This is a genomic window from Streptomyces argenteolus, from assembly GCF_042902585.1.
Taxonomy (GTDB): domain Bacteria; phylum Actinomycetota; class Actinomycetes; order Streptomycetales; family Streptomycetaceae; genus Streptomyces; species Streptomyces argenteolus.
In genome coordinates this window covers 57,672-115,342 of sequence record NZ_JBIBEG010000004.1, presented here as the reverse complement: position 1 = coordinate 115,342, position 57,671 = coordinate 57,672, and the positions used below count along the sequence as shown (strand labels likewise).

Below are 57,671 nucleotides of genomic sequence, written 5' to 3'. Positions count from 1 at the left end.
GCCCGCCCCCGGTGAAGCGCCTCGGCGCCCGGCGGGTACGAGGAGCCGGGACGGGCGCGCCGCGGGCACGCCGACGGGCCGGGCCCGTACGGCGCCCGCCGTCCCGCCCCGCGCCGGCGTGTGCCCGGCGCGGGCCGTCAGACCAGTGCGGCTCCCAGCGTGCTGATGCGGGTGTCGGAGGCCGCCGCCACCGGTGTCGCGTCACGGCTGACGAGGAACTCCGGCCGGGTCGGCGCCTCGGGTACGTTGCCGACCGCGTTGTACGTGATGAGCAGCAGGGCCCGCCGGTCGGAGGAGCTGTTGTTGGTGGAGGAGTGCACGATGCTCGGGTGGAAGGCGTGCACCTCGCCCGCCTCTCCCGTGATGAGCGCCGTACCGTGCTCGCGCGCGAGCTTCTCGACGGTCTCCTCCCGTACCGTGTAGGCCAGGTCCGCCGAGACGTGCCGGCGCCAGTCGTCGCTCGTGTCGGCCGGGTCCGGAAGATCCAGAAGGCCCCCGCGGTGCGAACCGGGGACGACGGTCAAGGGGCCGTTGCCCTCGTGTATCGGATCCAGGGCGATCGCCAGGTTGACGGCGTCGGGCCGCCGCATGCCGTCCTGCTGGTTCCAGAACGAGAAATCCTGGTGCCAGGGCCAGGCGGCACCCTCGTGGGCCTGCTTGAGATTGACCTTGAACTGGTAGACGTAGACGGGTCCGCCGATCAGAGCCTGTGCGGCACCCACGAGCGCGGGGTGCCGCACCAGAGCGGCGCAGAGGTCGTCGAAGGCGTGGCAGCCGTGGATCGCGCGCACCGTGTCGCCGTCTTTCTCGTGGACCACCTCCGGGCGACGCGTCGCGCTGATGGCGTCGACCCGGTCGCGGACCCGCACCACGGTCGGTGCGTCGAGCCGGAAGGGCAGGCGGCACCAGCCGTCCGCCGCGTAAGCGGCCTTGAGCGCGAGGGGGTCGGTCCAACCGGTCGGGAACGTGCTGTCCATGGGGCTGACTCCTGGTTCACGTGGTCGTGGTCGAAGGTCGGGGGAGGACGGGTGCCGGCACCGGGACGAGGGGGGACGCACCCGGCGGCAGACGCGCCCGGTGCCTGAGCGCCCTCACCGGGACCTACCGGGTGACTCCGGTACCCGTCCCTCGGCGAGCAGCGTCTCGTGCACGGTCCGCAGGACGGCGCCGGCCGTCTCGTGCGGCACCCCCCGGGCCCGTAGCCGCAACGCCCAGGCGCCTTCGCCGTCGTCCATGACGCGCAGATAGAAGCGGGGACCCAGCGTCAGGAAGGCGGGTTCGTAGGCCACCCGGCCGTCCTCCTCCTCGGTCACCTCGAACGGTTCGAAGGAGCCGGGATCGCCGGAGACGCCCTGGACGATGAGGTTGAAGGACCAGACCTCGTCGTGCGAGGCGACGGCCGCCGGATGGCGCGCGCACAGCCGGGTGACCGCATCGAGGTCGAAGACGCCGTTGCGGAACGCCTGAAGACTCTTCAGGCCCAGTCGGCGCGCCAGCTCCGCCACGGTGTCCCCGGCGGGCACGTCGACGTGGAGCGGTACCCACTGGTTCATCGACGTGACGTGTCCGGTCCACGGGTTGCCGTGCCGGTTGGAGGAGACCATCCGCATCGGGATCGAGCGCACGCCCTGCACCTCGGCGACGGCCGTGGCGTAGGCGGCGAGCAGCACAGCGAAGACCGACACCCCACCCTGCCCTGCCACGCGTTCCGCGGCGGCGCGGGACCGGCGCGAGAGCAGCCGGGCCACGAAGACCTCGTCCGGCGGCGCGTCCCCGGACGGACGGGGCGGAAGTCCACCCGCCACCGACGCGGCGAGGGTCTTCTCCCAGTGCCGCTCGGCCGACCGCAGCCGGGCCCGGAAACCCTCCGAGCGCTGTTCCCGCGCCATGGCGGTCAGCAGGTCCGGCGGCTGCTCGGCGGCAGGACCGGGCCGGTGCAGCGCCGCCAGCAGGTCCTGCCACAGGATCTGCTTGGCGGACCCGTCGGCGACGATGTGGTGGTTGACCAGCGCGATCCGCTCGGCCAGACCGTCGCGGGTCAGGACCACCGCGCGCCACGCGCACTCGGACCACAGACAGAACGGCCGCGCCGCCGAGGCGGCCAGTCTCGTCCGGAGCTCCGCTTCGTCCGAGCCGTCGGCCGCCACCACCTCGATCGAGGGCTCCGCGTCGTCACGCACCGACTGGCGCGGCACCGCCGGGTCGCCGAGGTCGTACACCGTACGGAGCGAGACGTGGCGGGCGCGCAGCGTGTGGAGGGCGGCCACCGCACGGGCGGGCGGCACACGCTCAGGAAGCGTCCACAGGGTGCGCAGGTTCGACTCGTGCCACTGCGCGACGGGAAGGTCCTGCACCGCCCGCATCACGGACAACTGACCGAAGGTGAGCGGCCCCGACGTCTGCACCGACCATCGCCTCCCGTACGCCGACACGCGACCCTCGCGCCGGTGGCCCGTGTCCACCGCAGCGCCCGGCCGCCGAACGCCCGTCAAGCTATCGGCGCGCGTGCGGCGGAGGCGGCAGCCCCGGCGGCAGTTGCGCACGGCGGGGCGCGGGCGGCAGCGGCACGTGGGCGCGTCATCTGCCTCCGAAGGTGCCGCTCGACGCGGATCCCCGCCGCTAGCGTCGTCGCCCATGGTGACGATCACCCCACAGGATCACAGGAGCGGCGGTCCGCCGCGGCTCGGTGTCGTCGGAGCAGCGGGACGGCTCGGCGCCAGGGTGGTCCAGGAGTGCGACCGGCACGGCCTGGCCGTCGTGTGGACGGCCACGCGTACGTCCTGGCCCACGCGGCAGGACGGGGACGCCGTACCCACCGTGGTCGTCGACGCGAGCCGCGGTGACGTCCTGCCGCGCACCGCCGACTACTGCCGGTCCGTCGGCGCGGCCCTGCTGGTGTGCGCGTCCGACATCGGTCCCGCGCAACGGCGCGCGGCGGCGGACCTGTCCACCGAGGTCCCCGTCGTCCTCGCGGCCAACCTGTCGATCGTCAACTGGCTCCAGCACCAGCTGGTCCGCACGGCGGCGGCCCTCTCCGCCCGCCTGCCCGAAGTTCCGGAGACCAGCGTCCTGGAACGGCACACGACCGCCAAACGCGACCGCCCCAGTGCCACGGCGCGTTCCCTCGCCGGTGTCTGGGAGACGGCCGGTGCGGGCCGCACCCACGAGATCGCCTCGTACCGGGCGGGCCTTCCCGTCAGCGAGCACCGGTTCGCCCTCGGCTTCGCCCACGAGACGCTGACGATCATCCACGACGTGCGCGACCTCGGACCGGCCGCGCTCGGCGCCCTCACCGCCGCCACCTGGATCCACCGCGGCGCCCCGCGACTCTGGACGGGAACGGAACTCTTCGACGAGATCCTCCTCCCGGACAGCTCGGCGACACCACGCGGGAGCGCCTCCGTGACATGAGGGCCGTGTCCGGCCCCCACCGCGTCCCGCGCGAACACAACGGCCACCGGGCCGACGGAGGAGAACGTGACCATCCACAGGCACTTCGACTCGGCGGAGCAGGCCGAGCTCTTCGACGTGGTGACAAGGATCAGCGAGAAGGAGCTGGCCCCGGTCGCCGCCGACCACGAGGCCCGCGCCGACTACCCCCGCCACCTGGTGACCCGGCTCGGCGAACTCGGCGTCATCGGCCTGGCGTTCCCGCAGCGCTGGGGCGGTGGCGGCCAGTCCGTCGCCTTCTTCCTCCAGGTCGTGGAAGAACTGGCACGCGGATGGCTGGCCGTGGCCGAGTCCGTGCACCTCCAGGCCCTCACCTGCCGGGGACTGGCCCGGCACGGCAAGGACGAGCTGCGCGAGGCGTACCTGCCGGCCATGCTGGAGGGCAGGCTGCTGGGTGCGAACTGCATGTCGGAGGCGGAGGCCGGCTCCGACCTCGGCGCCATGACCACGGCCGCGAGCCCCGTGGACGGCGGGTACCGGATCTCCGGACTCAAGACCTGGGTCAGCCATGCCGGGGCCGCAGACGTCTACCTGGTCTACTGCCGCACGGGCGGGGCCGGACCCGGCGGCATCTCCTGCTTCCTCGTCGAAGCGGGCCAGGAGGGCGTACAGGTCCACCCCCCGTTCGCCAAGATGGGCGTCTGCGCCCTGCCCACCGCCCCGGTCGCCTTCGACGGCGTGCGCGTCCCGGCAGTGCGGATGGTCGGCGGACGCAACCGCGGCATGCTCGTGGCCGCCTCGGTCTTCGACCACGGCCGCCTGGGCATCGCGGCCTGTGCCGTCGGCCTCGCGCAGGCCGCGCTCGACCACGCGAGCGACTACGCCAAGCAGCGCCGTCAGTTCGGCAGCCCCATCGCCTCCTTCCAGGGCGTCGCCTTCCTGCTCGCCGACATGGCCACCCAGATCGCCGCGGCCCGCGCCTTGCTCCTCACCACCGCACGGCTGATGGACGAGGGCCGGCCGGTCTCCGCCGAGGCCGCCAAGTGCAAGCTCTTCGCCACCGACACCGCCATGCGCGTCACCACGGACGCCGTGCAGATCCTCGGCGGCTCCGGGTACGTGCGCGACCACCCCACGGAGCGCTGGATGCGCGAGGCGAAGCTCCTCCAGATCATCGAGGGCACCAACCAGATCCAGCGCGCGACCATCGCCCAGAGCCTCTGATGCCCGCGCCCCACCCCACCCCCGCCACGGAGGAACGGCCGCATGAACGAGCTGCTCCCGTACGAAGCGTGCTACTCGGGCCAGGCGTCCGACGCTCCCGCCACCTGGGGCCAACAGGCCTTCCGGGACGGGCTGTCGCGCTACGCCGGCACAGGCTGGAACCGTAACGTCGCCGTGGTGGCCCCCCTGCCGGAGGGCACCACCCTCCCCGGCGCCCTGGAGCTGCTGGCCCACGTCACCTCCCGTCACGAAGGCCTGCGCACCGAGGTGTACGAAAGCCCCGAAGGCCTCCGCCAGCGGGTGCGCGGAGCGGGAACCCTGGCGGTCGGCCGGATCGAGGGCGCGGCACCCGCCGACACCGCCCGTGAGGCAGCCAGGCTACGGGCCCTGCCTCTGGGCACCGGCGGCCTCCCGCCGTTCGCCGCGTCCGTCGCCGGGCCGGCCGGCCGCCCCCGCGCCCTCGTCCTGGCCTTCTCCCACCTGGTCGTCGACGCGTCCAGCGTCCGGACGGTCCTGGACGGACTCGCCCGGCCCTCCTCGGAACCGGCGCCCCAGCCCCGCGAACAGGCGGCCCGTGAGGCGGGCGAGCTGGTGCGCACCGGACAGCGCGCCGCCGCCACCTGGGCCAGGGAAGCGGGGGACACCGCCTTCCCGTTCGCCGTTGCGCGTGCTGGAGCGGACCGGAGCCAGGTCGTGCAGACGGCACTCACCTCGGCCCCGGCGGCCGTCAGGCTGAAGGAGATGTCCGCCGGACTCGGCGCCGACGCCTCCGCCGTCCTGCTGGCCGCCACCGCTGTCGCGCTCGCCGCACCGCTCGCGCTGGACCGGCTGCCGTTGCAGGTGGTGACCTCCAACCGGCACCGGGCCCACGCCCGCGACTACGTGGGCGTTCTCGCACAGTTCGGCCCACTCACCGCACGGCTCGATCCCGACGCCGGCTTCGAGGACACCGTGCGGCAGGTCGCGCGCCGTGCCATGAGCGCCTACAACAGCGCCCTGTGGGCGCCCGCCGGCCTGGCGCAGGCACTGACGGCCACCGGGCGGTCGCTGGACGAGGTGCTCGGCACCACCTACACCTTCAACGACATCCGGGCGGCCGACTTCCCCCCGGTCCTGGACCATCCGGCCGAGCCGGACCCGGGCCGGGACCACTGCCTGCACGACCTGCCCCACTGGCCCTACCAGGGCGGACGCTGCGCGATCGCCGTGGTGGGCGGAGCGCGAGTGCTCCAGTTCGCGCTGCGCGCCGACACCCGGTACGTGGCACCGGAGCTCACGGCCAGGCTGCTGCCGGCCATCGACGCCGTGCTGCGCCGGGTGCACGAGAAGGGCGCATCGATCCGGATCGGTGCGTTGGGGGAGGGGCTGTGACGGACACGGGACCGACGCCCCCGGCCAGGAGCGCACCGGTGTTCCGGCGGGCGATCCGTATCTGCCCCCGCATCTGCCTCCGCCCCGTACGAGAGGTCACTACGGTGGCAGCCGTGAACCGCACGCGGCGGCGAGGGGACACGTGGTGACCACACGCGAACGGGTGCCCCGAGGCACCGGCCCGCGCCCTTCCGGCCGGGCGGACGACACGTTCGGCGCCGACTGGCTGCGGATGATCACCCTCGATCCGGCGCCGCAGGAACGCCTGGCCCCCCTGCGGGACGCCCGCGCCGCACGCGTCCTCGGACTCGTGCGGGACGCCCTGTGCGGCCCCGGCGACGACGGAGGACGCAGCGTCCCCTCGGCGGGGGCCCTCTACCCCTACGACGTGGTGGTCGTGGGCGGGTCCGGCCCGTACCCCCGCCTGCTCAAGGCCGATCTCGGCCGTGACGGCTGCACGGAGCTGCCCCTGTCCGTGGCCGCGGCCCGCGCCGTGGGGGCCGCGCTCGACGAGGGGTGCGGCATCGAGGGCGCCGACCACATCGTGGTGCTCGCCCGGCCCTGGCTGTCCATGCGCAAGTACGGCCCCCGCGGGCACCTCTACACCCAGCTCGACGCCGGGCACGCCGCCACCAGCCTGCTGGGCACGGCGCTGGGGCAGGGTCCCGCCGTGCTGCGCCTGCGCGTCCCGCGACGCCGGATCAGCGCCCGGCTCGATCCCCTGCTGCCCTACCGGGAGGTGCACTCCGTCGTGTCCGTCGGGCCCGCCCGCCGGAACCACGCGCCGCGGGACACCTCCGTGAACCTCGCACCACCGCCGAGGCGCGACGCGTCCGCATCGATGGAGCGGTTCTGCTGGTCGCAGATACCGGGGGCCCTGCGAAACGGAGGTGACCCGCCCCTGCCCGTCACCTGCGCCCCCGTGGTGGCGGTCGGCGACGGGCCCGCCGGCCTCGGCCGGGTCGGGCGCCACGAATGGCGGCTGCTGACCCGGCTGCGCCACTCGTGCAAGCGGTTCGAGCGGCAGGAGCAGCCTGCCGGCGCGATCGCCGCAGCCGTCGAGGCCCTGCTCACCGACCTCCCCACCGACCTGCCCGACGCGGCCGGCGGGCGACGGGGAGGTGTCGGGGTCAGTGTTTTGACCGGGCCCGGGCCCGTCGCGGACGCCTGCGCCCGGCGCCTGCCGGGCGGCGACGTACGGATCACCGTCGGCGAAGCGATCAACGACCCGGCCGTCATCACCCGGCTGTGCCGCGGCCAGCGGCACATCGCGGGGGCGCAGGCCCTCGTCGCCTTCCACCTGCGCACCGGGCGGCTGCTGGGTGCCGGCCGGCCGCAGGAGGTCCGTGACGCCCTCTTCCGCGCCTCGGCCGCCGCCCACCTGATCTATCTGGGCGCGGCCCGCAACGACGTCGCGGTGACGGCGGTGGGAGGGTTCGACGCCGGCGCGCTGCGGACCGTGGCAGGCCTCGGGGACGACGAGGAAGTGGTCTACCTGATGGCGCTGGGTGTCGCGGCGGGGACCGGGAGCAAGATCGACCGATTGGCGGTCGCACATGCGCACGGAGAATGAGCCCGTTCGGCGCGGCACCCAGGGGAGGCGGACCACCTGATGCGGTTGCTGAACGACGTCCTCACCGAACTCACGGCCCAGCACGCCGACGCCCCCGCGGTCGGCGACGCGGGCGGAGTCCTGACCTACCGCGAACTCGGCGACTCCGCGGCCGACTTCGGTACGGCCGCTGACGAGTGGTGGCGCTCGGGCGTGCCCCGCGGAGCGGGAGCCCCGGCCGAAGGCAGGGTCCGGGCCGGTATCCACGCGTCCAACTCCGCCGCCTACGTGGTGGCGTACGCCGGACTGCTGCGCGCGGGCATGGTGCCCCTGCTCCTCGACCCGGCCCTCGGCGCGGCCGAACTGGCCGTCATCGCCACCGACTGCGGCATCGACCTGTTCGTCAGCGACCGTCCATTGCCGGCCGGACTGCCGGTCACCGCCACCACGCGGATCGGCGACATGCGGCTGACCGCGCTGCCCGCTGCCCCCGACCGGCCCGCGCTGCTCGACACCACGGAGGTCTGCCGCTTCACCTCCGGCTCCACCGGCTCGCCCCGCTGCATCGAATTCTCCGGTACCGCCGTGCTGGCGGCAGCCCGCGCGTGGCGGGAGGCGACCGAGATGAGTGCGGGGGAACGGGTGCTGTGCTTCGCCGGACTCTTCAACGGCCTGGCCTTCAACACCTCGCTGCTGGCCTCCTTCCTCGCCGGCGCGGCGCTGTGGGTGCCTTCGGGGCTCCCCAGCTCCGGACACGTCGCCCGCTTCCTGCGGCAGGTAGAACCCACCCGCCTGACGGGCTTCCCCGCCCTGTACGAATCGTTGCTACGTCGCGAACAGCCCGTCCCCGAACTGGCCGGGCTGCGCTCCGCGCTCTCCTCCGCGGCGCCGCTCTCCGCCGGGACCGCTGCGGAACTGCGTCGCCGCCACGGCCTGGCCGTCAACGACTACTACGGGGTGGCCGAGGCGGGACCCCTCACCTACGACCCCGATCCCGCTCCGGGACGCGGCCTGGGATACCCGCTGCCAGGGGTCGAGTTCGCCTTCGGCACACAGGCCCACGGCGCCACGGCGGTCCGGGTCCGCAGCGGATCGATGGGGTCGCGCTACCTCAACGCCCCCGGCCTGCTGGAGAGCCGTCTGGACGCGGACGGCTTCTACCTGACCGGGGACGAGGGCCTGATCGACGAAGGCCGACTGGTGCTGCGCGGCCGGGCGGGCAAGGGCGTCAACATCGGCGGCCGGAAGATCGACCCGGCCGAGGTCCAGCAGGCGCTCGGCCGGTGCGGCGCGTCCGATGCCCTGGTGCTCACGACGGTCAAGAAGAACGGCGACCCGATGCTGGCCGCCCTGGTCACCGGCACCGCCGGCGTCACCGAGGAGGAGCTGCGGGCACGCTGCCTCGGCCTGCTCGCGCCGTACAAGGTTCCCGAACGGATCTTCGCCGTGCCCCGGCTGCCGCGCGGCGGCGCGGGCAAACCCCGACTGGGCGCCGCCGAGGCACTTCTCACCGACCTGCTGCGCGCCCCCCGTGACGAGCAGGCGTCCGGAAGGACTTCCGCCCCCGCCGAGCCATCCTGAGCGCCGGCCCCTCCGCAGCACCCCGACGACCGCCCCGATCACCTGTAGGAGAACCGATGCCCCCCTCCCCGCACCTTCTCCAGCGCATCGCCGAACTCGTCGCCGAGGCCAGCGAAGGCGCGGTGAGCCAGGAAGCCGCCGTCGCGGACGGCCGCACCCTCACCGAGCTGGGCCTGACCTCCCTGTCCTACCTGCGGCTCATCGACGCCCTGGAGAACGAGTTCGGCGTCTACATCGACCTGGAGGAGGACACCGCGTTCCTCGGATCGGTCGACGGCCTGGTCACGTACCTCGACGAGCAGGGCGTGACCGCCAAGGGCAGCCGATGACCGCACGGCTCGACGAAGCCCGGCTGCCACCCGTCGCCCTCGGACTGCGTGTCCAGGTCGCACTGGCCTCCCGCTCGCTCTCGCTCGGCGGACACGACGACTTCAACCAGGGGCAGGTATCGGCGCGCGTCCCCGGCGCCGACTACATGCTCATCAAGGGGGCCCTCAAGGGCTTCGACGAATGCACCCCCGAGGACGTGGTCGTCGCACCCCTGGACCCCGACGTCCCCGCCCCGCCGCTCGCACCGCCCGAACTCCCCCTGCACCAGGCGGTCTACGCGGCACGCCCCGACGTGAACGGCGTGGTCCACAGCCACGCCCCGCACACCCTGGTCTTCGGAGCCACCGACCTGCCGCTGCGCCCGGTCTCGCACGAGGGCGCCTATTTCGAGCAGCGGATCGGCCGGTTCACGATGACCAGCAACACCATCCTCGACATGGTGACCGCGCGGGGTGTCGCCGACGCGCTCGGCGCCGACCCGGCCGTCCTGCTGCGCAACCACGGCGGTGTCGTGGTCGGCAGATCCGTCCGGCACGCCACCGTGCACGCCCACACCCTGGAGCGTGCCTGCCGGCTCCAGCTGATGGCGGAACAGGTGCCGGGCGGCTACCACACGTCGACCCCGGCCGATGTGCTGGCGAAACGCGAATTCATCTACGGAGACCTCGCGGTGCGTTCCTACTGGGACCATTGCGTCGGCCGGGTGCGGCGCACCTGGCCGGACACGGCGGAGTGGGGCCGTCGCCGACCGTCCGCCACGCCATAGCCCTGACCGCACACCGACGGGAGAACCAGGTCCGGTGGACCGCGAAACCATGCCGCAGGACCCTTCGGCAGGCGCCGTGAAGGATCTGTCCGCGCGGGCAGCCGCCGCCGGACGCCGCAATCTCACCTTGCTGACGATCTGTCAATTCCTCTACTACATGGGGATGGGGATCGACCTCACCCTCACCGCGGTGGTGGGTCTGCGGCTGGCACCGACCCCGGTGCTCGCCACTCTGCCGATCACCCTCATGGGCGCGGCTGCCATGATCGCCAACTTCTCCGCCGGGCTGCTCAGCGACCGGTTCGGCCACCGCAAAGTGGCGGCCGGAGGCGCGGCCACCGCGGTGGCCGGCGGACTGGTGTCCATGGCGGGGATCCGGTCCGGTGATTTCTCCGTGCTCTGCACGGGCACCGCACTGGTGGGTCTGTACAAGGCCACCGGAGGATATTTCCGCTACCTCGCCGCCGACTCCGTCCCCCGGGAGAGCCGGGAGCGGGCGGTCTCCGTCCTGCTGTGCGGCGGGGTGCTGGCGGCCTTCGTCGGGCCATGGGCGGCGACGGCGTGTGCCGGACTGATGGACACCGAGTACGCGGGCTCCTACCTGCTGGTCTCCGTGCTCGCCGCGGCCGTGATTCCGCCCGTGCTCGCGGTCCGCTCCGGCCCGGCGGGAGAGGAACAGGAGCCCTCGCCGCCGCCCGTACGCATCCGGGCCGCGGCGCGCACCCTCCAGTTCCGCACCGCTTTCGCCACCCTGACCGTGGGAGGCTGCGTGATGACCCTGCTCATGTCCGCGGGCCCGCTGGGGAGCCGGCACGCCGGCCACTCGGACGGCGTGGGGGCCTTCGTCATCCAGGCGCACATGGTGGGCATGTTCGCGCCCTCCCTCTTCAGCGGCTGGCTCAACACCGCCCTGGGCCCGCGCCGCAACGCCGTGCTCGGCGCGGCCCTGCTGGCGGCCGGGGCGCTGGTCGGCGCGGCCGACACGGGCGTCGCCGCGTTCGTCGTCGCGCTGAGCCTGGTCGGCGTGGGATGGAACTTCCTCTACGTTGCGGGCAGCACCTTCGTCGTGCGCTGCTATCCGCCCCACGCGGGCGGCCGTGTCCAGGCCGCCGTGGAGGGCGGCACCGGAATCTTCCTCACCGCCTCCTCCTTCGTCTCCGGGTACCTGTTCACCACCCTGGGCTGGCAGGTCCTCAGCACCCTGGCCGCCCTGCCCCCGCTGCTGCTGTGCCTCTGGCTGTCGACCGCACGACGCGTCGCCGGACCCGAGGAGAAGACCGGCTGAGCGCAGACGAACGGTCCCGCGCGCCCCCGCCCCGCACGATCATGTCGCCGACGCGGACCGGGGCGCAGCCGCGAGGACGAGCTCCAGCTGTGCGAACCGGCCGGCACGGTGCGTTGTCAGAGGCTTCAGGCACACTGCGCCGTATGAACCTGGTGACCGCGCACGACTACGCCTGGATCCGCACCTCGCCGCTCTTCCGCCACGCGATGGAGAGCGGATACACCCTGACGCTGATACAGGGGCGGAGCCCGCACGAGGTGCTGCGCGCGATGGAGGCGGAACCGAACGGCACCGGCGACGGAACGGCCGGGCTGATCGAGGCGGACGAGGCCCACCGGGCCGAGGCGGACGATGACCCCTGGGACGAGTCCTACGTCGCGGGCGCCTTCAGCGCCCCGGGCGAGAGGGGCGACTGGACCCTCGTCCTCGGCTTCGACGGTGGCCTGGGCATCGAGGGCGCGTGCGTGGAGACGCTGTCGAGGGGCGGCCGGGCAGTGGCGCACTCGAGCAACGGCGGCAAGCCCATCCACCTCTTCCACTGGTTCGAGGACGGAGAGCTCCGTACGACGTTCGAGGTCCCCTCGGTGCGCGACGGCAACAGCCCCGATGAGCTGGTTCCCTTGTTGCGGGACGTCGGCTTCCCACTGACACCTCAGGGCGAGCACGACGAGAGCGCCCCGGCCGTCGACCGCAAGGCGGCCGTCCTCGCTCTGGCCGAGAGACTCACCGGCATACGCGTCACCGAATCCCTCCTCCAGGACGCGACGTACGAACTGGGCCTCGTCCCCGAACAGCCTGCCGAGGAATGGACCGGCCTGGTCATCGACATCACCGACGCCCACGGGAGCCGTCTGTACAAGGAATGGACCTACGAGGACATCGCGGCGGCTTCGGACCGCGCACGGGCGGAGGCGAACGCACCGGTCGTGATCACCCACGACGAGCCTCGGGGAGGCACGGATCGTTCGGAGCGCGGGACGGGGGAGTGGCGAACGGGCCCCTGACCCGCGGGGCTCTCGCCCCCGGGACGGCCGGCCCGCGCCACCCCGGCAGGGCCGCACGCCGAGCCCGAGCAGACCTGGCGCAACGCGGAACGCTGCCGCTCACGGCGCGGTCCGGGCTTCGCCGCTGAGAGGAGGACTGCGCTACTCCGCAGAGGAGGCGAGGGTGGCCGCTGCCGCCCGGAGCGCCTTGTGGTGGCACATCTCGTAGAACGCCCGTGCTTCGGCGGTCAGTTGCGTGCTGCCGGGGAAGGCCGCCTCGAACGGCAGGCCGCCCGCGCGCACGGCGTCAGCGTGCCGTCCGGTGAGGCCCGACAGGTGACGGAGGTTGCGGTCGAGCAGGGCCGGGTCCGTCGTGCCGCCGTGACTGGGGAGCACATGGTCCGGTTCGAGGGAGCGCAGGAGCTCCAGCGAGGCGGTGAGCTGCTCCAGCGATGCGGCGTCGCCCTCCCAGAGCTCGGGAAGCGGGTCCTCCGCGGTGTCCCCGGCCAGGCACACGCGCAGTTCCGGAATCCAGACGGCGATGTGGTCCGGGGTGTGGCCGGGAGTGTGCAGCAGCTCCAGCGTCAGGTCCCCGCCGTCCAGGGACAGCGAGGTGTCGAAGGTGACGGTCGGGGCGATGAGGCGCACCCGTGCGAACCGGTCGTCGGACGCGCGCTTGGCGTGCAGCGTGTCCAGCGCCCTGGCCGAACGGACGCGGGTCGCGGCCGACCGGTGACCGATGACCGGTGTCCGCCCCTCGACAGCTGCGTTGCCCCAGACATGGTCCCAGTCGGCGTGCGTGTTGATGACGAGGAGCGGACGCCTTGCGGTCTCGTCCGCGATCAGATCCAGCGCCTGCTCGCACAGCTCCGGTGTGCTGAGCGTGTCGACCAGGGCGACGAACCGTTCCGTGCGTACGACGAAACCGTCGACCTCGTCCGGTACGCGCAGCGCGAAGATCCGTCGATCGAGGCCGGGAAGGAGGTGTTTGTGGACCCGCGGGCGGGCTGGTGAGGTCATCCCGGGGCGCCGATGCGGTGGGCGCGCACCGTGTCCAGGTGGCCCTTGAGGTAGCGCATGAACGGCGTGCCGCCGGTGCCGACCTCGTTGGAGTTGGCCGAGGACCGCTGCGCCTGCCGCTGCACGTACGTCGCCGCGTACCGCAGATGCAGTTCGCGGAAGTCCGCCATGGCTGTGACGCACGCGTCGTAGGCGGCGACCGCCCCGGCCGGACGGTGGTGCAGCAGGAAGCCCCGCAGGTCGACCCGGGGGCCCACCTTCTCGATGAACGCCCGGTGCCCCGGCGGGATGTACGCGCGCAGCGCGTGCATGTACGCGGCGAGCGGGTCGTCCTCGCCGGACATACCGAGGACCTCGTCCAGGAAGGGGATGATGGCGCTCTGCGCGCCGGTCTCTCCGCCGAACCGCTGCGGTCTGCCGCCGTAGGCGGCCACCCCCTCGTAGACGACTCCTTCCGGCAGCGCCGGATTGTTCTTCCAGCCGAAGAGATAACTCCGTACACGGTGGTAGTAGATGTGCGGGTCGCACCGCTCGGGCATCCGCGCGAGCGTGCCGCTCATCACCGAGAGCCCCGCAGCCATCTCGCCCAGCGCGTGGACGAGCCCGCCGTCGTCACCGTCGAGCACGGCGTCCTGCGCGGCGATCGCGGCGCACAGCACCGGTGCGGCCGCGGCCTCGATCGCCACATGGACGAGGACGAACCAGTCGTCGTCCATCCCCCCGAGGAAGCCCTGGAGCCGGTGGATGTTGCCGAGTTCGATCGCGGGGTCGTCGGAGAGACGGCCCCAGTTGTGCAACTGCTGGGTGGCGTAGGACAGAACCGGCGGCCGGCCGAGCAGACCGGCCGCCTTGTGCCAGGGCACCGCGATGTTCGCCGGACAGACATTGGCCGGTACATCGCCGCCGAAGATGTATGCGTGTCCGAAATAGGACAGCAGGAGCATCGCCCTTTCGCGTTCTGCCTGTTCGGTCAGCGCACCGGGATCGAGCGGAGCGACGCTGCTCAGCAGTTCCCGGGCACGGCCCGCGGCGAGGTGCTTGGGCAGCACCGCACCGATCTCGTCCCATTCGGCGAAGCGGCCGGGCAACTGTGTCAACGGTGCGACGTCAGGCAGAAAGCCGTTGCTCTCGCTGACCCCGTACTCCGCCGGCGACACACTGCTGGTCATCCCGTGACCCCACCTTCCAGGACCGGCGCCTCCACGGCTCGGTACGCCGTCGCTTCGAAGCGCCGAGCGTTGAAGCTACCCTCGGCGCGGACCTCGTCCAATGGCCAATAGGAGGAGAACCGAAGATGCCACCTGTGGAAGAGCCGGAGCAGAGGGCCCGGGCCAAACCCCATCTGGCCCTGCCCGTCGCGCTCGATCGTGAGGACGGCCGGGCCCTGGTGGTGCAGCTCGTCGAGACACTGCGTGAAGCCGTGCTTTCGGGGCTGTTGCCACCCGGTGAACGGCTCCCTTCGACCCGTACGCTCGCGCAGGACCTCAGCGTCTCCCGCACGGTGACCGCCGAGGCGTACGTCCGTCTGGAGGCCGAGGGCTTCCTGGAGAGCCGCTCCGGCTCCGGCACCTACGTCGCGCCGCTCAACGAGGCGGCCAGGCAGATGGTCGCGGCCCCCGCCCTCCCCGCCGTGTCCGACCGTACGGCGTCGGCGGCGCGCCCCGCGCTCAGTCTGCGCACCGGCGGGACCGGACCGGTGCAGGAGGGCACCGACGGATGGGCCCAGGCCTGGCGGGCGACGGCCCGAACGACGGCCCCGACCCGCTACCAGGAGTCGGCGGGGCTGCCCGGACTGCGCGCCGAGATCGCGGCTTACCTGGCCCGGGCCCGCGGACTGGTCTGCGCCCCGGACGACATCGTGGTGACCACCGGCACCACGCAGTCCATGGACCTGGTGCTCCGTACCCTTCTGCGTCCGGGGGACACCGTCGCCTGCGAGAACCCGGGCCATCCGGTGGTCCGTTCCCTGATCCGGACGCATGGTTCGGATTCGGTGCCGGTGCCGGTCGACGACGACGGCGCCCGGGTCGACGTGCTGGCGGGCATCGACCCGGCGCCCCGGCTGATGCACGTGACACCCTCCCACCAGTTCCCGCTCGGCTCGCGGATGAGCGTCGGCAGGCGGCTCGACCTCGTCATGTGGGCGCGGGAGCACCACTCCTGGATCCTGGAGGACGACTACGACAGCGAGTACCGCTACAACGGCCCGCCGCTTCCGGCGCTGGCCGGCCTCGACCGGGACCGGGTCATCTACCTCGGCACCCTCTCGAAGGTCCTCACCCCGGCGCTGCGCTGCGGATACCTGGTCGCCCCGGGAGAACTTCCCGGCCGGATAGCGGCGTTGAAGGACATCGTGGACGGTCCGGTCAGCTGGCCCGTGCAGCACACCGTGCTGCGGATGCTCTCCTCCGGCGCGCTGGAGCGGCGCATCCGCCGGACCCGGCTGCACTACGCACGGGCCAGGAGCGTGCTGCGGGAGGCGCTGGAGCCCGTCTCCGACGTGGTGACGCTGACCGGCCTGGAGGCCGGACTGCACGCCGTGCTGCTGCTGGAAGGCGGCGTCAGCGGGGTGGGTGTGGCCCGTCGGGCCGCCGAACTCGGGGTGGAAGTCGCTCCGCTGTCCGCGTTCCAGCAGGGCCCGTGCCTCACCGAAGGGCTCGTCGTCGGGTATGCCGGCCTCTCCCCGGCCGACCTCGCCGAAGCGGCCTCGCGCCTGACCCGGGCGATCGCCGAGCACCGCCCGTAGCCCGGTGGTGTCCGTGTGCGGACTTGTCCGCACACGGACACGGAGAGTGTTGGACTGGACCGATCGGGGTCCTCCAGACTTCCGGACAGGGGGTCCTCTCGTATACGAGACGGGGTCCCGTGCCGGGCACCGTCCGCACGGGAGCGGGAGGCGCCCCTGCCCATCGCGGACCGACAGGGGCGTGCCGCCGTCGCTCTTCGCCCTCTGTTGCCGGGCCCTCACGGCCTTACGGAGCAGTCCGCGCCCAGCACTTCAGACCTCTTCACGACAAGGATCGTCACCGTGCCGAAATTGACCGTGCCCACGGCTCCCCAGCTGACCCCGCGCGCCGCCGACGACGTGCCGTGCCTGGAGCTCACGGACACCGAGCGGACGCACGTACAGGACATCGCGGACCACGTGCTGGACACCGAGACCGACCTGCCGCTGGAACAGCGGCTCGGCCAGCTCTCCCTCCTCTCGCACGAGCTTCCGGCGCGGCTGCGGGCCACCATCAGCCAGTTCCGCCTCACCGGCCGCCCGTTCGGCGGATTCGTGATCTCGAACCTGCCGATCGACGAGGCCGAGGCGGGCCCCACCCCGCTCAGCTACACGGACGTGCCGGACAGCCGGGAGGCCAGGCGGGCCGCCGCGTCACTGCTGCTCATCGGCTCCCTGCTGGGGGACCCGGTCTCCTACCTCACCCAGCAGCGTGGCCGCATGGTCCTCGACCTCTTCCCGATCGCCGGGCACGAGAACGAGCAGCTCGGCTCCAGCTCCACGGTCAACCTGGAGTGGCACAACGAGGACGCGTTCCACCCGCTGCGCGCGGACTGGATCATGCTGGTCGGGCTGCGTAACCACGACAAGGTCCCGACGACGTTCGCGCCGATCCAGGACGTCGAACTGGACGACGCCTCCCGCGAGGTGCTCTTCCAGGAGCGGTTCGTGATCCTGCCGGACGAGTCGCACACCGCCGGCTTCAACGCCGACACCACCGGTGTCGAGGAGGGCGACTGGGTCACGGAGGCATTCCGCAAGATCGCCGAGATGAACGAGGAGCCCCGCCGCACCTCGGTGCTCTCCGGCAACCCGGACTCACCCTTCATCTGCATCGACCCCGCGTTCATGCCGCGTGACCTCGACCCGGAGGCCGCCGCCGCCCTGGAGGCGGTCATCAAGGGCATCGACGCGAAGCTGCGCGACGTGGCGCTCGCACCGGGCGAGATGCTGATCGTCGACAACAAGCGGGCCGTCCACGGCCGCCGCCCGTTCGCCGCCCGCTACGACGGGACGGACCGCTGGCTGCGCCGCATCAACGTGATGGCGGATCTGCGCAAGGCGGAGGGGCGCCGCTACTCGGACCACGGCCGCGCCCTGGTCTGACCGTGCTCCCCGGCCGGCCGGAAGCCTCCGGCCGGCCGGGCACCCGCTCCGCCCCCACCCGACCACGGCACCACACGAGAAGGAACGTCACATGCCAGACTCCCTCCGCAGCACCGCAGAACGGCGCACCAGGGTCCTCATCGTCGAGCCGGTCTCCTCGGGTACCAGAACGGTCGAGGACGCCTACCTGCTCGGGTTCGAAGTGGTCGTCGCCAGCGCGGGGGTGGACGACCGCAGTCTGCCGCCCGGCGTAGCGGGGTTCGTGGGCACCCTGCTCACGGTCGACACCAACGACGAACAGGCGCTGGCGGACGCGGTCGTGGCGTACCACGCGGAGCACCCGGTGGACGCGATCGTGCCGGGCGCGGAGTTCTACATACCGGCGGTGACCCGCCTGGTGCACCGCCTGGGGCTGCCCGGTCTGCCGCTCGAAGCCATCGATCCGGTCCGCAACAAGGCGTTGATGCGGGAGCGGACCGCCGCAGCGGGACTGAGGGTGCCGCGGCACGTCCGGGCAGGTACGCCTGAGGAGATCAATCGTGCCGCCGAGACCATCGGCTTTCCGTGCGTGATCAAGCCGGTCGAGTCCTCGGGCAGCATCCATGTCCGCCGGGCCGACACGGCCGGCGAACTGCGCGCCGCCTTCGAGGAACTGGCCGCCGACCGCCGGCTGGATCTGGGCTTCGCCATGGACACCCAGGTGGTCGTCGAGGAGTACGTGACCGGGCCGGAGTTCAGTGCCGACGGCTATGTCCACGACGGTGAGGTCGTGGTGCTCTCGGTGACCCGCAAACTCCTCGGCCCCGAGCCGTACTTCGTGGAGCTGGGGCACATCGTCCCCTCCGACGTCCCCGCGGACGTCCTGGAGCGCGTGACGGAGTACGTGCGGGGCGTCACCGAGGCCGTGTCCCTCACGTCCGGCCCGTTCCACTGCGAGCTGAGGCTGCCCGAGGACGAGCCCGTACTGATCGAGATAGCGGCCCGGCTGCCGGGCGACCGGATCACGGAGCTGGTCCAGCGCGCCACCGGGACCTCGATGTCCCGGGTGATGCTCGCCGCCTACCTGGGCAGGACGCCGCAGGAGCTCCGGGCGGACGGTGAGCGGGAGGCGAAGTGCGCCGGGATCCGCTACTTCACAGCCGAGGGACTGACGAGCTACTCCGAGCTGAAGGGCTGGGACGAGGTAGCCGCACGCCCGGAGGTGACGGAGACCGGGCTGGTGATCGCCGCGGGGGAGGAGATCCCGCCCCTGCACGACTTCCGCGGCCGCATCGGGTACGCGCTGTTCTCGGCCGACTCACCCGAGCAGGCCCGGGAGATCTGGCAGAGCCTCGGAGAGACGGTGGTCCCCGTCCCGTAGGCAGCCGACCGCCGGGCGGACACCACGCTCCGCGGCCCTGCCCCTCACGATGCCCCCACCGGACCGGTGCGGGCATCGTGCCCGTCCGCAGGGACACCCGTCCGTCCCTCTCTCCGAGATCCACACCCGCACGGAGTCCTGATGACCACACTCTCCTCACGCCTCTTCACCCCCGTCCACCGCTACTACGCCCTGCGCGCGGTCGGCTGGACGACCGACCAGCTCATCCAGTTCCTGCTCCCGGTCCTCGCCTACCAGGCCACCGGAGAACTGTCCTGGTCCGGGATCGTCCTCGCCGCCCAGTGGGTGCCCAGACTGCTGTCGCTGCCGGCCGCGGGGCTGCTCGCCGACCGTTTTCCCGATCAGCGCATCTACTGGGTCAACGACCTCGTCAGGGTGGCGCTCGGAGCCGTCGCGACCGTGCTCGCCGTGGTCCTGGAGAGCCAGGCCTTCGCCGTCGTCATCGTCTTCGCCCTGCTGGCCGGGGTCTGCTGCGAGCAGGTGCTCGTGGCGGGCGAGAAGCTGGCGGGCACGCTGGTGGCGCCCAAGGACATGCACCGCGCGCAGAGCGTGCTGAGCGGGATCGAGCAGGGGACGCTGCTGCTCGCTCCCGTCATCGGCGGGGCCCTGCTGCTGACCGGCCCGCTGCCCATCGTGGCGGTGGTCGCGGGCCTGTTCGGCGTGAGCCTGCTGCTGAGCCTCAGCCTGCCGCGCGGCTCTCACACCGGCGGCCGGCCTGCCCCGGCCGAGGGTTCCGCGGGACGCCGGCTGCTGCGTGACTCCGTGACCGGGGTCCGCAACGTGGTGCGTATCCCGGTGCTCCGGACCATCGTCCTGGCCACCATGTGCATCAACATCATGCTGGGCCTGATCCAGGGTGCGGCTCCCGCCCTCGCGGACCGCTACGGCCGCAGCGAAGGCGCGCTGGGCCTGGTGTACTCGGTCGCGGGCCTGGTGGCGATGGTGACGCTGACCGCGGCGCCCCGGCTGATCCGCCGCTACGGCTTCCTGGGGGTGGCCGCCGCGAGCGCGGTGGTGCAGGGTGTCGTGTTCATCGCGCTGGGCCCCACCACCGGGTTCTTCTTCTTCGCCGCGCTGGTCGCGGTGTTCATGGCGGGCGACAGCGTGTTCAGCGTGGTCATCCGCACGCTGCGGCTGCGGGTCGTGGCCAGCGAGGAGTTCGGGCGTACGGTCGCGGCGGTCTCCCTGCTGAACTTCCTGTCGCTGCCCCTGGCCGGCGGGCTGCTGGCGGTGGCGGGCCACGCCGTGCCGCTCGTGGTGCTCATCCCCGTGGCGGGGGCGGCGGCGCTGGCCGGGCTCGTCGTGCTGATGACGCGGCTCAAGCGGTACATGGCCGCCGAGCCGGCGCTGTTCGCGACGGAGCAGCCTGCCGTGGAGGCGGACACTCCGGCCCCTGCCGTGCCGTCCACGATGTGAGCCGAGGCCGTTTTTTGTTGCGGAATTATGTACGGATCGCTGAATATGAATCCGGCGTGACGACCAGCGTTGCGAGTTGACTACTCTCCGTCACGTCGGTTTCGGCGTGCAAACGCCGGACTCGGGTGTCCATCACGAAGTGGGGGAATGAGATCAAATGGGTACTTCGCAGAACGACATGTGTACGAGGTGTGCCAGGGCTGTGCGGGTTCCGTCAGTGACGGGCTGGCCGGAGGGCCCTGTCGTCCTGGGCGATCTGATCTGGGGCTGAGCCGATCGCTCTGACGGCCCGCATACCTATGCGGGCCGTCAGGCATGGCGCGGACGGGTCAGAGCTCGCCGAACTCCCGGGCGTGGCCGGCCGCGGCGAGCTCCCGTACATGGCGGGTCAGACCGCCGAGCGTGGGGTTCTCGACCACCGCGAGCACGGAGAGGGGAACACCCAGCTCCTCCGAGAGGGTCGTGACCATCCGCATGGCCAGAAGCGACGAGGCACCCAGGGCGAAGAAGTTGTCCTCCTCCCCGATCCGCAGGCCGGGCTCCGCGAAGAGATCACGCCACACCGTCGAGATCCGTTCGCGGACCTCCTCGTGAGGCGTTCCGGCCGAGAGGGGCGGAAGAGGATGTGCTGCGGTCATCGAAGAGCCTTTCTGTTCATGTCTGTCGTGCTGGGCCACATCACGTCGGCAGTCGGCCCGCCTCGGGGGAGGGCGGGCCGCCCTGGGTGAGCCGGTCCGCAGGGCTCACCCGAGCCGTTCGGCGTTGTGCGCGTACAACTGGTCCGCGACCCGTGCCGAGGAGTCGGAGGGGCGGTCGCGGAAGGACGCGATCTGCGCGGCGACGTCCTCCTCCTTCTTGTTCTGGCCGAACTTGAAGATGCCGTCCATCCGGTCGATGGGCAGTTCGAAGGCGACGATCCGCGTGCGGAACTGCTCGACCAGTTCCCGCGGCACCCGGTCAAGGGTCCAGGGCTTCTTGGGCAGCCGACGGGCCTCCTCCGCCGCGATCAGGTCGTCGAGCTGCCGCAGCTCCTCCTCCTCGTCCATCAGGCGGGGCCGTCCGTAGACGTGCACCGCCGCGTAGTTCCACGTGGGGAAGTGCGTCTCGGTCGCGTAGTCGTCCGGGCAGATGTACGCGTGCGGGCCCAGGAAGGCGGCCATCACCTCGGCACCCTCCGCGAGGACTGCCACCACCGGATTGGCCGCGGCCAGGTGGGCACGGAGCCGGCCGTGGGGGCCGTGCTCGGGGCCCTTGTCGAGGACGAAGGGGATGTGGGTGCCGTGCGGCCGGCCATCCACCGTCGCGGTGAGCATGCCGAAGGAGTGGGCCTCGATCAGCGCGTGCTGCTGGGCGAGTTCCTCGGAACGGTAGAGCGGGGGTGCGTACATGAGTGATCCTCGGACGATGGGACCGGCTCAGCGGGGGCAGAGCCAGCGGGCCAGGGTGCCGGAGCCGTACCCGGTGGCACCCGCGTTGTAGTAGCCGTCGATCCTGGGCGACCACGCCGGTTCCGTGATCTCCAGATGGGCCCAGCCGCCCGCCGGGGCGAACCGGCGCAGGAAGGCGGCGGCCGTGGCGGCGTCGCCGCTCTCCGGCCCGGCGGACCTCATGTTGGCGAAGGGCGCCCACAGTTCGTCGTCGTACTCGTCGACGAGCGGGAGCCGCCAGAGCAGTTCCCCGGCGGCGCGACCGGCCGCGACGAGGTCCGCCGCGAGCGCCTCGTGCGTGCTCCACAGGCCGGCCGCCTTCGGGCCGAGCGCCGCGGCGACGGGCAGGCCGAGCGCGGAGACGCTGACGGTACGGCCCGCCCCCAGCCGCGCCGCCAGGTGCAGGGAGTCCGCCAGCATGAGACGGCCGTGCGCGTCCTCGTGGTTGACCTCGACCGTGGCGCCGGAGGCCGTCGTCACCAGGTCTCCCACCCGCATCGCGCCCGGCCCCGCGGCCTTCGCCACGGCCGGGATCAGCAGATGGACCTCCGTCGGTCCGCCGAGCGCGGACAGCGCCGCCGCGGCGCCGAGCACCGCTCCCGCCCCCGCCATGTACTTCTTCGCGCCCTGGACCGCACCGCCGGACCGGAGCACCCCCCGGTCGTCATGGGTGAGCCCGAGGCCGATCAGGGCGACGGGCGGACCCACGGGGTCAGCGGGCCGGTAGCTGAGCCGGATGAGACGTGCCGGGTCCGCGCCACCCGCCGCCGCGGCGGCGAAACCGGTCAGCCCCTGCTCCGCACACTGCTTCTCGTCCCACACCTCGAGGTCGAAGCGGCCGTCGGCGTCGGCGAGCGCCGCCGCCTCACGGGCGAGCCGCTCCGGGGTGATCAGATTGGCCGGCGCGGCCACCAGTTCCCGGGCCAGGACGACGGCGTCCGTGAACACCGCCGCGCGGCGCAGGAGCCGCTCCGGCGCCGCGCAGCCGAGCAGTTCGACACTCTCGGGCTCCCTCGGCAGGTCGGAGCCGTAGTCCGCCCGGAAGCGGTCGGTCAACACGTTCCACCGGCCGCAGTGGACGGCCAAACTCAGGCCTTCCACCACGTGCTCGACGATCTCGTCTCCTCCGGCGTGCCAGGACGGGAGCGCCACGGCCACGCGCCGGTTGGGGCCCGTGGTCAGGGTCCGGGCCAGGGCGGCGCCCGCACGCCGTGCGGTGTGGGGCGTCACCTCGTCCGGGCGGCCGAGACCGACCAGCACCAGCCGCTCGCACCGGCCCGGCACACCGGGCCCCGTGACCAGTTCGTCGAGGGACGCGCCGAAGGAGTCGTGCGCGAGCAGACGGGTGACAGCGCCACCGAGCGCGGCGTCGACACCGCTCAGCCACGGCTGGGCCGACGGCGCCCCGCCTTCGTCGTACACGCCCAGGGCGAGCACCTCGCCGGCCCATTCCGCCGGAGCGGTATCGCAGATCGTCAGTTTCATCGTCTCTCCCGAAGTCGGCGTTCAGGCGCGGGTGATGCGGAGTCCGGCCAGGTACAGCACGTCGAGCTCGGTCTTCAGGAAGAGGTCCAACGCCTCCTCGGGCCGCTCCACGATCGGCTCACCGGGCCCGTTGAGGGAGGTGTTCATCACCACGGGCACGCCTGTCCGGCGGTGGAAGGCGGCAATCGCCGCGTGGTAGCCGCCGGCCGAGGCGTCCACGGTCTGGATCCGCGCGGTGCCGTCCACATGGGTCACGGCGGGAATCCCGGTCTGCCGGACCGTTGCGTTGAACAACATGTACGGCGAGGGCAGCGGCACGTCGCCGAACCAGTCCGCCGCGTACTCGGCGAGCACGGCGGGTGCGAACGGCCGCCAGCCCTCACGGCTCTTGACCCGGTTCACCCGCGGCCAGTTCTCCGCGTCACGGGGATCGGCCAGGATCGACCGGTGGCCCAGGGCCCGCGGGCCTGCCTCGCTGCCGCCCTCGAACCAGGCCACGACGCGGTTGGCGACCAGGTCGTCTGCCACACGCTCCGCCAGCTCCTCGCCGCTGCCGAGCCTCTCGACCGTGATGCGGTCGCCCACGGAGGCGACCGCCGCGGCGATGTCGTCCGCCGAGGGGGCCGTGCCGAGGTACGGCGTGGGAAAGCGCCCCTCACCGTCCGCCTCGGGGACCGGGTGGTCGAGGATCGAGTGGTAGACGGCGAGCGCCGCACCGATCGCGATGCCGCCGTCGTCACACGCCGGCTCGACGAAGACGCGCCGGAAAGGCCCGTCCTTCGCGATCTGGCTGTTCGAGGGGCAGTTGAGCGCCGTGCCGCCGGACATGCAGAGCGCGGGCACCGTCAGCCCAGCCGCGCCCAGCGAGGCGTGCAGCGTACGCACCGCCTCCATCCGCACCTCCTCGAAGAGCTTCTGGGTACTGGCCGCGATGTCGGCGTTCACCTCCGCGGTGGCCTGCTCCGGGTCGCCGTACGGGGCGAGGTCGTACCCCATGCGCTCCGCCTCTCGGCGGCAGTGCCGCAGCCAGGCCGTGGTGACGTCCATCGGGAATCGCTCCCGCAGGTCGGCGTGGTTGCCCAGGAAGCGGGACGAGTAGAAGCGGGGACGGCCGTAGGCGGCCAGACCCATCAGCTTCCCGGCCGGTCCCACCAGCCCCAGCCCCAGTGCCGCGCCGACCCTGTCGTACAGGCCGCCCAGGCCCAGGTGGTGCGGGGCGAGCGGATACAGCGCCTGCTCCCGGCCGAGATAGAACATGCCGCTGTGGTAGCTCTCGCCCTCGGCGTAGCCGTCGTGGGTGAACACCGCGGCCTCCGTGAAGCCGGAGGCGTAGTACACGCTTCCCGCGTGGGCGAGGTGGTGGTGGACCGCGTACCCGGGGACCGTGATCCCGTCGATGGACACCCGCACCGGCAGGTGGAAGCCGTACCGGTGACGTTCCTCGGGCGCCACGGGCGTGGCCGCGATCTCGGTGAGACCACGGGTACCCGACCACTCCGGAACGGTCACGTAGTCGTCGACCCAGGGCGTGACCGGCACGTCCGCCCGGTCGTGTGCCGCGTGCTCGGGGTACAGGCGCGCGTAGGAGCGGCCCAGCCACGTCGCCGACAGACCGGGGTCGTAGAGGAAGTCGAGCAGGGTTCCTCCGCCCCGCCGTGCCGCCGCATCGGGCTCCTCCTCCAACAGTGTGCACGGCCGGCCGAACGGGTCGCTCGGCTCGTAGGTGACGGACAGCGCCGTGGGGTCGTCGACGATCAGCTCCACCCCCTGGGTGGAGCAGACCGCGACCGCGTCCAGGTCATCGGCCCGGACCCCGGCGTCGTGGAGCGCGCGGCGCACCGTGGCCACGTCGAGGGTGGCCGCGTGCTTGACCCGCGTGTGCCGCTCGCGCAGCACGTAGGAGACGACGGCCCCGTCACGAAGGACGGAGACGGCCGCGTCGTGGCCGAAGTGAAGACCTAGGACGATCATCGAATCTCCAAGTGCTGCGCCCCGACGGGCGCGTCGATCGGTCTGCGAGGTGGGGTTGCCCGGGGACGCGGTCACATCAGGTTCAGTCCGCCGCCGCCGAGCCAGGTGTCCAGGGGCTCCCGCGCCGAGATCTCGGACGGCGGGTGGAAGGCGAGGCCCCGGCTCGCGGCCAGGGTGTCGACACCCTCCGTACTCGTCACGAACGGCATACCGCCCGCGAGTTCCAGGGCCCGGTCGGTCGCCTCCGCGATGACCCGCTGGGCGGTGTAGCGCACGAGCAGGGCCCGGCCGAGCAGATCGTCGTCGCACCGCTGCTCGTCCACCTCCCGGGCCACCGCCTCCAGGGCGGCGCACACCGTCTCCAGCGGGGCCAGAGCGGCCACCCGGTCGCCGGGGGTGCCGCGCTTCGCGGTGTACAGCCGCTCCACCTGGCCGGTGGCGACGCCCAGATAGGCCGCGGTGACGAGCAGCTGGAACCAGAGGAGGTTGGAGGTGAAGCGGCCGGGTGAGAGCGCCGGGTCACCGACCGGGATGATCATCGAGTCCGGTACGTACACCTCGTCGAGGACCACCGCGTCGGTCTGGGTGGCGCGCAGCACACGGTTGTGCCAGAACGGCTCACGCGTGATCCCGGGCCCGTCCGCCGGGATCACCAGCACCAGCAGCCGGCCCTCCTGGCCGGTACCGGCCGGTGCGGTCGCCGTCATGGAGAGCAGACCCATGGAGCGGGTGAGGGAGCACGGGCGTTTGGTGCCCGACACCGTCAGCCCTCCGTCGGCGGCGGTGACTCGGATACCGGGCGTGAACAGGCTCCGGCCCACCTGTCCCTCCGCGCCGCAGGACGCGACGAGATGGCGCTCGCGCGCGATCTCGCGGAGCACCCCGTCGGCGTCGGCGCCGAGCGACCGGGCGAGCCAGGCGACCTTGTAGTGGTGCATGGTCGTCGCGACGGCCAGCGCCGGCGCCCGGGCGCCGATCGCCCGCTGGAGCCGTACACCGTCGCGACAGCCGAGCCCGGCGCCCCCCAGTTCCCGGGGGACGAGCAGGTTGCCGCCGCCGACCCGGCGGAACTCCTCGATCACGTCGCTGTCCGGGTCCTCGGCACCGGGGACCCCCAGCGCGGCGAGCCACGCGTCGAAGCCGGGCAGGTGGGCGTCGAGCAGGGTGCGCTCCACGGAAAGTGGCCTCATCGCCGGGCTCCTCTCGGGCGCTCGGCGGCAGGGGCTCCGGAGCACAGCGCGCCCATCCGACGGGCCAGCCGGACAGCGGACGTTCCGCGTACCACCGAGAAGTGGTCCTCGTCGACGGTGTGTACGGGGCCGGGATCGGCCACGACCTCGTCGAGCGGCAGCAGCCCCGGGAAGGTGTGGCGAGCGGTCCGCCCGGCACGGATCGACAGCCACGGCTCCGCCGGCGCCCCGGCACGGGTGCCGGGGTTCCAGGGGACAGGCGTATGGCGCTCCAGCATCTCCGAGTTGTTGCGGTACACGGCGAACAGCCGTGACAGCTCGACCGGTTCGAGGGCACGCTCAAGCAGCCCGAGGGCGAACAGGGCGTCGTGGGCGGCGAGCAACCGCTCCTCGTCGGACATCTCCGCACCCGTCCGAGGCAGGTGTGCGGCGAGGTCGCTCCGGCCGAGCAGATCGCCGAAGAACCCCGCCAGACGCACCTCGACCGGGGGCGCGCAGCCGTCCGGGCGTCCGACGAAGGAGTCGATCGTGGTCAGGGAGGCCACCGGCCGCCCCTCCTGCTCGAGGATCACCGCCGTGTGCAGGGCCACGGTGCCTCCCAGGGACCAGCCCACCAGATGCAGCGGACCGTCGGGAAGCCGCTCGACGAGTGTCTGCGCGTAGTGCTTCGCCATGGCGTCCAGGCTGGCGGCAGGCTCCTCGGTGCCGTGGAGCCCGGCGGCCCGCAGCCCGTGCAGCGAGATCCGCGCGGCGAGGTCCGGGTCGGCCGTCATGGCGGAGACGGCCTCCTCGTAGCACAGGACGTCTCCACCGACCGGGTGGACGAACACCACGTGCTGCTCACCGCTGCCGCCGAAGCCGACCAGCGGCCCCGTGTCGTCGGCCCGCGTCCCGCCGTCCCAGGCGGTGAGGAGCGCAGCCTGCGCGCGCACCGTCCGGTTCTGGAAGAGCGACGCCAGCGGAAGCCGTCGGCCGAAGGCGGCCTCGATCCCGCGGAACAGCCGTACGGCGGTCAGCGAGCTGCCGCCCAACGCGAAGAAGTCGTCGGTGACCCCGCCCGCGGCCGGGCCCAGAAGCTCCTGCCACAGGCCGAGCAGGCGGGCTTCGACCTGCGACTTGGGGCTCTGTGCCCGCCCGCCCACCGCGTCCGGCGTCCCGGGTTCCCCAGGACCGCGCAGCGTGTCGAGCAGACCGAGGAGCGCCTTGCGGTCCACCTTGCCGTTGCCGCTCAGCGGAAGTTCGGGCACCTCGATGACCGCGGCCGGCACCATGTACGGGGGCAGGGTGCCGCCGAGTTCCCGCCGCAGCGCCGGCCCGTCAGGAGCGTTCCGGGCCGCGTCCACCGGGGCGTCCCGTACGTCCCGGGTGATGAACGCCGCGAGAGACGGCTGGCCGTGCGCGGTGTCGACCAGGGCGACCGCGGACCGGACCCCGGCGCAGTCGGTCAGCTTGGCCTCGATCTCGCCCAGCTCGACCCGGTAGCCGTTGATCTTGACCTGGTGGTCGGCCCGTCCGAGGAACTCCAGGATCCCGCCCGGCCGGTATCGGGCGCGGTCGCCGGTCCGGTACAGCCGCTCACCGGTCGTGGGGTGCCGGAGGAACGACGCGGCCGTACGCCCGGGCTCGTCGAGGTAACCGGTGGCCAGGCCGGCGCCGCCGATGTAGAGGTCACCGGGCACCCAGGTGGGGACGTCGGCCATGTTCCGGTCCAGGACGTGCATGGTCTGGTTGGCCAGCGGAGTCCCGTACGGCACGCTCTGCCAGCCGGCGGGGACAGCGGTCACGGGGTACCAGTTCGACCAGATCGAGGCTTCGGTGGCGCCCCCCATCGCGACGACCTCGGCACCGGGGCAGTACTCGGCGAGCCGGTCCACCAGCGGCAGCGGCACCCAGTCGCCGCTGAGCATGATCAGACGCAGCGGGGCGAGGAGTTCGCGGGCCTGCTCCCCGAGGTACTCCAGGGTCAGCGCGAGCAGCGCGGGGACCGAGTTCCACACGGTCACCCCGTGGCGCCGCACGCACTCGCCCCAGGCCTGGGGGTCCGGCACCGCGCTCTCCGGGGGGCACACCACGGTGCCGCCGCAGCCGAGAACGGCGAACTGGTCGAAGACCGAGAGGTCGAAGGCGAGCGAGGAGACCGCGAGCACCTTGTCGGAGGAGGTCAGGGCGAACCGCTCCGTGAGGTCGAGCAGGGTGTTGACGGCCGCCCGGTGGGATATGACCACACCCTTGGGGGTGCCTGTCGACCCGGAGGTGTAGATGACGTAGGCACTCCGGTCGAGACCGCCGTCGGCCGGCGGCGCCCCCGTGTCCGGGGTGCCGGACGCCGACCCGCCGGGGGAGGGGGTTCCGGACACGGGCCCGCCGGGGGAGGGAGCGAGGTCGACCGTGCCGGGGTGAGGGTCGAGGACGACCGCGCGCACGGTGTCGGGGAGCTCGCCGGGCGTCCCGAGCTCCGCCCCGGTCACCAGCGCACGGGCGCCGCTGTGCCGCAGCACCGTACGGACCCGTGCCTCGGGCCAGCTCGGATCGATGGGTACGTACGCTCCGCCGGCGCGCAGCACCGCGAGGACGGCCACCGACTGCGACCGGCCCCGGGGCACCCGCACACCGACCAGCTCGGGCCGGTCCGGGGTCAGGCCGATGCCCAGTTCCCGCAGGCGGCCGGCGAGCGCGGCGGAGGCCGCGTCGAGCTCGTCCCGGCTCAACGTGCCCTCGGCGTCGTGCACAGCGGCCGAGTCCGGCGCGGTGCGGCACGATCGCAGGGCGAATGAGTGGAGCTCGCCGGTGGGCAGGGGGGTCGCGGTGGCGTTGGCCCGGTGTCGGTCTGCCAGCTGGGCATCCGGCAGCGGGGCGGGGGCGCTGCGGCCCCACTCCTCGACGGCGCCGGCCAGCGATCGCAGCCGTTCGCCGTGGTAGGCCGCCAACTCCTCGATCAGACCGGGCGGATAGGCGCTCTCGGCATAGTCCAGGTTGCAGACCAGCTCTCCGCCCTCCTCGTACACCTGGTGGTCGAGAAGGATCTGCGGCGTGCTGATGGAGCTGTGCACCAGCTCGGCCCCGGGCAGCGGCAGCAGGAAGCCGCCGGGGGCCCCGTCGACCAGATCGAGTCCACTGGTGAAGACCACGGGAGCCGGGCTGCCTGTTCCCGGCCGGCGGCTCTGCAGGGAGCGGCTGACCTCCACGCCGGACACCTCCAGCGCGGCGAGGTCGGCGTAGAGGCCGCTCTGCAGCCGGCGGCACCGCTCGGCGAAGGAGAGCCCCGGCTCGTCGGGGCCGTAGCCGATGAGCACGGTGGTGCTGGCGTTGCCCCAGACACGCGGGAGCTCCGGGTGGCTGCCGGGGCGGTGCGATGCCAGGACGGTGACGGCCCCGGCGGCCCCGTCGGACCACCGGTGCAAGGCCTCGACGAACAGGGCGAACAGGGCGCTTCCCGCCGGGAGTCCGGAGGCCGCGGCGTGCGCCCGGAAGCGGGCCCAGGCCAAGGCGTCGAGGCGGGTCGACAGGCGGCGCAGCGGGGCGCCCGGGCGGGGCTCCGCGGTGGCGTCGGCAGCGGGTGCGGCCGGCCGGGACGGAAGGGCGGGGGGTGCCGGGAGCAGGCCCGCCCTGCGCTCCCAGTAGCGCAGGGCGGAGTGGTGCGCACCGGTCGCGCGACGCTCCTCCAGGCCCCGCACGTAGTCACGGAAGGAGAGGCTCAGCGTGTCCGGGAGGTAGGTGGGTTCGACGCAACATCGGGCCAGCTCGGTGAAGAACAACTGGGTGGTGACGCCGTCGAACGCGATCAGCCGCAGGGCTATCTGGAGGCGGGCGGTGCCGTCGGGCAACAGGATGTGGCGGAGGAGGAAAGGAAGTCCCTCGGCATACGGCGGCAGGTCGTCCGTGAGGCGTTCGCGCAGTGCCAGCAGTTCGGCCCGTGCCTCCTCGTCGGGCAGGGCGGCCAGGTCGTGCCGGTCGACCAGGGAAGGCTCCTCCCCGCTCGCCGGGACCGGCAGGATCCGCTGGGTGCCGTCGCTGAACACCGCGAGCCGCAACGCGCCGTGGGCCCGGCGCAGCAGGGTCAGTGCCGTCTGCATGACGTCCGCGTCGGGGCGCGATCCGGCGGGGAAGGCGTACTCGTGCACGAACACGGCAGGCGCGGGGTGGTCGTAGAAGTCCTGCTCGCCTACGAGATAGGCCTGTTGCAGGTCGGTCAGGGAGAATGCCGCGCCGGCGGAGGCGGGGTCGGACGTGAAGTGCCAGGCGTCCTCGGCGGGGGAGCCGGAGGCGTCCCGGCCGTCCGGACCGGTCTCCGTCTCGCGCAGCAGCTCGATCAGCTCGTCGCGGCAGGCGCGCACCGATCTGCGCAGTTCCTCGGTGAGCGCGCCGGGGGGAGCGGAGTAGCGGAGCGCTCCGTCCTCCAGGTGCAGGACGAGTCCGGCGGCGTACAGCTTGTCGCGGACAGCCGCTGCTGCGGAGAGAGGTGAGCCCGGCATATTTCGTCTCCATAAACCGTCGAGGGAACGATTGAATACTGGTGCGCCGAAGGGGTCCTGTACAGGTTCAGAGGGTGTCCGTATGCGGCCACGTCCTCTGCCGGAATGTCTGTCCTTTTCGGTCCGGTCACCCGGTTCGACGGCCGTGCTAGCATCCCGCCATGTCGAACATCGAATTCAACGGAATGTGGGTCCGGCATCCGGAACCCGACGACCAGGCCCGTGTTTTGCGGGTGCTCGACCGGTGGTGGGGGGAGTTCGAAGGAAGTACGGGAAGTGTTCAGCGGGCGCTTCTCCTGCCCCGTCTTTACTTTCAGCATTTCACCACGGGGAGTTTCCTCGTGGAGCGGGACGGGGAATTGGTCGGATTCCTCATCGGCTTCCTGTCTCAGACGCGAATGGACGAGAGCTACATTCATTTCGTCGGGGTCGCTCCCGAGGAGCAGCGCAGCGGGCTCGGCGCATTCCTCTACCAGCGGTTCTTCGCCTACAGCAGGGACCACGGACGCAGCGTGGTGCGCGCGATCACCTCCGCCGCCAACGTGGGATCGTTCGCCTTCCACACGCGCATGGGATTCACCGCGGAGGCGGGCCCCGCTGAACTCGACGGACGGCCCGTCCAGCCTGACTACGACGGGCCCGGTCTCGACCGGGTCTCCTTCGTCCGTTCCCTCTGAGGTCAGTCGCGCGGATCGGTGTGGACCATGCCGAGGATCGCGGTGTCGTGGCGGACGCCTTTCACGTCCTCGTAGGCGCGCAGCACTCCCTCCGGGACGAAGCCGGCCGCTTCCATGGCGCGGCGACCCCTGGTGTTGCCGCTGAGACAGAGGGCCGCGATCCGCAGCAGGCCCATCTCGCGGAAGCCCCACCCGGTCAGCAGCACCATGGCGCGGCGGCCGACGCCCCGGCCGCGCGCGTCGGCCGCCAGCCAGATGCCGAGTTCCGCCCGCCGCTGCGGCAGGTCGAGGTCGTGCAGCCCGACCCAGCCGAGCACCCGCGTGCCGTTCGCCCGGTCGGTGACGATCAGGTTCACAGTGCCGGCGGCGTCCTGGGCCGCCATCCAGCGGCGGGCGTGCTCGGTTGTGAAGGGAGAAGGGAACGGCGTCCAGCGCGCCACCTCCGGGTCGTCACCTGCCTGGGCGACGGCCGGCGCGTCCGCGGCCCGCAAGGGCCGCAACCACACCACACCGTCGGTCAGTTCGGAGGGCGGGGAGGGGACGCGGGCCGATGCCGCGGCACGGTGGGGAGCCATCTGGAGTTCCTGCCTTCGACGGGGCGAGCCACTGCCTGAGAGAGCGCAGCGCCCATCCAACGGAGCGGCCCGGCCGGTGTCCATGCCCGGCCGGTGGCCGGGACAGGCCAGTGCCGCGATCGGACAACCCGCCCCGGGGACCGACTGCCGTGGCCGGACCACCCGCCGAGGACCCGGTGCCGTGATCAACGCCCCGCCGAGGACCCGGTGCCGCCCCGCCTCACCGGTCCGCGGAGCCGCCCGGGGACGTCTCGACGAGAGCCAGCGTGGCGGCCCTGACCCCTGCCTCGAACCGGCTCCGGGCGCCGATCTTCTCCAGGATCACGGTGGTCATCCGGCGCAGGGTACGGGTGGAGATCCCCAGGGCGCGGGCCACCGAGGCGTCGGTGTAACCGGCGGCCAGCATGCGCAGCACCGCCCTCTCCCGATCCGACAGATCCACCTCCTGGACGGCGCTCTCCCCCTTCGGGATGGCCCTCCCGTGCAGCCAGCAGTGTTCGAAGACCTGGCGCAGCAGCCAGCAGATCTCCTCCCCCCGTATCTCGAGCGCCGACACCTGCGAGCCGGCCGAGGGGGCGGAGACGTAGGCGAGCACCCCGTCGACGAGGATCAGCCGGAACGGCAGCGCCGGGGTCAGCCGGACCTGGCACCCGGAATCCTCCAAGGCCTCCAGGTGGGCCCGGGCGCGCGGCACCTTGTTCATCGCTTCCAGGTGCAGGGAGCGCATGGTGACGCCCCGTTCGAGCGCCGCCCGGTTGCGGTCCATGCTGCCCTCCAGCACGGTCCGCGGGAGCGGCGTGCCCGGATGCATGCTCAGGATCTCCTGCTGAGCGGTCACCGAGACCCCGTTCAGTGCGGTGGCTATGCGCTCCTGGCCCGTCAGTAGCCCGACCCGGGTGTCGGTGTCGGCCTGGGCCTGGAGCCGCATCATCTTCGAGCCGAGCGCGGCCAGCGTGGAGCGCCTCTCGTGCACGGAGGCCATCCATTCCCTGGCGCCGTCCTCTTCCATCGCGAGCAGTCGGGCGACGGCGATCGCCGGCTCGACCGCCGTGGGGCGCGCCGACTTGCCTCGCGTCATGTGCAGCAGTCCTGCCTCCAGCAGCGAGTGCTGAGCCAGTTCGAGATCGATCTGGGAGAACCCGAGACTGCGCCGGGCGCCCTCCGGTGTCCAGTCGGGATCGTCGAGCATGAAGCGGAACAGCTCCTGCGCCTTCCCCTGTGCGTCCATGTGCTTGTGTCCCCCAACAATCCGTTTCGCGCTGCCCCTTGCATGGTAATGAGCAGCACGTCCGTGCAGGTACCGGTCCAATATCCGGGCTCGGCGCGCCCTCCTGGGGGGTTCTGCCGGGACGTTCCATGACACCCCGCGGGGCCCCCGGGCGGGCTGTCCGGTTGGGGCCAAGTCACGGGGTGGCCAGCGCGAGCCCCTGTGACCCGGTCTCCCGCCGTGACAGTTTGAGCCGGGCCGGTGCGGTGGGGCGGGCAGCACGGGCCCTGCCACACGGCCCACGGCATTCCGCCGGGTACCAGGTACACCGCCCGGCTCCACCGTCCTCACACGTCGGACCCCGGCCGCCCCCGGATCCGCCGCACGGTTCGCAGCGCTGCGGGCCCACCCCCCTTTCAGAGCCCGCAGCGGTGCTGGGTTCCCCCGGCCACCCCGCCGGTGATCCGGGCGTCAGAAGAGGAGTAACCAGTGCCTGAAGTCCAGAGCTTCGCCATGCCGATGACAGAGTCGGCGGACCTCGTGGTGGACGGCGGCAGGACCACGCGATCCGGTGCGGCACACGAGGTCGTCGTGCCGGGCGACAAGTCGGTGAGTCACCGGGCGCTGCTCGCGGCCCTGCTCCCCGGCGCCCCCGCCACCCTCACGGTGCGGGGAGCCAACGCCGGTGGTGCGGTGCGCGCCCTGCTCCCCGCGATGCGCGCCCTCGGCCTCGGTGTCCGTGCCGAGGGCGACGCGCTCGTGGTCCGACAGCCCGTGACGCCCCAGCCGCAGCACGTACGGCCGCATCCGGACATCGACGCCTGGCCCGAGGACGTTCCGTACCTGCACACGGAGGGGTCGAGTGCCGCCGCGCGCCTGCTGATCGGCGTGCTCGCGGGAACGGGCACGCACGCCGTCGTCGACGGTGACGAGGTACTGCGGCACCGGCCCATGGACTGGCTGGTGGACCCGCTGACCGAACTCGGCGCGGACATCACCTATCTCGGCGAGCCCGGCCGACTGCCGGTTCGGACAGCCGGCCCCGTCGACCGCCCGGGCACGGTCGACCTGCGCGTCGGGAGCGCGCAGGCACGTTCCGCCGTGGTGCTCGCCGCGGTGGCGGCCGGGCTGCCGGTCACGGTGCGGCACCCGGTCAGGTCCCGGGACCACACCGAGCGGATGCTCGCCGCGTTCGGCAAGCTGTTGACCGGGACGGAGCGCGAAGTCGTCTGCGGCGACGGCGGATACACCGTGCCCGAGGCCATCGACATCCCCGCCGACCCGTCGCTCGCGGCCTACCCCGTCGCCGCCCATCTGCTCTGGAGCGACGGCGGCGTGCTCCGGATCCCGCGGGTCTGCCTCAATCCGACCCGGCTGGGCTTCTTCGACGTGCTGCGCGCCGCCGGGGCGGACATCACCTACGAGGACCGGCGCACGACCGCAGGCGGAGAGCCGGTCGGAACCGTCGTCGCACGCGGTGGTCTGGACGGAGTCACCTCCGTGCGGGTCGACAGCCCTGCCCTCCTGCACGCGCTGATCGACGAGGTCCCCCTGCTCGCTGTCGTCGCCGCCACCCTTCCCGGTGACTCGTGGATCGGCTGCGCCGAGGAACTGCGCTTCAAGGAGACCGACCGGCTGGCCACCACGGCCCGGATGACCGAGGCCTTCGGAGCCACCGTCGACGTGGCTGACGACGGCCTCCTGGTGCGGGGCGGCTCGGCACTCGGCGCCGGCCTCGTGCCCGGTTTCGAGGACCACCGGATCGCCATGGCGGCCGCGACCCTCGCGATGGCCCTGCCCGGCCGCACCACCGTCGCCGGCGGCGCCTGCCACCGCACGTCGTTTCCCGACTTCGCCGATGTGCAGCGTGCCGTCGGCGCCAGGATCTGCGAGGACAGCAACCGATGACGGAAGTGAAGGCCCCGGTTTCCGAAGCCCGGTCCACCGGCACCGTGCTCGGACCCGAGTTCGCCACGGGCAGCGGCCCCTGGCTCTACACAGAGGACGGCACCGCCTGGTTCGACGGCACGTCGGGCAGTGGTGCGGCGACCCTCGGCCATCAGCACCCCACGGTCACCGCCGCCGCCGCCCGGCAGCTCGGACGGCTCACCCACACCGGCTGCAAACTGGGCTCCGACGCGCGCACCCGGATGGTCTCCGCCATCGGCCGGATCAGCCCGTACGAGGACCCCGCCGTCCTGCCCACCACGACGGGCGCGGAAGCCGTCGAGTCCGCGCTCAAGATCGCCCGGGCCTTCACCGGGCACCGCGCGGTGGTCGCCTTCCGGTACGGCTACCACGGCAAGACCGCGGGGGCACTCGCCCTGACCTGGCGGGACGAGTTCAAGGCCTACAGCGGCCGGACGGCCGGCCCCGTGGTGCGCGCCGAGCTGCCCGACCCGCGACGGCCGCACCCGGACGACGCCCGGGACTTCGCGGCGGCCCTGTCCGCCTCGCTCGACGAGGCCGACCTGCTGGGCGGAACGGCCGCGGTCGTCCTGGAGCCGGTCCAGGTCACCGAAGGCGTCCTGACAGTGGCGTCGGCCCTGCTCGACGAGATCGCCCGGCAGGCGCACAGCCGGGGCGCGCTGCTCGTCCTGGACGAGATCTACACGGGCCTGGGCCGCGCAGGGCGGATGTTCGCCGCCGAGGCGATGACCGAACGGCCCGACCTGACACTGCTCGGCAAGACGCTGGGCAACGGCTTCCCGGTGGCGGCGGTCGTCGGCGAGCGACACGTCGTCGACGCCCTGCCCGCCGGGGTGCAGACCTCCACCTTCTCGGGCCATCCCGTCTCCTGCGCCGCCGCGGTTGCCGTGCTCGACACCGTGGTCGAGGCCGACCTGCCGGCCCGGGCACGCGCTCTCGGCGACCGGCTCCTCGCCGACCTGGGCGCCTTGGCCGAACGGCACCCGTGGATCGGCGCGGTCCGCACCGCGGGCGCGCTCGCCGCCTTCGACTGCGTACGGGACGGACTGCCGGACCCCGCGCGTGCCCGCGCGGTGCTGCGGGGGGCCCTGGACCGGCGGCTGCTGCTGTTCGGGGGCGGACCGGAAGGGGCCAGCGTCAAGATCGTCCCGCCTGTGCTGCTCGACGACGAAGCGTACCGATATCTGATGAACGGTCTGTCGGCCGCGATTGCCGAGGCCGAATCCTGTAGTGAGGAATCCCTGTGACGTTCCAGCAACTGCAGAAGGACGTACTCGACCTCGACCTCTGTACCGTGTGCGGGGCCTGCCAGCTCGCCTGTCCGGAAGCGGTCATCGGCTTCGACGGGCTCGCCCCGGTGCTCACCGCCGCGTCCTGGACGGACACGGACTGCGGTGACTGCGGCGACTGCCTCGACGTCTGCCCCGGCGCCGACCCCGCCACCCCCGTCTCCGAGGAGAGGCTGTTCGGCCGGAGGCGCACCCCCGAGGAGCGCTGGACCGGTGTCTTCACCGAGGTGGTCGCGGGGCACTCGCTCGACCCCGCCGTCTTCGAGGCGTCCGCCAGCGGCGGCACCCTCACCGCGCTCCTGCAGACCGCGATGGCCGCGCTCGACGTGGACGTCGTGCTCTCCATGGGCCGGGATCCGGACGAGCCGTGGCGGGCGGCCCCCGCGCTGGTGCGGGATGCGGGTCAGCTGACCGAGACCGCCCAGTCCACCTACCAACTGGCCCCTTACCTCGGCGCGTTGCGTCAGGTGATGGAGCAGGAGCCGGACGCCCGGGTCGCGATGACCGGGGTGGCCTGCCACATCCAGGCGCTGCGCAAGCTCCAGGCGATGGACACCGCGGCGGGCCGCTGGGCCCGCGACCACGTGGTGCTGGCGATCGAGCCGGCCTGTTCCTCCAGCACCCGGCCCGAGGGCACCGCTGCCGTGATCCGTGACCGGGCCGAAGTGCCCCTGGAGTCCGTGGTCCGGCTGCGATACCGGGAAGGCGACTACCCGGGCGACATCAGGATCCGTACGGACGACGGGGCGGAGCACCAGGTCGCTTTCTGGCAGGCGGTCAGGGACTTCGCCGGGAACAAGACCTACCGCTGTCTCTCCTGCGGTGACTGGATGTCCGGCCTGGCCGACGTGAGCGTCAGCGACGGCGACCCCAACATCTTCGCCGCGAGCGTGGGCGGCGGGGACCAGGCCAAACACGGAAGGGTGTTCATCCGCACGGCGGCCGGAGCGGAAGCGGTCGCCGAGGGAAGGGCCCGTGGACTGCTCACGCACAGCCCCGTGGACCTCACGGGCCTGAACCTCGGGCTGGAGCGCAAGCGTAACCGGCGTGCCTCGTACGAGAGATCGGGCAAGCCCACCCCCATGGGCCCCATCCCCGGCTTCCGGGAGGACCTGGAGATCGTCCCTGACGAGCGCTGGATCGCCGCCCCCACGCCCACGGAGGAACAGCGATGACGGCCCCGCCCGCCGCCCGTGCCCTGCGCACCCGCCGCCTGGTCGCCAAGGGCGCCCCGCTCCCCGTGCTGGAGGAGACCGACTGCCCCGCACCCGGCTGCGGCGAGCTGCGCGTCCGCGCCGCCTACAGCCTGGTCAGCCCAGGCACCGAACTGCATTACCTGGACCGCTCCGCACGCACCGGCGAACGCTTTCCGCTCGGTTACTGCTCCGCCGGCGTCGTCGAAGCCGTCGGCCCTGACGCGCCGGGCTTCGCCCCCGGTGACCGGGTCATTGCGATGGGATGGGGCGAAGCCGTGCACGCCGGCGTGATCACCGCCGGCTACCGGCTCTGCCGCAAGGTCCCGGACGGGCTCGGGCTCGCCGACGCCGTGGTGGCCAATCTGGCCGCCACCGCCGTCCACGCCGTCGACCGTGCCGGGCTCGCTCCCGGCGACGAGGTCGCCGTGGTCGGGGCGGGCATCGTCGGCCAGCTCGTCGCGCAGACCGCCGCCGCCCGCGGCAACCGGGTCACCCTTCTCGACGTACGCCAGGACCGGCTGAAGGAGGCCGCCGCGCTCGGCCTCGACGTCGCCGAGGCGGCCCCGTTCCTGGCCGCCACCCGCACCTGGGCCGAGGGCGGCCGGTGTGTGCTGCTCTGCGGCACCGGTGACGCCGACGAGACCGTCGCCGCGGCGGCCCGCTGGGCGGGCCGCGCCTTCGGACGGCCCCGGCTGGTCGGGGTCGGGCGGTTCTCCGCCCGGGTCGAGTTCAGCGTCGAGCTGGGCAACCTGGACATCCGGTACGCGGCCCGCTGCGGCGCCGGATACCGCGACGCCGCGTACGCGCGCGGCCACGCCGAGGTCACAGCGCCGGACGGCGAGGGCACCGTCACCGAGAACCTCCAGCGGGCCCTCGACCTGATCGTCTCGGGTGGTATCCGGCCGGCCGCGATGCGCCTGCCGCGCTTCCCGCTGGACCGGGCCGGCGAGGCCTACGCCGAACTGCGAGCGAGGCCCGCCCATCCGGCGGTGCTCTTCTCGCACCGCACCGGCGACCGACCCGAGGAGCACCGCGCACCGTGACCACCGACATTCCGTCCGGCGCCCCGGACACCGGCCACCGACCGTTCCCCGCCGCCGAGCGGGCCGGGACCCTGGCCCACCGCTTCCTGGAGACTGCCGCCGCGTACCCCGACCGGGACGCGGTCGTGACCCCCGCGACCCGGTGGACGTACCAGGAGACCGACCGGCTGTCCGCCCGGGTGGCCGCCGGGCTCGCCGCGGCGGGCCTGCGCCCGGGCGAGCGGGTCGCCCTGCTGTTCTCGCACGGTGCCGAGATGATCGCCACGCTCCTCGGAGTGCTGCGGGCCGGCCTGTCGTACGTACCGCTGGACGCCGCCTACCCGGAACCGCGGCTCGCCTACATGGCCGAGGACTCCGGGGCCCGCGCCCTGGTCACCGTACGGGAGAGCCTGGCGTCGGCCACCGCGCTCGCCCAGGGCCGGCCCGTGCTCGCCTACGAGGACCTGGTGCTCCACGACGAGGGTCACCCGGTGGTGCGCGCGACGCCGGACGGCGAGGCGTACGTGCTCTACACCTCGGGCTCCACCGGCCGCCCCAAGCCCGTGGCCCAGGTACACCGCAACGTGCTGCACCACACCCGGGTGTGGACCGACGGCTTGCGGATCGGGCCCGGGGACCGGTTGACCCTGCAGTCCGCCTACAGCTGGGACTCCGCCGTTCAGGACACCTTCGCCGCTCTGCTCAACGGTGCCGCCCTGTATCCCGTCGACCTCAAGTCGCTGGGCGTGAGCGGTCTGCTGGAGTGGATGGCGCGGGAGAGCCTCACCGTCTATCACTCGACCCTGCCCGTCTTCCGGGCGCTCGTGCGGGCCATGGAATCGCGCGCCACGGCTCTCCCGGCGATGCGCGTGCTCGCCCTCGGCGGTGACACCCTGCACCTCAGCGACCTCGACGCCTACCGGCGTTCCTTCGGGCCGCACTGCCGGATCGCGGGAGCCTACGGCTCCACCGAGTGCTCGTGCGCGCTGCTGCGCGTCGAGGACCCCGGCTACCGCCCGCCGACCGGTGTCTTCCCTCTCGGCCTCCCCGTGGTGGGGACCACCGTCCGTCTCCAGGACGGCGAGGGGAGGACGGTCGAAGGGCCCGGCGAGGGCGAGATCGTCGTCCTGAGCCCCTATCTGGCACCCGGGACCGTCGCTGCGGACCTGTCGTACCGCACCGGCGACCTGGCGCGGAGGCTCGCCGACGGCACCCTGCTGCTCATCGGGCGGGCCGACTTCCAGGTCAAGATCTCCGGCATCCGGGTCGAGACCGGCGAGGTGGAGAGCGCGCTCAAGGAACTGCCGCAGGTCCGCGAGGCCGTCGTCATGCCGTTCACCGACCGGCTCGGCGAACGCCAGCTGGCCGCCCACCTGGTGGCCGAACCCGGTACCCGGCCCACAGCCGCCGGGTTGCGGGCAGCGCTGCGGGGCGTCCTCCCGGACCACGCCGTACCCACCGCGTACGTCCTGCTCGACGAACTGCCGCTGACCGCGAACCACAAGATCGACCGGAAGGCACTGCCCGATCCGCTGACGGCGGCGCGGAGCGCCGACGACACCGGCCCGCGTCCCGCCGGCTCCCTCGAACGCGCCGTGGCGGCGGCCTGGCACGAGGTGCTCGGTACCACGGGCGCCGGTCCCGACGACAACTTCTTCGACCTCGGGGGCACGTCGCTGCGCATGGCGGCCGTGCACGAACGGCTGACCCGGACCGTCGCCCCCGGACTGCGGATGACCGACCTCTACCGGGCGCCGACGATCCGGAGCCTGGCCCGGCTGATTTGGCGGGCCGCAGGGCCCACCGGGCCGAGCAGCGAGGACGCCGCCGGCGGCACGGCGCGCGGCGCCCGCCGCCGCACGGCCCGCCGCCCACGCCGCCCCTCGACCGGCGCCGCCCCCTTCCTGACACTCCCGCCTCCCGGCGGGGACCGAACCATGGCCCCTGGAGGGACCCGTGACTGATCGCGCGTACGACGACGCAGCCCTGGACGGCCGGATCGCCGTCGTGGGCCTGGACTGCCGACTGCCGGGGGCCCGTGACCACGCGGAGTTCTGGCGCAATCTGCTCGCCGGCACCGAGCAGATAGCCGACGTGGACGAGGACCTGCTGAGCGCTGCCGGGGTCGCCCCTGAGGCGTTCGCCGACCCCCGCTACGTGCGCCGCGCCTCGACGGTCGCGGACGCCGACCTGTTCGACGCGTCGTTCTTCTACCTCAGTGCCCGCGAGGCGGAGCGGATGGACCCGCAGCTGCGGATGTTCCTCCAGTGCTCCTGGGCCGCCCTGGAGCACAGCGGTCACGACTCGGAGCAGTACCCGGGCCGGATCGGGGTCTTCGCCGGCTCCCTCAGCAGCACCTACCTCCTCAACAACGTGCTCACGGGGGAGAAGGGCTTCAACGGGTCGATCCGGCGGATGCGCCAGGACCTGCCCACGATGATGGGGAACGACCCCAACTACCTGGCCACCAGGGTCTCCTACCACCTCAACCTCACGGGCCCCAGCATCTCGGTGCAGACGGCCTGCTCGACCTCCCTGGTCGCCGTGCACACCGCGGTCCAGAGCCTGCTCTCCGAGGAGTGCGACGTCGCCCTGGCGGGGGGAGTCGCCCTGCGCTTCCCCCAGGAGGCGGGGTACCTCCACGAGTCCGACGGCATCGCCTCGGCCTCCGGAACGGTCCGGCCGTTCGACGCCGGGGCCGACGGCACCGTCTTCGGAAACGGGGCCGGCGTCGTGGTCCTCAAGCGCCTGGCCGACGCGCTCGCCGACGGCGACACCGTCTGGGCGGTGGTCCGGGGTTCCGCCGTCGGCAACGACGGCGCCGACCGGGCGGGCTACCCGGCGCCCGGAGTCTCCGGGCAGGCCGCCGTCCTCGCCGAGGCGCTGGCCGTGGCCGACGTGGAACCCGCCGAGGTCAGCTACCTGGAGGCGCACGGCACGGGCACCAGGATGGGCGACCCGATCGAGCTGTCCGCCGTGGCGCAGGCCTACGCCGCCGACGGCGCGCAGCCGCTCACCATCGGCTCGGTCAAGGCGAACCTGGGCCATCTGAGCGTCGCCGCGGGCGTCACCGCCTTCATCAAGTGCGTCCTGATGCTGCACCACCGCACCCTCGTGCCCACCCCGCACTTCACCGGGTGGAACCCGGAGTGCGCCGTGGAGGGCACCCGCTTCCGCGTGGGCACCGCCGTCGAGCCCTGGGAGGGCGGCGACGGCCCCCTGCGCTGCGCCGTCACCTCCACGGGCATGGGGGGCACCACCGCCCACGTCATCCTGGAGGAGGCCCCGGAGAGCGGCGTCCGCCCCCGCGCCCACGCCGCGCCCGTGGTGGTGCTGCCGGTCTCCGCGAAATCGCCCGCCGCGCTCCAGACGGCGCGTACCGCGCTCGCCGACCACCTGGAGGCCACGGCCCCCGCCGAGGCGGGCCCGTCCGGCGACACCGGTCTCGACGACACGTCGTACACCCTCGCCACCGCGCGCCGCACCTTCAACTACCGGGCCGTCATCACCGCCCCGGACCGGGAGACCGCCGTACGGGCACTGCGCAGCGCGGACCCGCGCCACACCCACCAGGACTCCGGGCAGCCCGCCGACCGGCCCGTCGTCCTGCTGCTCCCCGGCCAGGGCACCCAGCACCCCGCCATGGGCCAGGGCTGGTACGAGCACCTGCCGGTCTTCCGCGCCACCCTGGACGAATGCGCCGAACTGCTCCTGCCCCACCTGGGGCTCGACCTGCGTGACGCGCTCTATCCCTCCCTGCGCGGCGGCGGCGCCCCGTCCCCCGACCTGAGTCTGGACCGCACCCGCCTCACCCAGCCCGCCCTGTTCGCCGTCGAGTACGCCCTCGCCCGGCAGTGGCAGGAGTGGGGCATCCGCCCCTCCGTCCTCGTCGGACACAGCGTCGGCGAGTACGTCGCCGCCACCCTGGCCGGGGTCTTCCGGCTGCCGGACGCCCTGCGGATCATCGCCGAACGCGGCCGCCTGGTGGACGGGCTTCCGGGCGGCGCGATGGCCGCGGTGATGCTGCCTCCCGACGAACTGGCCGGGTACCTCGGCGACGACGTCGCGCTGGCCGCGGTCAACGAGCCCGCCGTGTGCACCGTCGCCGGGAGCCGCGAGGCGGTGCGCGAGCTGACCACCCGCCTCACCGCCGACGGTGTCGCCCACCGCAAGGTCACCACCTCCCACGCCTTCCACTCGCCGATGATGGACCCCGCCGTCGGCCCGCTCACCGATCTGCTGCGCTCCGTCGAGCTCAGCCGCCCGCAGACACCGTTCCTGTCCAACCGGACCGGAACGTGGATCACGGACGAGGAGGCCACCGACCCCGCGTACTGGGGCGGCCACCTGCGTGACACCGTCCGCTTCGCCGACTGTCTCGCCACCCTCCTCGCCGACGGCGACCACGTCTTCCTCGAAGTGGGCCCCGGCCAGACCCTGGCCACGTTCACGCGCCGCCACCCGGACCGGGAGACCGGGGTGCCGGTCATCACCTCCGCCGCCCGGGGCCGCGACGCCGGCGCCGACCTCACCGCCGTGCACGCCGCGCTCGGCCGGCTCTGGGCGGCCGGACTGACGGTGGACTGGGCGGGCTTCCACTCCGGCCACGGCCGCGGCCGGGTGCCGCTGCCCACCTACCCCTTCGAGGGCACCCGGTACTGGATCGAGCCGGGCCCGGACACGCTGACCGCGGGCACCGGCCGCAGCGCCGCGGCCCCGGGCGGGAAGCTGCCGCTGGACGACTGGCTCTCGGCGCCCGTGTGGCGCCAGGCCGTCGGCACCCCGGACGCCGCGGCCCGGCCGCTCACGGAACCCGTGCTCCTCTTCGCCGACCCGGACGGCACCGCCCTGCGCCTCGCCGCGCACGCCTTCGCCGGCGAGGTGCTCACGGTGCGCGCGGGTGACGCGTACGGACGCGACGGCGACACCTGGACGGTGCGCCCCGCCTCCGAGGACGACCACAGCCGTCTCGTCGCCGACCTGCTCGGCGAGGACCGGCTGCCGGGCCACGTGGTGCACGCCTGGTCGACCGGGACACTCCCGCCGGAACGCGGCACCGAGCGCTTCGAACGGGCCCAGCAGGCCGGGCTCTACAGCCTGATAGCCCTGGTGAAGGCGCTGAGCGAACACGGCGTGACCCGCCCCGTGCAGCTCGACCTGGTGAGCGCCGGCGCGTACGCGGTGAGCCCCGCCGAGCCCGAGCCGGCGTCCGAACTGGTCACGCTGGCCGTCGCCGCCCGGGTCATCGGCCAGGAGCACGGAAACATCGGCTCCCGCCACTTCGACCTGCCCGCAGGGCCGGACGAGCGGTCGCTGCGCACGCTCGCCGTCGAGCTCGGCTCCTTCCGGCGCCCGGAGGTGGCCGTCACCCTGCGCGGCGCCACCCGCTGGGTCGCCGAGATGTCCCGGATACGCGCGGACTGGACCGCACCGGCCGAGACCCGGCTGAAGGACGGCGGCGTCTACCTGATCACCGGCGGACTCGGTGAGATCGGCTCCACGATCGCGGGGTGGCTGCACCGCGAGTGCGGGGCCCGGCTCGCCCTGCTGACGCGCGAGGCCCTGCCCGCACGCAGTACCTGGGACGCCTGGCTGGAGGACCACCCGCACGACGACGAGACGACGCTGCGGATCGGCCGGCTGCGCGCCCTGGAAGCCGCAGGGGCCACGCCCTTCCTGGTGAACGCCGACGTCGCCGACGAGGACGGGCTGCGTACCGCCGTCGAGAAGGTCAAAGCCCAGTTCGGCGGGCTCGACGGGGTCGTCCACGCGGCGGGCCTGCCCAGCGAGCAGTGGGACCGCGCCATCACCGCGGCCAGTGTCGAACAGTGCCAGTGGCACTTCGTGTCCAAGGCGCACGGCCAGATCGCCCTGGAGAAGGTACTGGCCGACCACCCCGTCGACTTCTGCCTCATGCTGTCCTCCCTCGCCGGTGTGCTCGGAGGCCTGCGACTGCTCGGCTACGGCGCGGCCAACCACTTCATGGACGCGGCAGCCGAGCGCGCCAACCGGGGCCTCGACCGCACCGTCTGGATCAGCGCCGCCTGGGACGTCTGGCAGCACCACCAGGACGAGAAGCGGGCCCTGTCGGCCATCGGCCGCAGCATGGACGACAAGGCCATCCAGCCCGAGGAGGGCCTGGAGACCATCCGCCGGCTCCTGACGCTGCGCGACGTCAGCCATGTGGCCGTCTCCACCTGGGACATCGACTTCCGGCTGGACCAGTGGGTGCGCGACGAGCGCATCGCCAAGCCGGTGGCGGGGGTCCTCGTCACCGGAGCCGACGCGGACGGCGACGCGGGTGACCTCACCGACCAGGTGGCCCGGCTGGTGCGTGACGCCCTGGGCAGCGAGGACATGCCGCTCGACGGCGACATCTTCGAGTTCGGCGGCGACTCGCTGCTGATCGTCCGGCTGCTCTCGAACGTGCGCGAGCAGTTCTCCGTCGAGGTGTCGCTGGCCGACGTGCTCGGCGACCCGACCCCGCGGGCGCTCGCCGGCCTGGTCGGAGACCGTCTCGTGGCCACGGCCGAGGAGGACGACGAAGTCGCCCTGCTGGCACGGGAGCTGGACGGGCTCGACCCGGCCGAGCTCGAACGGCTGCTCGCGGCGGCCGAGACCGACCCGGCCCCCGATGCGACGGCCGTGACCTCTCAGGAACAGGAGCGCTGACGGTGGACTTCAGTCTGATCTTCTTCTCGGGCGACGAGAAGAACAAGTACCGGTTCGTCCTGGACGCGGCCAAGTACGCCGACGAACACGGTTTCACCGCGATCTGGACCCCGGAACGGCACTTCCACCGGTTCGGCGGCCTCTACCCGAACCCCTCGGTGCTCGGAGCCGGCCTGGCCATGGCCACCCAGCGGCTCCAGATCAGGGCCGGCAGCGTCATCCTCCCGCTGCACAGCCCGATCCGCGTCGCCGAGGAATGGTCCGTGGTGGACAACCTCTCGCGCGGACGCGCCGGCATCGCCCTGGCGACCGGCTTCAGCCCGGTCGACTTCGCCATCAACCCGACCGGCTGGGAGGACCGCCGCAGCCGCACCTTCGACGCCGTGACCACCCTGCGCGAACTGTGGGAGGGGGCCCCGGTCTACGTACAGGACGGCCTGGGCAACCACGTCGAGGTGGAGCTGCATCCGCAGCCCGTCCAGCCCGAGCTGCCGATCTGGCTCACCTGCACCAAGAGCCCCGAGACCTTCGAGGCCGCGGGCCGGCTCGGCTGCAACGTACTGACCGCCCTCATCGACATGACCAACGAGGAGCTGGAGGAGAAACTGGCGCTGTACTTCAAGACCCTCCAGGAGTACGGACACGACCCGGAGGGCGTCACCGTCACGCTGATGCTCCACACGTTCATCGGGGACGACCTCGACGAGGTCCGCGAGACGGTCCGGGAGCCCTTCAGCGACTACCTGCGCTCCTTCTTCACCGTCATCGACTCGCAGAAGAAGAACCTCGCACCAGGCGCGGGCGTCCGCGACATGACGCAGAGCGACCAGGACCAGCTGATCGAGTTCGCCTTCGACAAGTACTTCGAGAAGGGGGCCCTGCTCGGCACCCCGGACTCCTGCGGGGCGGTGGTCGACCGGTTCAAGGGGATGGGCGTCACCGAGATCGCCTGCCTCATCGACTTCGGCGTCGACGAGGACCTCGTCGTACAGAGCCTGAGCCACCTCGACGAGCTGCGCAGGCGGTACGCATGAATGACGCGCTCGCGACCCGCCTCGCGGCACTCGGGCCGGAACAACGCGCCCGGCTCCGCGCCGCTCTGCCGCAGCAGCGGCCCGACAGCGGTGAGCTGACACCTGGCCAGCTGCGCCTGTGGCAGGTGCACCACCAGGTGGAGGGCCGCCCGGTCGACGTGGTGTGCCAGGCCGTCCGGCTGAGCGGCGCACCGGTCGACCTCGGGCTCCTGGCCGAGCGGGTGCGCGGCTTCGTGACGGCCCACGAGGCGCTGCGCACCACCTTCGAGACCTCCGGTGACGGCACGGTGCGCCGCGTCGTCCACCGGGAGCTCGCGCCGCGCCTCTCCCGCATCCGTTGCGCCGACGAGGCCGAGGCCCACGCCGCAGCCGGACGCCTCGCGGCGGAGCCGTTCGACCTGGCCACCGGGCCGCTGCTGAGGGTGGCCCTGGCAGAAGGGCCGGCAGCGGGCCTGGCATGGGTGCTGGTCGCCGTGCACAACCTGGTCTTCGACGCCTGGTCGTTCGAGCTGCTGCTCGACGAACTGGCCCGGGAGACCGCCACGCCCGCCCCCTCCCGGCCGTTCGGTTCCTTCGTCCACGACCAGGCGAGCTGGCTGCGAGGGCCCGACGGCCGGGCCGGCGCGGCACACTGGGCCGCCGAGACCGCGGACGCCCCCGCACCGCTGCCGACGGACCGGCCCCGCGACGGGCGGACCCGGCGGACCGGCAAGCGGATCGGGTTCACCCTGCCCGCGTCCGTCGCCGACGCCGTGGCGGCGTCCGCGAAGAAGGAGGCGGCCACCGCCTACACGGGCTGGCTGGCAGTCGCCTGGGCCGCGTTCGCGGAGTTCGGCGGCAGCGAGGACACCCTGCTCGGCACCTTCACCACCGGCCGGAACCGGCCGGGCACCGAGACGGTCGTGGGCTATCTGCTCAACGTCCTGCCGGTACGGCTGCGGGACAGCGGCACCGGATCCCACCGCGACCGGGTCCGCGCCGTGCGCACCGCCACCCGCGCCGGACTGAAGCACGCCTCGTACCCCGGGGAACTCATCGACGCGGGGCGGCGCGTCGCCGGCACCCACCCGCTCCTCGACGCCGTCTTCGTCTTCGACAACCTCGGCGCGGACGAGCGGCGTATCCAGGGCGCCCACGTCACCACCACCGACCTGGACAAGGGCACAGCGCGGTTCGACCTGACCCTCGCCGTCTACCCGGGACCCGACGGGGTCGCCGGATGGCTGGAGTTCGACACCGGACTCTACGACGAGGCCACCGTGCGCCGCCTCGCCGAGCGGTTCACGGCCCTGGCGCACACCGTGGCACAGGAGGCGGACCAGTGATCACCGCACGGTTGTGCGCCCCCGCCTACGAGCTCGGCGAATGCGCCGATCCCGTGGCGGAGCTGCCCGAGATGCTGGCCGACCCCGCGGCCGCCGCCGAACTCACCGCGCCCGCGGCCGGATTCCACACCTACCGTTGGTCGGACGCCGACGTCACCGAACTCATGGCCCTCGCCGTGGGCCGCACGCTCGCGGAGGCGCGGGTGCCGGGGGGCGACGTCGACATGGTCATCCTGGCGACGGACTCGCTGCCGCGCGACCGCACCGCCCACCGGGACGTGGCCGAACTCCTCGACGGGACGGGCATCGACCGGGCCACCGTGCTCACGATGGGACTCATGGACTGCGCCACGGCCATGGTCGCGGTGGGCACGGCGGCGTCCTACGTGCGCGACGGGACGGCCCGCAACGTCCTGGTGGTCACCGGAGACCTCGCCGACCGGGCGACCGGCGGGGCTCGGATCGTGGCCGGCGGCGCGGCGATCGCGAGCGACGCCGCGGCATCGGTCCTGGTGTCCGCCACCGCGCCCGGGCTCCCCGTCCGGGGCATGGCCCACCACTCGGCACCCGAACTGAACCTGGGCGGCGGGCCGCAGCAGCAGCTGCTGTCCCGGATCACCGCTCACCGCGCGTTGTTCGCCCGCCTCGCAGACCGGGCCGGAACGGGCCTCGGCACCGTGCGGTCCGTGCTGCCCAGCAACTTCGCCCGCAACGTCCTGACGCTGTACCTCTCCGAGGTGGGACTCGGCGACAGACTGTCGCTCGGCAACGTCGGCCGGATCGCCCACTGCCTCGGCAGCGATCCGCTGATCAACCTCGCGGACCGGCTGGCGCAGGGGAAGGACACCACGAGCGGGGCGGCGGACGACGACTCGCTCGTCCTCTTCGGCGCGGGGGTCTCGCACCTCGCGGCCGTCCTGCTCGGTGCGGAGCCGTTGCCTCGGCGGGCGGAAGGAGACCTGTGAGCACCACGGGTGTCGAACCGGCCACGGTCACCGCGGCCCAACTGCGCGCAGCCGCCCGCTGTCTGCCCGCCGGGGTGACGGTCGTGACCAGTGGGCGGGGCGCGTCGGTGCACGGCATGACGGTGAGCTCGTTCACCACGCTGTCGCTCACCCCGCCCCTTGCGTCGTTCTCCGTCAAGGAGGGCGCACGCATCCGCGGCCTCATCGAGGAGTCCGGCGCGTTCGTCGTCAACGTCCTGGCGGCTGAACAGGCATATGTGGCGAAATGGTTCGCCGACCCCGAACGACCCATGGGGACGGGCGGGTTCGCCGACGGCGCCGAACCGGCGGACCCGTCGCCGGCCTGTGGCTTCGTACTGGCCGGAGCGATCGGCTACTTCACCTGCCGCCTCGTGCGGTTCGTCGAGGCGGGCGACCACGTCATCGCGATCGGCGCCGTGGAGCACTGCGGGACGCTCCGGGACGCGCCGCCCCTGGTGTTCGAGGGCGGCGCCTTCCGCACCCTGAGGCCGGTCGCACCGGACTGACCACCCGCTCCGGTCGCTCCCGCCCGCCACCGGCACCCCTCGCCCGTCCGCCCTGTCAGCCGTGCCCGCCGGGCCCCCGGCCCGCCACGGCCCCGTCCCCTAGGAAGACCATGACCCAGCACCTCGACGACGAACTCATGCGTGAGGACCGCTCACCCCGGTCCGCCGCGCCCCTCCCCGAAGCGCCCGCCGCCGGGACACCCGTCCGGCTCTCCCGCCGGGACAGGCTGATCCTCTTCGTGCTGTGCGCCGCACAGTTCATGATCGCCCTCGACTTCTCCGTACTGAACGTGGCCCTTCCGGAACTCGGCACGGACCTCGGTCTCGGGCAGGCTGAGCTGCAGTGGGCGGTCACCGCCTTCGCCCTGCCCTCGGGAGGGTTCCTGCTGCTGTTCGGGCGGATGGGGGACCTGTACGGGCGCCGGAAGCTGTTCCTCTCCGGCCTCGCTCTCTTCGGCGCGGCCTCGCTGCTCGCCACCTTCGCCTGGGACCCCGCCTCCTTCCTCGCCGGACGTGCGCTGCAGGGCGTCGGCGCGGCGGCGATCGTTCCGACCGGCATGTCGCTGCTGACCACCACGTTTCCCGAAGGCCCTCTGCGTGACCGGGCACTGGGCATCAGCGGCACGCTGCTCTCGCTCGGCTTCACCACCGGGATGGTGCTGGGCGGCGTCCTGACCGACACCCTCGGCTGGCGCTCGACGATGGCGCTCCTCGCCCTGTTCGCCCTGATCGTCCTGCCGCTCGCCCCTGCCCTGCTCAGCGAGTCCCGGCGGCCCGAGCGGCCCCGCCTGGACGTGCCGGGCGCGGTCACCGTCACCGGCGGTCTGCTCGCGCTGATCTACGCCCTGTCGACTGCCGCGGACCGGGGCTTCGGCGGGAGCGACGTGCTGGCGGCGCTCGTCCTGGGCGTGGCGCTCCTGGCCGCGTTCGTCCTGGTGGAGTCCCGTACTGCCGAACCGCTGGTCTCGCTGCCGATGCTGAAGCGCCGCACGGTGGCCTGGGGCAATCTCGGCGGTCTCGTCACCTTCTCGATGATGAGCACCGTCGTCTTCGCCATGACGCTGTACTTCCAGGATGTTCTGGAGCTCTCGGCGTTCCAGACCGGACTGGTCTTCGGCTTCCAGGGCACGGCGGCCGCGGTCTCCGGCAGTTACGTCCCCAAGGTCCTCGGCCTCCTGGGGGCCCGCTGGACCCTGGTCGCGTCCCTCGCCGGGCAGGGACTTTCCGTGGCCGGGCTGCTCGTCGTCGGAACCGAGAGCTGGAGCGTGTGGCCGGCGGCCCTCTGCCTCGCACTGGCCTGCGTATGCAACCTCGGAGCAATCGTCTCCTACGGCCTGACGGTCACCTCCGGCGTGCCCGACGAAGAGCAGGGCCTTGCCACCGGACTGGTGACCTCCACACAGCAGGTCGGCATCACCGTGGGCATCCCCCTGCTCGGAGTCGTCGCCACGACGACCTCGGACCGGCTGTCGGGCGTCCACACGGTCCTGGCGATCGACGCGGCTGTCGTCCTGGCCACCGCCGCCCTGGTCGCCTTCGGCCTGGGCCGCGCCCGTCCCGCAAAGCACTGACCGGGGGCCTCCGACACCCCGGGCGCGGCCGGCACCACGCCGGCTCCGCCCGGGGCAACCAGTGAGACGCCTCGAGCAGTGTCCGACGACGTTGCGGTCTTCGCGCGGAACGCGCGGTCACGCCCCGCCGCTTCCTCGGCGGGCGTTCTCGCGGTTTCCTCAGCGGGGCGTTCTCGCCGTTTCCGTACTCAGCTCGACGGAATCGTCACGACCGTCACCTGTCCATCCATCAGGCATTCGATGAGCACCGAACCGCCAAGCGGGTGGATCCAGAAGTGCGGTCCGGCATCCAGGATGTCCCGCGCGTGTCGCACCGCAACCTCCGCGGGCATGGTCACGGCCGGCATCAGATAGTTGCCCCAGATGACAGCGATCCGCTCGCCCCGCTGTACATAGGAGGAAAGCAGCACCGCCGCCATCCTCGTCCAGTGCTCCTCGTCGTCCCACCAGAGGCGCTCTGTGAACGGAGTGGACCCGAAGTCGATCACGTCGCCGGAAGCAGCCGGAAACCTGCTGAGCGTCGCTGCGGCCAGTGCGCGGTTCTCGGCGAGATCCAGCTTCATCACCTGCCGGCCGTCATCGTCACGGGGGTCATTCATGAAGTCCGGAAGGTACTCCGGATGACTCCCATAAGAACTACCGTCGGTCATACGTTCCGTCCTCAACGACGTCGAACCACTTCCGTCGGCGAACCTTGTCGCCCACGTGCGAACCGACGCTCATCACCCAGCCGCACACTGACGCCGGGAGCGCTGATCCTGCGGGGCGCAGGCCTCTGCCGAAGCCTCTGCCCGGCCCGCTTCGGCACCTTCGCGCCCAGGACGTCCGCACGCACATCATCACGCACGCGTTCGCATCCCGCCGGGCCCGACCGAGCAGGTGGCATGACGTCCGGACTCCAGGGCTGGAGTACTCGTAGGCCTTTCCAGTACGGGTCCGGAGCCTGAACCGGGCCGTGCTGCCCACTGCTGAGGTCAGGAGTTGAACGGATCGTCTGAAGGTTCCGGACCGGAAGGGCCTGGCGTGATGTGCCAGAGGCGCCAAGGTCCGTGGGTCACGCTGCATACGGCCCAGGTCCGAGGCGAGGGCGCTCCTGCACCCGGCCCGAACACCTCTTGGCGACAAGGGCTACAGCTCGACAGCCATCCGCCCTGTCTCCACCGCCACGGCATCCCGCCCACGATCCCTGAGCGAGCCGACCAGGTCTGCGGAAGCTCGCCGGGAAGGCGCCGGTGCGCGCGGGGACGGCCCCCAGCAGGTCGGTTCGTCCTGGGGGGAGACGGGGCTCCCGGCCGGCGATGCCGCCCTGACCGGTATGGCCTCAGCCCCCGGGGAAAGGAGAGTCACATTCCCCACTCCCGGGCGAGAGGAGTCCACCGATGGCAGCCGACGACATGGGGCACGCCGAGGACGCGTGGTGGCGGTCCGCGGTGGTCTACCAGGTCTATCCGCGCAGCTTCGCCGACTCCGACGGTGACGGAGTCGGCGACCTGGACGGTCTCACCGGACGCCTGGACCATCTGTCCGGGCTCGGCGTCGACGTGCTTTGGCTCTCGCCCGTCAACCCGTCCCCGCAGGCCGACAACGGGTACGACATCAGCGACTACCAGGACATCGACCCCGTCTTCGGTGACCTGGCGGCCTTCGACCGGCTGCTGGGCGCCGTGCACGAGCGCGGGATGAAACTCGTCATGGACCTGGTCGTCAACCACACCTCCGACGAGCATCCGTGGTTCCAGGAGTCACGCGACCCGGCGAGCCCGAAGCGCGACTGGTACTGGTGGCGTCCGCCACGTGAGGGACGCGAACCCAACAACTGGGGCTCCTTCTTCTCCGGTTCCGCCTGGGAGCTGGACGCCGCGAGCGACTCGTACTACCTCCATCTCTTCTCGCCGAAGCAGCCCGACCTGAACTGGGAGAACCCCCGGATGCGTCGGGCCGTGTACGCGATGATGCGCTGGTGGCTGGACCGGGGCGTGGACGGCTTCCGGATGGACGTCGTCAACCTCATCTCCAAGGACCCCACCCTGCCCGACGGCGAGGTGCACGAAGAGGGGCCGTACGGTGACGGCTCGCCCTACTTCGTCTGCGGCCCCCGCATCCACGACTACCTCCAGGAGATGCACCGCGAGGTGATCGCCCGGTACCCGGGCCGGCTGCTGACCGTGGGGGAGATGCCCGGGGTGACGGTCGAGCAGGCCCGCCTGTTCACCGACCCGGCGCGTGCCGAGCTCGACATGGTCTTCCAGTTCGAGCACGTAGGGCTCGACCACGGGCGGGGCAAGTTCGATCCCCGCCCGCTGCGGCTCACCGACCTCAAGGCCTCGCTCGGCCGCTGGCAGTCCGGCCTCGCCGACGTCGGGTGGAACAGCCTGTACTGGAACAACCACGACCAGCCCCGGGTGGTCTCCCGGTTCGGCGACGACGGACCGAGCCACCGGACCCGGTCCGCGACGATGCTCGCGACCGTGCTCCACCTCCACAGGGGCACGCCGTACGTCTACCAGGGCGAGGAACTCGGCATGGCCAACGCGCCCTTGCGCACCATCGAGGACTTCCGGGACATCGAGTCCCTGAACCACTACACGGAGGCGCTGCGCGCGGGGGCGGAACCCGAAGACGTCCTCCCGGGACTACGGGCGATGGGCCGCGACAACGCCCGTACACCCATGCAGTGGGACGCGTCGCCGCATGCGGGGTTCACCACTGGCACCCCGTGGATCCCCGTCAACCCGGACCACACCGAGATCAACGCCGAAGCGGCCCTCGCGGATCCCGGCTCCGTCTACCACCACTACCGCCGGCTGATCGCCCTCCGGCACCAGGAACCGGCCGTCGTGCACGGCGACTTCACGATGCTGCTGCCCGACGACGAGCGGATCTACGCGTTCACCCGCCGGTACGGCCGCACGGTGCTCCTGGTCGTCGGGAACTTCACCGGCGACACGGCCTCCGCCGTGATGCCCGCCGGATGGGACGGTGCCGAACTCGTCATGGGCAACGGCCCGTCGGTCCCCCCGCGGCCCGGCCGCCTGGTGCTCGCCCCGTGGGAGGCGCGGGTGCACCGGCGCGACGACTGAGCGGAGCGGGCGGGGGACGCCGCCCGATGATCCCTGCGGTACCGGGTACGCGGATCCCATGACCGCCTATGGATTCCACGCCTCCCATGAACAAGTACCTCCCGCCGACCTGCTGGCAGCCGTCGTGCGCGCGGAAGGCGCGGGCTTCACCGCCGCGATGTGCTCGGACCACTTCTCACCGTGGAGCGTCCGGCAGGGTGAGTCCGGCTTCGCCTGGTCCTGGCTCGGCGCGGCGCTCCAGGCCACCGACAGGATCCCCTTCGGAGTGGTGAACGCCCCAGGCCAGCGCTACCACCCGGCGATCGTCGCGCAGGCGATCGGCAGCCTCGCCGCGATGTACCCGGGCCGCTTCTGGGCGGCGCTGGGAAGCGGCGAGGCGTCCAACGAGCACATAACCGGCGACCGTTGGCCGCGTAAGGACGTCCGGAACGCGAGGCTGCGCGAGTGCGTCGACATCATCCGGGCGCTGCTGCGCGGCGAGGAGGTGAGCCACGACGGGCTGGTGACCGTGGACCGGGCCCGGTTGTGGACCCGTCCGGAGACGGTGCCACCCTTGGTGGGGGCCGCGTGCAGCGAGGCGACCGCGCGGTGGTGCGCGGAGTGGGCGGACGGCCTGATCACGGTGAACGCGCCGCGCGAGACACTGCGCCGGATCGTGGACGCCTACCGTTCGGCGGGCGGCGTCGGAGAGCTGCGCCTCCAGGTGCACCTCAGCTGGGCCCCCGACCTGGAGACCGCCCAGGAACTCGCCCACGACCAATGGCGCACCAACGTGCACGGTCCGCCCGCGAGCTGGGACCTCGACTCCGCCGAGGTGTTCGACAGCGTCAGCGAGCACGTCTCTCCGGACAGGGTCGCGGAGTCCGTCAACATCTCCGACGACCTCGGCCGGCACGCGGCCTGGCTCCAGGAGTACGCCGACCTCGGCTTCGACACCGTCATGCTGCATCACGTCGGCAAGGAGCAGAGCGCCTTCATCGACGCGTTCGGCGCGAAGGTGCTGCCGCAGCTGGATGTCACCAGGCCCCCGGCCGCCGTCGCGGAGGGTGTCCGATGAGGCTCACCCGCACCTCCGACCTGTGGTGGAAGAACGCGGTCGTCTACTGCCTGGACGTGGAGACGTACCAGGACTCCGACGGCGACGGCACCGGCGACTTCGCGGGCCTGACACAGCGGATCGACCACTTGGTGCGCCTCGGCGTCACCTGCGTGTGGCTGATGCCGTTCTATCCGACGCGGGAGCGTGACGACGGCTACGACATCACCGACTTCTACGCCGTCGATCCCCGGCTCGGCACGCTGGGCGACTTCACCGAGTTCGTGCGCACCGCCCGCGACCGGGGCATCCGGGTCATCGCCGACCTGGTCGTCAACCACACCTCCGACCACCATCCGTGGTTCCGGGACGCCCGCTCCAGCCGCACGTCGAAGTACCGCGACTGGTACGTCTGGTGCGACAGCCCGCCGGAGGACGGCCCTGAGGGTGTGGTCTTCCCAGACGTCGAGAAGAGCGTGTGGGAGTACGACGAGACCACCGAGCAGTACTACCTGCACCGGTTCTACAAGCAGCAGCCCGACCTCAACGTCGCCAACCCGGCGGTCCGTGACGAGATAGCGCGCATCATGGGCTTCTGGACGCAGCTCGGACTGTCGGGATTCCGGGTCGACGCGGTGCCGTTCCTGCTGGAGACCGACGGCCAGGAGGACGCGGACCGGCTGCCCGACCCGCACGAGTACCTCGCCGACCTGCGGGCCTTCCTCGGGCGTCGCAGCGGTGACGCGGTGCTGCTGGGCGAGGTGAACCTGCCCTACCCGGACACCGCGAAGTTCTTCGGCGACCCGGAGTCCTCCCGCGGTGACGAGCTGACCATGTGTTTCGACTTCATCGGTATGCAGCAGATGTACCTGTCGATGGCGCGGGGCGAGGCGGCCCCTCTGGCGGCGGCTCTCCGGGAGCGCCCCGCGGCGCCCCGCGACGCGCACTGGGCGACGTTCGTCCGTAACCACGACGAGCTCACGCTCGACAAGCTCGACGACGACGAGCGGGCCGAGGTGTTCGCCGCCTTCGGCCCCGACAAGGACATGCAGCTCTACGACCGGGGCCTGCGCCGCCGCCTGCCGCCGATGGTCGGCGGTGACCGGCGGCGCGTGGAACTGGCGTACAGCCTGCTCTTCTCCCTGCCCGGCACACCGGTGCTGTTCTACGGCGAGGAGATAGGCATGGGCGAGAACCTCGCCGCCGAGGGCCGGCAGGCCGTCCGCACCCCGATGCAGTGGACGCCCGACAAGAGTGGCGGTTTCACCGCAGGGGAGGGAGTGGAGCTGCCCAATCCCGTCGTGACGGGCGCGTTCGGCCCGGCGAAGGTCAACGCCCACGACCAGGCGCACGACCCGGCTTCGCCGCTGGGCCGGATGCGGACGCTGATCGAGCGTTACCGGGAGACCCCCGAGCTGGCCTGGGGCGACTACCAGGTCATCGACGCGGACGATCCGGGCGTGCTGGCCCACCTCAGTTCGCTGGAGGGCGGCGCGGTGCTCGTGCTGCACAATCTCTCCGAGCGGTCCGTCACCGCCTCCGTCGAGGTGCCGGGCCTGAGGGGCGGCCGGCTGCTCACCGATGTCTTCACCGGCGACACCCTCAAGTCGGCGGCTGCCGGCCTCGTCGATGTCGCGCTCGACCCGTACGGCTACCGGTGGCTGAGGGTCAACACCCCCCTTGACGACCCGGATCGGGCGACAGCGGTGTGATCCCACGCGCGCGAGGTGTCCGGCCGCACGCAGTGGGCCCGACACCTCGCGCGATGGTCCTCCCGACGGCTAGGGCGCGTCCACCAGAGTGCGGCCGTCGGCGGGAACGAGCGAGGCGAGGCCGCCGGCGTAGGCGGACTCCACGCGGGATCGTTCAGTCGCGTTCGGAACCGCGTTCGTGCAACTGGTGCCCGCGGCCGACCCGGACATCAGCTGGGAGCACGGGCCGGGCTTGGTGTCCGGCAGGCCCAGGCTGTGCCCCATCTCGTGGGCGGCGATGCGGGTCTTGTCGTAGCCCTGGGCCACCGCCTGGCTGCCGAGTTCGACACGCACCTGGCCCCCCGGGCGCACCGGTCCGAGTGTCGCCTGCGGCCAGCCAGTGGTGGCGACGATCTGGATCTCGGCCCGGGTGCCGGCTGCGGCTTCGACGAGCCTGACGTTGCTGACGTTCCGGTTCCACGAGGCGACACCGGCGGCGATCGCCGCTTCCCAGCCGCCTGCGCGGCTGTCGTCGTAGTGGAGTGTCACTACGGCAGACGCGCTTGTTGCTGCGGTCGACTCGGGTGCGGGCGCGGGTGCGGCCTGGGTTGCTGTCGCTGTGGCCAGGACGACCGCGAAGGCGGCGCCGGCCGCCTTCAGCCATGGGGAGTGCAGCATTGCTGTCCCTTCACTCGTGGGGGACTCGGCTCGCTCCGAACCGAGAGTGGGGAGAGGCCGCGACCGGCGGAGTGGCCGGTCGCGGCTTCTTCGAGGACCTCAGAACTATGCCCATCGCTCCGTGCTTATCATGCCCCTGTCATGAAGGAAGGGCCGGAAAGGAGCGGTGCGGACCCCGTCGGCGGTCCGGGGCGGGCTGCCTGCGCCGTGTGAGGCAGCGCTCATGACCCCACACGAATGCG

43 protein-coding genes (1 of these 43 only partly in view) are annotated in these 57,671 nt (G+C 72.5%); 29 read left to right on the top strand and 14 right to left on the bottom strand.

Translation table 11 applies throughout. The annotated features are described in order from the left end of the window. On the top strand, positions 1-15 hold the 3' portion of the coding sequence (locus ACFY8O_RS16525; protein WP_145807128.1) for a helix-turn-helix domain-containing protein. 468 nt of this gene lie to the left of the window's left edge; the window shows 15 of its 483 coding nt (coding positions 469-483); its start codon lies off the left edge, out of view; it ends in the stop codon at positions 13-15. A gap of 122 nt (positions 16-137) precedes the next feature. Here the strand turns inward: ACFY8O_RS16525 and ACFY8O_RS16520 are convergent, their stop codons facing one another. Beyond that, positions 138-977: a phytanoyl-CoA dioxygenase family protein gene (locus tag ACFY8O_RS16520; protein WP_387902767.1), complete on the bottom strand. Its 840-nt coding sequence runs from the start codon at positions 975-977 to the stop codon at positions 138-140. Positions 978-1,091: 114 nt separating this feature from the next. Continuing rightward, positions 1,092-2,405, bottom strand: coding sequence for a condensation domain-containing protein (locus tag ACFY8O_RS16515; RefSeq protein ID WP_387902764.1), 1,314 nt, complete (start codon positions 2,403-2,405; stop codon positions 1,092-1,094). Positions 2,406-2,634: 229 nt separating this feature from the next. Between ACFY8O_RS16515 and ACFY8O_RS16510 the strand changes: the two genes are divergently transcribed. The 9 genes from ACFY8O_RS16510 (at position 2,635) to ACFY8O_RS16470 (ending at position 12,503) form a co-directional block, all read left to right on the top strand. After that, entirely contained in the window at positions 2,635-3,411 is a 777-nt protein-coding gene (locus tag ACFY8O_RS16510; protein ID WP_387902762.1) for a dihydrodipicolinate reductase C-terminal domain-containing protein, read from the top strand. Between the two features lie 66 nt (positions 3,412-3,477). Further along, positions 3,478-4,614, top strand: coding sequence for an acyl-CoA dehydrogenase family protein (locus tag ACFY8O_RS16505; protein ID WP_387902759.1), 1,137 nt, complete (start codon positions 3,478-3,480; stop codon positions 4,612-4,614). A gap of 42 nt (positions 4,615-4,656) precedes the next feature. Then, entirely contained in the window at positions 4,657-5,985 is a 1,329-nt protein-coding gene (locus ACFY8O_RS16500) for a hypothetical protein (protein ID WP_387902756.1), read from the top strand. 145 nt (positions 5,986-6,130) lie between these two features. Then, complete coding sequence (locus ACFY8O_RS16495; RefSeq protein WP_387902753.1) at positions 6,131-7,558, top strand: nitroreductase family protein; 1,428 nt, start codon at positions 6,131-6,133, stop codon at positions 7,556-7,558. Positions 7,559-7,597: 39 nt separating this feature from the next. Then, positions 7,598-9,118 (top strand): class I adenylate-forming enzyme family protein, encoded by a 1,521-nt coding sequence (locus tag ACFY8O_RS16490; protein WP_387902751.1) that lies wholly within the window; start codon positions 7,598-7,600, stop codon positions 9,116-9,118. 56 nt (positions 9,119-9,174) lie between these two features. After that, positions 9,175-9,447, top strand: coding sequence for an acyl carrier protein (locus ACFY8O_RS16485; protein ID WP_145807111.1), 273 nt, complete (start codon positions 9,175-9,177; stop codon positions 9,445-9,447). Further along, on the top strand, positions 9,444-10,214 hold the full coding sequence (locus tag ACFY8O_RS16480; protein ID WP_387902748.1) for a class II aldolase/adducin family protein: 771 nt from the start codon (positions 9,444-9,446) through the stop codon (positions 10,212-10,214). Before ACFY8O_RS16485 ends, ACFY8O_RS16480 begins: the two co-directional genes overlap by 4 nt. A 34-nt stretch (positions 10,215-10,248) precedes the next feature. Next, on the top strand, positions 10,249-11,499 hold the full coding sequence (locus ACFY8O_RS16475) for an MFS transporter (protein ID WP_387902745.1): 1,251 nt from the start codon (positions 10,249-10,251) through the stop codon (positions 11,497-11,499). 143 nt (positions 11,500-11,642) lie between these two features. Next, the gene (locus ACFY8O_RS16470; RefSeq protein ID WP_387902742.1) at positions 11,643-12,503 is read left to right on the top strand and encodes a DUF6461 domain-containing protein; all 861 of its coding nucleotides are present in this window, start codon (positions 11,643-11,645) and stop codon (positions 12,501-12,503) included. A 141-nt stretch (positions 12,504-12,644) separates the two neighbouring features. Here the strand turns inward: ACFY8O_RS16470 and ACFY8O_RS16465 are convergent, their stop codons facing one another. Continuing rightward, positions 12,645-13,502 carry an MBL fold metallo-hydrolase gene (locus ACFY8O_RS16465; RefSeq protein ID WP_387902740.1) on the bottom strand — a complete coding sequence of 286 codons (858 nt, stop codon included), beginning with the start codon at positions 13,500-13,502 and terminating at the stop codon, positions 12,645-12,647. Then, positions 13,499-14,671 carry a hypothetical protein gene (locus ACFY8O_RS16460; protein WP_387902737.1) on the bottom strand — a complete coding sequence of 391 codons (1,173 nt, stop codon included), beginning with the start codon at positions 14,669-14,671 and terminating at the stop codon, positions 13,499-13,501. Before ACFY8O_RS16460 ends, ACFY8O_RS16465 begins: the two co-directional genes overlap by 4 nt. 125 nt (positions 14,672-14,796) lie before the next feature. On the opposite strand from ACFY8O_RS16460, the gene pdxR reads away from it, so the two are divergent. The 4 genes from pdxR (at position 14,797) to ACFY8O_RS16440 (ending at position 20,410) form a co-directional block, all read left to right on the top strand. After that, a complete protein-coding gene (gene pdxR, locus ACFY8O_RS16455; RefSeq protein ID WP_387902734.1) occupies positions 14,797-16,248 on the top strand; it encodes a MocR-like pyridoxine biosynthesis transcription factor PdxR in 1,452 nt (483 codons plus the stop codon). Between the two features lie 282 nt (positions 16,249-16,530). Continuing rightward, positions 16,531-17,613 carry a guanitoxin biosynthesis L-enduracididine beta-hydroxylase GntD gene (gene gntD, locus ACFY8O_RS16450; protein WP_387902731.1) on the top strand — a complete coding sequence of 361 codons (1,083 nt, stop codon included), beginning with the start codon at positions 16,531-16,533 and terminating at the stop codon, positions 17,611-17,613. A 91-nt stretch (positions 17,614-17,704) separates the two neighbouring features. Further along, positions 17,705-18,973 (top strand): ATP-grasp domain-containing protein, encoded by a 1,269-nt coding sequence (locus tag ACFY8O_RS16445; protein ID WP_387902729.1) that lies wholly within the window; start codon positions 17,705-17,707, stop codon positions 18,971-18,973. A gap of 141 nt (positions 18,974-19,114) precedes the next feature. Beyond that, positions 19,115-20,410: an MFS transporter gene (locus tag ACFY8O_RS16440; protein ID WP_387902726.1), complete on the top strand. Its 1,296-nt coding sequence runs from the start codon at positions 19,115-19,117 to the stop codon at positions 20,408-20,410. Positions 20,411-20,739: 329 nt separating this feature from the next. On the opposite strand, the gene ACFY8O_RS16435 is transcribed toward ACFY8O_RS16440, so the two are convergent. The 6 genes from ACFY8O_RS16435 to ACFY8O_RS16410 form a co-directional block, all read right to left on the bottom strand. Continuing rightward, positions 20,740-21,048 (bottom strand): acyl carrier protein, encoded by a 309-nt coding sequence (locus ACFY8O_RS16435; protein WP_145807090.1) that lies wholly within the window; start codon positions 21,046-21,048, stop codon positions 20,740-20,742. 105 nt (positions 21,049-21,153) lie between these two features. Beyond that, on the bottom strand, positions 21,154-21,798 hold the full coding sequence (locus ACFY8O_RS16430) for an FMN-binding negative transcriptional regulator (protein WP_145807088.1): 645 nt from the start codon (positions 21,796-21,798) through the stop codon (positions 21,154-21,156). A 27-nt stretch (positions 21,799-21,825) separates the two neighbouring features. Beyond that, positions 21,826-23,322, bottom strand: a complete 1,497-nt coding sequence (locus ACFY8O_RS16425; RefSeq protein WP_387902723.1) for a leucyl aminopeptidase family protein — start codon at positions 23,320-23,322, stop codon at positions 21,826-21,828. Positions 23,323-23,343: 21 nt separating this feature from the next. After that, on the bottom strand, positions 23,344-25,293 hold the full coding sequence (locus tag ACFY8O_RS16420) for a carbamoyltransferase family protein (protein ID WP_387902721.1): 1,950 nt from the start codon (positions 25,291-25,293) through the stop codon (positions 23,344-23,346). A gap of 71 nt (positions 25,294-25,364) precedes the next feature. Further along, positions 25,365-26,483, bottom strand: a complete 1,119-nt coding sequence (locus tag ACFY8O_RS16415; RefSeq protein ID WP_387902719.1) for an acyl-CoA dehydrogenase — start codon at positions 26,481-26,483, stop codon at positions 25,365-25,367. Continuing rightward, positions 26,480-30,955, bottom strand: coding sequence for a non-ribosomal peptide synthetase (locus ACFY8O_RS16410; protein WP_387902716.1), 4,476 nt, complete (start codon positions 30,953-30,955; stop codon positions 26,480-26,482). The genes ACFY8O_RS16415 and ACFY8O_RS16410 overlap by 4 nt, the downstream gene beginning before the upstream one ends. A gap of 161 nt (positions 30,956-31,116) precedes the next feature. Between ACFY8O_RS16410 and ACFY8O_RS16405 the strand changes: the two genes are divergently transcribed. Beyond that, positions 31,117-31,632 (top strand): GNAT family N-acetyltransferase, encoded by a 516-nt coding sequence (locus ACFY8O_RS16405; RefSeq protein ID WP_387902714.1) that lies wholly within the window; start codon positions 31,117-31,119, stop codon positions 31,630-31,632. A gap of 2 nt (positions 31,633-31,634) precedes the next feature. Here the strand turns inward: ACFY8O_RS16405 and ACFY8O_RS16400 are convergent, their stop codons facing one another. After that, the gene (locus tag ACFY8O_RS16400; protein WP_387902711.1) at positions 31,635-32,207 is read right to left on the bottom strand and encodes a GNAT family N-acetyltransferase; all 573 of its coding nucleotides are present in this window, start codon (positions 32,205-32,207) and stop codon (positions 31,635-31,637) included. A 220-nt stretch (positions 32,208-32,427) separates the two neighbouring features. Then, complete coding sequence (locus ACFY8O_RS16395; protein ID WP_387902708.1) at positions 32,428-33,435, bottom strand: helix-turn-helix transcriptional regulator; 1,008 nt, start codon at positions 33,433-33,435, stop codon at positions 32,428-32,430. Positions 33,436-33,903: 468 nt separating this feature from the next. On the opposite strand from ACFY8O_RS16395, the gene ACFY8O_RS16390 reads away from it, so the two are divergent. From ACFY8O_RS16390 to ACFY8O_RS16340, 11 genes are all read left to right on the top strand, one after another. Then, on the top strand, positions 33,904-35,322 hold the full coding sequence (locus ACFY8O_RS16390; RefSeq protein ID WP_387902705.1) for a 3-phosphoshikimate 1-carboxyvinyltransferase: 1,419 nt from the start codon (positions 33,904-33,906) through the stop codon (positions 35,320-35,322). Further along, entirely contained in the window at positions 35,319-36,590 is a 1,272-nt protein-coding gene (locus ACFY8O_RS16385) for an aspartate aminotransferase family protein (RefSeq protein ID WP_387902703.1), read from the top strand. Before ACFY8O_RS16390 ends, ACFY8O_RS16385 begins: the two co-directional genes overlap by 4 nt. After that, positions 36,587-37,807: a Coenzyme F420 hydrogenase/dehydrogenase, beta subunit C-terminal domain gene (locus ACFY8O_RS16380; RefSeq protein ID WP_145807069.1), complete on the top strand. Its 1,221-nt coding sequence runs from the start codon at positions 36,587-36,589 to the stop codon at positions 37,805-37,807. The genes ACFY8O_RS16385 and ACFY8O_RS16380 overlap by 4 nt, the downstream gene beginning before the upstream one ends. Further along, entirely contained in the window at positions 37,804-38,871 is a 1,068-nt protein-coding gene (locus ACFY8O_RS16375; protein ID WP_387902699.1) for a 3-hydroxyacyl-CoA dehydrogenase NAD-binding domain-containing protein, read from the top strand. Before ACFY8O_RS16380 ends, ACFY8O_RS16375 begins: the two co-directional genes overlap by 4 nt. Continuing rightward, entirely contained in the window at positions 38,868-40,814 is a 1,947-nt protein-coding gene (locus tag ACFY8O_RS16370; protein ID WP_387902696.1) for a non-ribosomal peptide synthetase, read from the top strand. The genes ACFY8O_RS16375 and ACFY8O_RS16370 overlap by 4 nt, the downstream gene beginning before the upstream one ends. Continuing rightward, positions 40,807-45,522, top strand: coding sequence for an SDR family oxidoreductase (locus ACFY8O_RS16365; protein WP_387902693.1), 4,716 nt, complete (start codon positions 40,807-40,809; stop codon positions 45,520-45,522). Before ACFY8O_RS16370 ends, ACFY8O_RS16365 begins: the two co-directional genes overlap by 8 nt. A gap of 2 nt (positions 45,523-45,524) precedes the next feature. Further along, complete coding sequence (locus tag ACFY8O_RS16360) at positions 45,525-46,556, top strand: MupA/Atu3671 family FMN-dependent luciferase-like monooxygenase (RefSeq protein WP_145807061.1); 1,032 nt, start codon at positions 45,525-45,527, stop codon at positions 46,554-46,556. After that, a complete protein-coding gene (locus ACFY8O_RS16355; RefSeq protein WP_387902689.1) occupies positions 46,553-47,881 on the top strand; it encodes a condensation domain-containing protein in 1,329 nt (442 codons plus the stop codon). The genes ACFY8O_RS16360 and ACFY8O_RS16355 overlap by 4 nt, the downstream gene beginning before the upstream one ends. Beyond that, positions 47,878-48,846 carry an acyl carrier protein gene (locus tag ACFY8O_RS16350; RefSeq protein ID WP_387902686.1) on the top strand — a complete coding sequence of 323 codons (969 nt, stop codon included), beginning with the start codon at positions 47,878-47,880 and terminating at the stop codon, positions 48,844-48,846. Before ACFY8O_RS16355 ends, ACFY8O_RS16350 begins: the two co-directional genes overlap by 4 nt. Further along, a complete protein-coding gene (locus ACFY8O_RS16345; protein ID WP_387902683.1) occupies positions 48,843-49,373 on the top strand; it encodes a flavin reductase family protein in 531 nt (176 codons plus the stop codon). Before ACFY8O_RS16350 ends, ACFY8O_RS16345 begins: the two co-directional genes overlap by 4 nt. Before the next feature lie 137 nt (positions 49,374-49,510). After that, positions 49,511-50,944 (top strand): MFS transporter, encoded by a 1,434-nt coding sequence (locus tag ACFY8O_RS16340; RefSeq protein WP_387903692.1) that lies wholly within the window; start codon positions 49,511-49,513, stop codon positions 50,942-50,944. Positions 50,945-51,132: 188 nt separating this feature from the next. Here ACFY8O_RS16340 and ACFY8O_RS16335 read toward each other — a convergent pair whose 3' ends face one another. Continuing rightward, entirely contained in the window at positions 51,133-51,594 is a 462-nt protein-coding gene (locus ACFY8O_RS16335) for a hypothetical protein (protein ID WP_387902681.1), read from the bottom strand. Between the two features lie 729 nt (positions 51,595-52,323). Here ACFY8O_RS16335 and ACFY8O_RS16330 point away from each other — a divergent pair. From ACFY8O_RS16330 to ACFY8O_RS16320, 3 genes are read left to right on the top strand one after another with little or no spacing between them, the layout of a single operon-like run. After that, positions 52,324-54,024 (top strand): glycoside hydrolase family 13 protein, encoded by a 1,701-nt coding sequence (locus ACFY8O_RS16330; protein ID WP_387902679.1) that lies wholly within the window; start codon positions 52,324-52,326, stop codon positions 54,022-54,024. Positions 54,025-54,082: 58 nt separating this feature from the next. Beyond that, on the top strand, positions 54,083-55,081 hold the full coding sequence (locus ACFY8O_RS16325; protein WP_387902677.1) for a TIGR03885 family FMN-dependent LLM class oxidoreductase: 999 nt from the start codon (positions 54,083-54,085) through the stop codon (positions 55,079-55,081). Then, complete coding sequence (locus ACFY8O_RS16320) at positions 55,078-56,772, top strand: alpha-amylase family protein (RefSeq protein ID WP_387902674.1); 1,695 nt, start codon at positions 55,078-55,080, stop codon at positions 56,770-56,772. The genes ACFY8O_RS16325 and ACFY8O_RS16320 overlap by 4 nt, the downstream gene beginning before the upstream one ends. A gap of 69 nt (positions 56,773-56,841) precedes the next feature. Here the strand turns inward: ACFY8O_RS16320 and ACFY8O_RS16315 are convergent, their stop codons facing one another. Then, on the bottom strand, positions 56,842-57,429 hold the full coding sequence (locus ACFY8O_RS16315; protein WP_145807046.1) for a snapalysin family zinc-dependent metalloprotease: 588 nt from the start codon (positions 57,427-57,429) through the stop codon (positions 56,842-56,844). Positions 57,430-57,671: the final 242 nt, after the last annotated feature.

What these genes read in the sequence shown, in the direction of transcription:
- ACFY8O_RS16465 (WP_387902740.1), bottom strand. Translation starts at nt 13,502, where the DNA reads ATGACCTCACCAGCCCGCCCGCGGGTCCACAAACACCTCCTTCCCGGC.
- ACFY8O_RS16430 (WP_145807088.1), bottom strand. Translation starts at nt 21,798, where the DNA reads ATGTACGCACCCCCGCTCTACCGTTCCGAGGAACTCGCCCAGCAGCAC.
- ACFY8O_RS16395 (WP_387902708.1), bottom strand. Translation starts at nt 33,435, where the DNA reads ATGGACGCACAGGGGAAGGCGCAGGAGCTGTTCCGCTTCATGCTCGAC.
- pdxR (WP_387902734.1), top strand. Translation starts at nt 14,797, where the DNA reads ATGCCACCTGTGGAAGAGCCGGAGCAGAGGGCCCGGGCCAAACCCCAT.
- ACFY8O_RS16325 (WP_387902677.1), top strand. Translation starts at nt 54,083, where the DNA reads ATGACCGCCTATGGATTCCACGCCTCCCATGAACAAGTACCTCCCGCC.
- ACFY8O_RS16435 (WP_145807090.1), bottom strand. Translation starts at nt 21,048, where the DNA reads ATGACCGCAGCACATCCTCTTCCGCCCCTCTCGGCCGGAACGCCTCAC.
- ACFY8O_RS16440 (WP_387902726.1), top strand. Translation starts at nt 19,115, where the DNA reads ATGACCACACTCTCCTCACGCCTCTTCACCCCCGTCCACCGCTACTAC.
- ACFY8O_RS16400 (WP_387902711.1), bottom strand. Translation starts at nt 32,207, where the DNA reads ATGGCTCCCCACCGTGCCGCGGCATCGGCCCGCGTCCCCTCCCCGCCC.
- ACFY8O_RS16340 (WP_387903692.1), top strand. Translation starts at nt 49,511, where the DNA reads ATGCGTGAGGACCGCTCACCCCGGTCCGCCGCGCCCCTCCCCGAAGCG.
- ACFY8O_RS16470 (WP_387902742.1), top strand. Translation starts at nt 11,643, where the DNA reads ATGAACCTGGTGACCGCGCACGACTACGCCTGGATCCGCACCTCGCCG.
- ACFY8O_RS16490 (WP_387902751.1), top strand. Translation starts at nt 7,598, where the DNA reads ATGCGGTTGCTGAACGACGTCCTCACCGAACTCACGGCCCAGCACGCC.
- ACFY8O_RS16330 (WP_387902679.1), top strand. Translation starts at nt 52,324, where the DNA reads ATGGCAGCCGACGACATGGGGCACGCCGAGGACGCGTGGTGGCGGTCC.
- ACFY8O_RS16385 (WP_387902703.1), top strand. Translation starts at nt 35,319, where the DNA reads ATGACGGAAGTGAAGGCCCCGGTTTCCGAAGCCCGGTCCACCGGCACC.
- ACFY8O_RS16425 (WP_387902723.1), bottom strand. Translation starts at nt 23,322, where the DNA reads ATGAAACTGACGATCTGCGATACCGCTCCGGCGGAATGGGCCGGCGAG.
- ACFY8O_RS16415 (WP_387902719.1), bottom strand. Translation starts at nt 26,483, where the DNA reads ATGAGGCCACTTTCCGTGGAGCGCACCCTGCTCGACGCCCACCTGCCC.
- ACFY8O_RS16480 (WP_387902748.1), top strand. Translation starts at nt 9,444, where the DNA reads ATGACCGCACGGCTCGACGAAGCCCGGCTGCCACCCGTCGCCCTCGGA.
- ACFY8O_RS16315 (WP_145807046.1), bottom strand. Translation starts at nt 57,429, where the DNA reads ATGCTGCACTCCCCATGGCTGAAGGCGGCCGGCGCCGCCTTCGCGGTC.
- ACFY8O_RS16460 (WP_387902737.1), bottom strand. Translation starts at nt 14,671, where the DNA reads ATGACCAGCAGTGTGTCGCCGGCGGAGTACGGGGTCAGCGAGAGCAAC.
- ACFY8O_RS16420 (WP_387902721.1), bottom strand. Translation starts at nt 25,293, where the DNA reads ATGATCGTCCTAGGTCTTCACTTCGGCCACGACGCGGCCGTCTCCGTC.
- ACFY8O_RS16410 (WP_387902716.1), bottom strand. Translation starts at nt 30,955, where the DNA reads ATGCCGGGCTCACCTCTCTCCGCAGCAGCGGCTGTCCGCGACAAGCTG.
- ACFY8O_RS16510 (WP_387902762.1), top strand. Translation starts at nt 2,635, where the DNA reads ATGGTGACGATCACCCCACAGGATCACAGGAGCGGCGGTCCGCCGCGG.
- ACFY8O_RS16355 (WP_387902689.1), top strand. Translation starts at nt 46,553, where the DNA reads ATGAATGACGCGCTCGCGACCCGCCTCGCGGCACTCGGGCCGGAACAA.
- ACFY8O_RS16445 (WP_387902729.1), top strand. Translation starts at nt 17,705, where the DNA reads ATGCCAGACTCCCTCCGCAGCACCGCAGAACGGCGCACCAGGGTCCTC.
- ACFY8O_RS16320 (WP_387902674.1), top strand. Translation starts at nt 55,078, where the DNA reads ATGAGGCTCACCCGCACCTCCGACCTGTGGTGGAAGAACGCGGTCGTC.
- ACFY8O_RS16405 (WP_387902714.1), top strand. Translation starts at nt 31,117, where the DNA reads ATGTCGAACATCGAATTCAACGGAATGTGGGTCCGGCATCCGGAACCC.
- ACFY8O_RS16485 (WP_145807111.1), top strand. Translation starts at nt 9,175, where the DNA reads ATGCCCCCCTCCCCGCACCTTCTCCAGCGCATCGCCGAACTCGTCGCC.
- ACFY8O_RS16375 (WP_387902699.1), top strand. Translation starts at nt 37,804, where the DNA reads ATGACGGCCCCGCCCGCCGCCCGTGCCCTGCGCACCCGCCGCCTGGTC.
- ACFY8O_RS16335 (WP_387902681.1), bottom strand. Translation starts at nt 51,594, where the DNA reads ATGACCGACGGTAGTTCTTATGGGAGTCATCCGGAGTACCTTCCGGAC.
- ACFY8O_RS16520 (WP_387902767.1), bottom strand. Translation starts at nt 977, where the DNA reads ATGGACAGCACGTTCCCGACCGGTTGGACCGACCCCCTCGCGCTCAAG.
- ACFY8O_RS16500 (WP_387902756.1), top strand. Translation starts at nt 4,657, where the DNA reads ATGAACGAGCTGCTCCCGTACGAAGCGTGCTACTCGGGCCAGGCGTCC.